Source organism: Sphingobium sp. TCM1 (assembly GCF_001650725.1).
Taxonomy (GTDB): domain Bacteria; phylum Pseudomonadota; class Alphaproteobacteria; order Sphingomonadales; family Sphingomonadaceae; genus Sphingobium.
The window spans coordinates 57,672-101,463 of record NZ_LXVX01000020.1 but is presented as its reverse complement, the minus strand read 5'-3'; the positions used below and the strand labels follow the sequence as shown (position 1 = coordinate 101,463).

The following is a 43,792-nucleotide window of genomic DNA, read 5'->3' as shown; positions in this document are numbered from 1 at the left end:
CCCGATCTTCCAGGTCGCCGACATCGGCCTGGTCGGCGATCTGTTCAAGATCGTGCCGGAGCTTACCGAGAAGCTGCTTCCGTGAAATAGCTTCCTTCGTGCTCCCCCGACAATCCCTCGCTTAGTGGCAAATGCGATCAGCCTTCAATCCACAGCCTCTAGGGGATTGATTGAGGCGGAGACGTCCGCCTCAGGGGTTTCGTGGCAGCGCAGCGTATGCCGCCAATGCCTAGTGCGTTGGATCTGAGATACGCCTCATTCGACCGGCTGGGCGCGGCGCGTATTTCAAATCCATAAACCACACTAGAATCGTATATTTCTAGTGACCCTGATGAAATCTGAAGTTCGTTTGGCGCCCACCCCCCGGTGTGACGAACTTCAAATTCGGGTCGCTAGATGCCCGTCTCGTCGTCGGGTCACATTCAAAGCCGCAGAGCTGGAGAATAAAGCTCGCGAAATCCGGAACCGGAGACCTGCCCAAGTCTTCCCCCTTGTGACGGCATGGCGATGCCAGGATGAGGAGCAGATCATGGCAGGGAAGAACGGGCTTGATGCGGGCCGGAAGTTTGGAACGGGCGGCGAAACACATCAACGTGCAGGACATGATGGCGTCGGCGAGGCCTGCCTGACGACCAATCAGGGCATTCCCGTCGCGGACAATCAGAACCAGCTCAAGGCCGGCGCGCGCGGTCCCGTGCTGTTGGAAGATTTCGTACTCCGCGAGAAGATTTTCCATTTCGATCATGAGCGGATTCCCGAGCGGATCGTTCATGCGCGCGGATCGGCGGCCCATGGCTTTTTCGAGGTCTATGAAAGCCTGTCCGATATCACGAAAGCCGACCTGTTTCAGAGACCTGGCGAAAAAATTCCCGTATTTACACGATTTTCGACCGTTGCAGGCGGGGCCGGCTCGGTCGACACCCCGCGCGACGTCCGCGGCTTCGCGGTCAAATTCTACACGCAGCAGGGAAATTGGGATCTGGTCGGCAACAATATCCCCGTCTTCTTCATTCAGGATGCGATCAAATTTCCCGACCTGATCCATTCCGTGAAAATGGAGGCGGATCGCGGCTATCCCCAGGCGGCGTCAGCGCATGACACCTTTTGGGACTTTGTCAGCCTGATGCCGGAATCGACCCACATGATCATGTGGGCCATGTCCGACCGCGCCATTCCGCGCTCGCTGCGCACGATACAGGGTTTTGGCATTCATACTTTCCGCTTCGTCAACGCGTCGGGCCAGTCGACCTTCGTCAAATTCCACTGGAAGCCCAAGCAGGGCCTCGCATCGACCCTTTGGGACGAGGCGGTAAAGATCGCCGGGGCCGATCCCGATTTCCAACGCCGCGATCTTTTTGAGGCGATCGCAGCGGGCGACTATCCGGAATGGGAACTGGGCATCCAGGCGTTCGACGAAGCCTTCGCAGACAGCCTGCCATATGACGTGCTGGACGCAACGAAGATCATTCCCGAAGAATTGCTGCCCGTCCGCCCGATCGGCCGGATGGTGCTGGACCGCAACCCCGACAATTTCTTCGCGGAGACCGAGCAGGTCGCCTATTGCCCGGCCAACATCGTGCCGGGCATCGATTTCACCAACGATCCTTTGCTGCAAGGACGATTGTTCAGCTATCTGGATACGCAACTGAAACGGCTGGGCTCGACCAACTTCCATCAACTGCCCATCAACGCCCCCAAATGTCCGTTCGCGAATTTCCAGCGCGATGGGCACATGCAAATGCTCACGCCCAAAGGCCGCGCCAATTATGAGCCCAACAGTCTGGCAGATGCGGCCGAGGAGGGCGGACCGCGTGAATGCCCCGCCACCGGCTTTTCCTCCTTCCCGGGCCGCGCCGCCGAAGACGAACAGGGCGAAAAGCTGCGCATCCGCCCGGAAAGCTTTGCCGACCATTATAGCCAGGCGAGAATGTTCTATCGTTCACTCGATCCGGCCGAGCAGGCGCATCTCGCCTCCGCGGTCATATTCGAACTGTCGAAGGTCAGCCTGGCACATGTGTGCACGCGCGTTCTCGCCAACCTCGTCAATGTCGATCCCGGACTGGCGAAGCGGATCGCCGATGGGCTTGCCTTGCCGCTACCCAAGGCTTCCCCCGCAGCAGCGCCGGTGCAGGATCTGGATCTGTCCCCGGCGCTACGCATTATCGGCGGACCGATGGAACTCGACACGTTGAAAGGCCGCAAGTTCGGCATCCTTATCGCCGACGGCAGCGATGCAGAGGAACTCCGCAAGCTCGTTACCGCCGTCACGAAGGGCGGTGGCACGCCCTTCATCGTCGCGCCCAAGGTCGGCGGAACCAAGCTTTCCGATGGAACTAGCCAAGTGGCAGACGGGCAATTGGCCGGTTCGCCCTCCGTCCTCTTCGACGCGGTCGCGGTGTTGCTGTCGGCCCAAGGCGCCGAGCAACTGCTGAAGGAGGGCGCGGCCGTCCAGTTCGTCATGGACGCCTTCGCCCATTTGAAGGCGATCGGTCACAGCGATGCGGCAAAGCCATTGCTGGACAAGGCGGGCGTGGAACCAGATGATGGCATCGTAACCGCCGCGAAATTCGCTGGCGCCGCCGGCAGACGCTATTGGGACCGCGAACCCAAGGTCCGCGCGCTTCCCTGAGCGATCATCGCGAAATACGGGTGAACAAGGCCTCGGAGGTTTGAAAGCAGGACGCAGGTCTCCAGCATGACGGGGAGAGGATGCGATGCCATCGATCCATTGGCCCCGCCAACTCATCAACTTGAGAAACGGGCAGAGCGCGGGCAACGTCGCACAGTTTGATGCGGTCGTGCTGCTAAAGGGCAAGACAAGCGTCATTGCCCAAAGCAAACATGCCTGTCTGCATCACGATGGGCGATGCGTCAGTCTCGCAACAGGTGGATCGGGCGATGCCCTGGCGGGAATCGTAGGCGGCCTCGCAGCGCGCGGCGTGAACCCTCGCGAGGCCGCAGCATGGGGAACCTGGGTACATGGACAGGCCGGGCACCGGCTGGAACGGGATACGGGCGGCGTGGGCTTTCTACCCGGGGCCCATGGTGCTTGGTCGCGCCAGTCAATGTCGTAGAGTTACTATGCGGGACTGGTGCTCCATCGATCGAGCAGCCCAGGGTATGATCTGTGGCGGTTCGTCTTCACCTTCTGGGAGCCAGGATGCCGCGTCTCCCCATTATCGACAAACAGCCCATTTGTCGCAACGGATGCTGTCCGCGCCAGGCAGGCTGCGCAAATATTCCTGCGTCCAGCGCGTCCCGCCCACGATCACATTGTCCAGCGCCAAAGGTTCCACATCGACGGTGACCGACGGCAGAGCCTCCCGCCCGACCCTGACATTGACCAGCCGCAGATCGCGGATCGGGGCTTGCGGAATTCCCCGCACGATCAGTACCCGCTCGGTCGATCGGACCGTGCACTCCTCAGCCGACACACGGGCGACTTGAGGAACATGTCCACCCCCCTCGCCTTCTTCGTAGAGCATCCAGATCTGAACGAAGGCCTTGTCTACCATGCCCGCGTGGATGCGGCGCAGATGGATATCCTCGATCAGGCCGCCGCGATAACTGTTCGACTTGATGATCAGCACGCGGGTCAGGTTCGGGCTATCCATCCGGCAGTCGTGGACGAATACGTTGCGTACGCCGCCGGTCAATTCGCTGCCAATGGCGACGCCGGCATGGCCGTCCTTCATCAGGCAGTTCCGGATGACGATATTCTCGCACGGCTTCGCGAGACGGCGCCCGTCGGCGTTGCGTGCGGCCTTGATGGCGATGCAGTCGTCCCCGGTGTCGAACACACAATGCTCGATCAGCACGCCATTGCAGGATTCCGGATCGATGCCGTCGTTGTTGGGGCCGTGGCTTGAGCAGGTGACGCTGCGGAACGTCACGTCGGTACAGTCGACGGGATGAACCTGCCAGAAGGGCGCGGCCTCCACGGTGATGCCCTCCATCAGCACGCGGCGGCATCGGTAGGGCTGGAAAAGGGCGGGGCGAAGGCGACTGCCTTCGCCGAACACGCGCTGCGCTACAGGGACGCCGCGCTCGGCCATGTCAAACAGGCGCGCGCGATCGGCGGCCTGCCGCTCCTTCTCCGGCGTGTCCCTGTAACGGTCGGCCCAGGGGCCTTTCCAAGGCCACCAATGATGGTCGTCTGCCGATCCATCGATCACGCCGCCACCGGTGACGGCGACGTCCTCCTCCTCGAAGGCATAGATGAGCGGCTGGTAGCCCATCAATTCCACCCCCTCCCAGCGGGTGTGGACAGGCGGCAGGTAGCGGGCCGGTTCGGGGATGAACTTCAGCCGCGCGCCTTTGGGGATATGCAACGCCATGCGCGAGCCCAGGCGCACCGGGCCAGTCAGCGTCACGCCCCGCGACAAGACGATCCGGCCGCCTCCCGCATCTGCGCAAGCCGCAATGGCGCGGGCGATCGCCGCGCTGTTGTCCGTCTTTCCGTCGGCAAGACCGCCAAAGGATTTGAGCTGGAATGTACGGCGTGGAATGCGTGGAGGCGCAATGCCATCCGCAATCGCCCTGGCCTTCACCCAGAATGCGTCATCCTGCGTCGCCGCAAACGCAGGGCGCATCCGGGCAGCCACCCCCGCGGCGAGAACGCCGAGCATGATGCGGCGGCGCGAACGGCTGGTCAGGGACAAGGGTTCGATATCCATGACATGCCCTTCCATCAACACGAGATTGCCCACCCGCTCGAACCAATGCCGACGCGCACGGCGGGGTCACTGACAGTTCCGGCAGCGCTGACTGCTTCCACGCCGGGTTTGTCCGCAGCGATTGGCCCCATGCGTCTATTTCTCTGAACGTAATTCGACGGCGCCCGATTTCAGGCCTGCCGCTGTAGCCGTGACCGTGAAGCGACCGGCGCCGGCCCCTCGAACAAGTGCGACGGCAACTCCGTCCAGCACGGCGCGCTCGTGCGACGGAAAGGGTGTATGATCGACCGACGATGCATTGTCGGTCGCGATGAGTGATCCAGCACCCCTGACGGCGAAGTGCAGCCGGTGGGTGGCGGATGGCACCGTCACGCCCTTGGCGTCGACCACCCGCGCGCGGACATAGGTCATGTCATCGAAGTTAGAGCCCACAAGAGACTGGTCTGCCCGCAAATCGATGCGAACCGGCTTCCCTGCTGTCCGAAGATTGTCCGAAACATCCACGACGCCAGCATCCCTGCACACGGCGCGCACTTCTCCGGGAACGTAGCGCACGCTCCAGCGACGGGGCGACGCATCCTGATTGATCGGCAGCGTGCCGAGAGAGCGACCGTTCAGAAGCGCCTCGACCTGCCGGCAATTGCTGTACACCTCAATCGTTTCGTCGTGGGGACCAGGATCGTCCGGCGTCCAGTCGTCGAACAGCGCGACCTTGGGTTTTGGCGTCGCGACGGCGATCATGGTCGGCAGGACCGGCTGGTTCGGGCCACCCGCGCCGTCGGTCGCCGGGCCAGCCGCCGCCGGATCGGCATTGCGAATGACGTGTACCACCGGCCGCTCCGACCACCAGCTTTCGCGTTCCATGCCGCTGATCTTCTGGCGACCCGTGCGGTCGAGAAGACCCGATGGACTCTGGATGTTGGGCCAGCCGGATCGGTTCGCCTCGCCCAGATAATCGACCCCCGTCCACAGGAACATGCCGGAGAAGGGCGCATAATCGCGCACCGGCACCCAGTTGCTGCGATTATGCGCGTTTTCGGTGCCGACGATACTGCGCTTCGGATTCTGTCGGCTGGCCGCGATCAGTTCATTCTCCCGATAATTTTGGCCGACCACGTCCAGCATGTCGGCCAGACCATTGTCATAATCCTTGGTCACGTTCGGTCGGAACAGCGCCATCGTCACCGGACGGGAGGGATCGGCGGCATGAACGATGTCGAGGATGCTGCGCAGCGCCGCCTTGGCCTGCACCGGATAGGCCGTATCGTGGATTTCATTGCCCGCGCTCCACAGCATGATGCTGGGATGGTTGCGATCGCGGCGTACCATGTCGAGCGTATCGCGCTTGTGCCAGTCGCCGAAAAACAGATGATAATCCTCCGGTGTCTTGGCGACGTTCCACTGGTCGAACAGCTCGTCCATCACGATCAACCCGAGTTCGTCGGTCAGGTCGAGAAATTCCGGGCTGGGCACATTGTGCGCGGTGCGGATCGCGTTGACGCCCTGCCCCTTCAGTGCGGTCAGCCGCTGTCGCCAGACTGCGAGGGGAACAGCAGCGCCCACGGCACCCCCGTCATGATGGAGCGCAACCCCTTTCAGCTTGAAATTGCGGCCATTGAGCCAGAAGCCGGTTGCGGGATCGAACCGGGCTTCACGAACACCGAAACGGACATCTTCATTGTCGAGGACGGTGCCGTCGGCGCCAAGCACACGGATGGCGGCACGGTAGAGCGCCGGATCACCTATGTCCCAGCGCCGGGGATTTGCCAGAGCGGCTTCAGCGGGCACGGCCACAGTGCGGCCTGCAGCGACGCTCATGACCGGAGTGATCGTGCGGGCGACTTCGCGTCCGTCCGGGCCGGTCACTACCAGTTCGACCGTCACGCCCGTCGCATCGGCGGCGGCATTATGGATGTCCGTCGAGACTGCGATGGTCGCCTGACTTTCGGTGATCATCGTCGCCCGGACATAGGCGCCACCCTGCGGAATATGAACGTCGCTGGTCTCGATAAGGCGAACATGACGATAGATGCCCGAGCCGGTATACCATCGCGATGACGGCGCGGCCGAAGTGTCGGCTCGCACAGCGATGATATTCGGCCCGTCGGTACGCAAGTGGCGCGTGATGTCGTAGCGCTGGCCGATATAGCCCATCGGACGATAGCCGACATGGCGTCCGTTTACCCAGACGCCGCTGCGCTCCATGATCCCGTCAAATTCGATGAAATATCGCCGCCCCGGCTGCGGCGTCTGGGTCAATCTCTTGCGGTACCAGGCGACCCCGCTCGGCAGGAATCCATTTTCGCCCGCAGCCTTCGCATCCCGATCGAAAGGCCCGGCGATGGCCCAATCATGTGGAAGGGACACGACCTGCCATGCAGCATCGTCGAGATCGAGCGTTTCCGCCCCCTCCGGATCACCCTGGAAAAAGTGCCAGCCATCTGGCAATTGCGTCACCACGCGAGGGGCAGCCTGGGCAGAGCAGATCGCCGCCAGGCTTGTGGTCAGCGCGCCCAGGATCGCCATATGGGCCGCAAATGCGCGTGACGGAACGCGGAACGGCCCAGCCAAATCAGATACCCAGCGGATCATGCTGCGCCTGTTACGCATCCGGCTCTCCTCTCCTCCCGACGTCGAACGGTTCCCCGTGCGAATCCGATGTCAGGCTAATGCATGGCCCACTATTTGCAATAGCGTTTCAATATGCGGCTCATGCCAATGCGATCGACGGTGCCGTGCAAGCGCGCGAGAAAAGGCCTTCTTCCGGCATCCGCTCCTGCTTTGCGACGAAGCACTGCGGTGTCATGCAACCAGCGGGCATCCTGAAGGCTTATAGCGATGCAGCCTGCCGCGGGTCGGGGAACGGAAGGCGCCACTCGTTCGAGAGGAATGCCTGCATGAAGATCGCGCAAATCGCCCCCTTGGCCGAAAGCGTGCCGCCCAAATTCTACGGCGGGACCGAGCGTATCGTTTCCTATCTGACCGAAGAACTTGTGCGCCAGGGGCATGACGTGACCCTGTTCGCCAGTGGTGATTCGCAGACCAGCGCCGAACTGGTTCCCATTACCGATATGGCGCTCCGTCTCAATCCGGCGGTAACCGACACGATCCCCTATCATATGATGATGCTGGAGCAGGTCCGCCGTCGCGCCGACGAGTTCGATGCCCTGCATTTCCATATCGACATGCTGCACCTGCCCATGGTCCAGGACTTTATCGGGCGCACCGTCACGACCCTCCACGGCCGGCTCGACCTGCCCGACCTGCCGCCCTTCTACCGCGTGTTTCCCGACCACAGTCTGGTGTCGATTTCCGACCATCAGCGCCTGCCCATGCCACCGGTCAACTGGGGCGGGACGATCTATCATGGCCTGCCGTCCGATCTGCTGCCGCCGCGCCTGGGCGCTGGCGAGGATTATCTGGCATTCCTGGGCCGCATATCGCCTGAGAAGCGACCCGATCGCGCGATCCGCATCGCCGCGCGCTCCGGCATGACGCTCAAGATCGCGGCCAAGATCGACGCTGTCGACCGTGGCTACTGGGAGAGCGAGATCGCGCCATTGGTCGATCACTACCCCAATGTGGAGTTCATCGGGGAAATCAATGAGCAGCAGAAGGCGCATTTCCTCGGCCAGGCGAGCGCGCTGCTCTTCCCGATCGATTGGCCCGAGCCTTTCGGCCTGGTGATGATCGAGGCGATGGCCTGTGCGACGCCGGTCATCGCCTTCCGCTGCGGCTCTGTGCCGGAGGTGATCGAGCACGGCGTGTCGGGCTACATCGTCGGGAGCGAGGACGAAGCCGTCGCGGCCGTGGCGGCCCTGCCCCGTCTTGACCGCGCGGGGGTGCGCGGCGCGTTCGACGCACGCTTCACGGCAGCGCGTATGGCGGCCGACTATGTCGCGCTCTATCGTACCCTGCCCGGCGCGCGGACGGATGCCGCGCGGTTGCGCCGCCAGCGCGGCGAGGACGCCGAATTGCAGATCGTGGCATAGGAGACTCCATGACGCTGATCCAGCCTGAGCCAGATGTGCCCGGCATTGCAGGAGGGCAGGCGCTCTCGCAGGCACAGACCCAGTTCTTCATTCCCGCGACCTCGTCGCTGCACGAACGTCGGCCGCGTACATTGAAGCATGGCGACAGTTTCGCGGTGTTCGACCATAGCGGCGACGCCATTTCCGGCCCCGGCAGTCCGGAAGGGCTTTACCATCGCGATACCAGGCATCTGTCGCATCTCTATCTGACCGTCAATGGCGTGCGGCCGATCCTGCTGAGTTCCGCGTTGCGTGACGACAATGCGATGCTGACCTGCGACCTCGCCAATCCCGACTTTTTCGGCGACGATGGCCGGGTCGCGGTGGAACATGACCTGATCCATCTGCGCCGCACCCGCTTCATCTGGAAGGATGCATTGTACGAGCGGATCACCATCCGCAATTTCGACACCGAAACCCGTCAGATCAGCATCGAACTCGGCTTTGCGGCCGACTTTGCCGATCTCTTCGAAATTCGCGGCATGACCCGATTGCGTCGCGGGACGATACGCGACGCCCAGGTGGGGTCCGCGGACGTCCTCCTCGGCTATATGGGGCGGGACGATCGCGAACGGCGGACGCACCTCCATTTCGATCCGATGCCCGACGAACTGACCGAAAATCATGCACGGTTCGATGTGACCGTGCCGCCGGGCCAGCGCTGTGCCCTGTTCACCCGCATCTGCTGTGATCGTGCGGAAGGCGGCAGCGCCCTGCCCAAGCAATTCCTCAAGTCACTGCGCGAAGCCATGCAGACGCTCCGGCAAGCACGGAACCGGGGCGCGACGATTCATTCGTCCAACGATCTGTTCAACGAAGTCGCACGCCGATCGGTCGCCGATATTTCGATGCTCTCGACAGACACTGAATTTGGTCCCTATCCCTATGCGGGCATCCCCTGGTTCAGCACGGTGTTCGGCCGCGACGCCATCATCACCGCGCTCGAAACCCTGTGGATGGATCCGGCGATCAGCCGCGGCGTCCTCGGCTATCTTGCGGCCCACCAGGCCACCCGCTTCGATCCGGCGGCCGATGCGGAGCCGGGCAAGATCCTGCACGAGGTACGGCAGGGCGAGATGGCCGAACTGGGCGAAGTGCCTTTCCGCCATTATTATGGCAGCATCGATTCAACCCCTTTGTTCGTGATGCTCGCCGGCGCCTATCTGGAACGGACCGGAGACGCAGCTTTCCTGACAAATATTCTCCCGAATATCGAAGCAGCGCTCGCCTGGATCGATACCCATGGCGATCGTGATGGGGACGGATTCGTCGAATATGGTCGCCTGACCGACCAGGGCTTGCAGAATCAGGGCTGGAAGGACAGCCATGACTCGATCTTCCATGCCGATGGCGCCATTGCTCGCGGCCCGATCGCCCTCGCCGAGGTGCAGGCCTATGTCTACGGCGCCTGGAAGGCGGCCGAGCAGTTGTTCGGCATGATCGACGATCCTTCGCGGGCGGCCGATTATCGGGACCGGGCCGCACGGCTGCGCGACCGTTTCGACGCCGCTTTCTTCGACGCCGCGCTGGGCACCTATATTCTCGCGCTGGACGGCGACAAGCGCCCCTGCCGCGTGCGCTCCTCCAATGCCGGGCATGTCCTCTATACCGGACTGGCGCGCGAAGATCGGGCGGAGGCCGTGGTCCGCACGCTGATGGCCCCCGCCTCCTTTTCCGGCTGGGGCGTCCGCACCATCGCATCGACCGAGAAACGCTACAATCCGATGAGCTACCATAATGGCTCGATCTGGCCCCACGACAACGCGCTGATCGCGGGCGGCTTTTCGCGCTACGGTTATCAGCGGGAAGCCGCGCAGATATTCGAGGGCTTGTTCGCGGCGGCCACCTATGTCGACATGATGCGCCTGCCGGAACTATTCTGCGGCTTTCCGCGCCGCCGCTCCCAAGGCCCGACCTTCTATCCCGTGGCGTGCAGCCCGCAGGCCTGGTCCGCTGCCGCCCCGCTGGCGCTGATCCAGTCCAGCCTCGGCCTGCGGTTCGATGTCGCCGCCGAACAGATCAGTTTTCAGCAACCGGCGCTGCCATATTTCATCCAGAGCCTGTCCATCGGCGGTCTGGCTATCTGCGCTGCGAAAGTCGACATCCTGTTCGACCGCGTCGGCGATCAGGTGGTGGTCAAGCGGGCGGCTCGAAATGGAACCGCCAGGATCGTGACCGTTACCTGATCCATCCGGCAGAGGGTCGCCGGACTTTCAACCCGTCCCGGCAGAGAATGATGACGCTTGTCTGCCAAGCAGGGATGGGTGTAGTGTGCTTCGATAGGCCATGAGGCGTTTCCTCATGCCGAGACGATGTTCAAGCAGACCCGAAACGGGCTGCGTCGGCACCAGTCCCGACAGAGGGCAGGAGAAGCCAGCGTCTGACATGGCGGCACGTCATGAGGAGAGCCACCATGGCCATAACTCATCCAGGGGGTCTAGCGCCTCCCCATGAGGATTATGAAATTCGCAGGATCGGTCTGAAGGATCTGCGCATCGCCCTGCGCCAGGGCTGGGAAGATTTCCTGGCCAAACGTGGCGATCTGCTTTTCATCGGTTTCATCTATCCCCTCGTCATAGTGTTCGCGATCCTGCTGGCCAGTCAGATGCCGGTGCTGCCGTTGCTGTTTCCGCTTCTGGCCGGATCGGTCCTGTTCGGCCCGGCCTTTGCCAGCGGCTTCTACGAACTGGCGCGGCGGCGTGAACAGGGGCTGGATTCCCGTTGGCGCCATTTCCTGGACGTCGTGCGCGGACCGGCCTTTCCGGCGCTGTTCGACCTGACCAGCGTGACCGCCATGCTCTTCCTTGGTTGGATGACGGCTGCCTGGTTCATCTATTATTCGACTGTCGGCCAGCTCGGGCCTGACGTGATCGCATCGCCGAGCGCCTTCCTGCAGGCCGTATTCGGCACCGCCCAAGGCTGGCAAATGATCATCATCGGCAATCTCGTGGGGCTGGGCTTTGCCATCGTGACGCTGGCGGTGAGCGTCGTGTCCTTCCCCATGATCATCGACAAGAGGGTCAATTGGGGTGTCGCGCTGCGTACATCATTCCGCGTGGCGTGGAACAACCCTGTGACGGTCGCGGCATGGGGCCTTACCGTGGTGACGCTCCTCGTCCTGGGCGCACTGCCCGGACTCGTCGGGCTGGCCGTGGTACTGCCGGTGCTGGGCTACGCCACCTGGCACCTCTATACCCGGGCAGTCGTTCGCTGAACCATTCCGCCCGGTGGGCACCATCCTCACCGGGCGGCCCCGCTCCGCGCCGCCGGCTTCGGTTCGGGCGGCGGGGGCGCGCCATGTCCCAGGGTGGCGAGATATTTGATCAGCGCCGCGCGATCCTCGGCGCGACGCAGGCCGGCAAAGTTCATCTTCGTTCCCGGCACGTCGCGCGCGGGCGATGCAAGAAAATCGAACAGACTCTCATAGCTCCAACTGCCGCCTGTTCCTTCATTGCGGGCGAGTAGGCAAAGCCGGCATGGGTCGCGACCGGCCGGCCTACCACGCCCCATAAATTGGGACCGATGCGATTGGGGCCGCCCTGTTTCAGGTCATGGCAGCTGAGGCATAATTGCGCCTTGGCCCTGCCCACATCCGCATTCGCGTTGGCGAGCAGAGTGCCAAGGTCCGCTTGCGCGGCAATCCCTGCGCCGTCAACGCCGACGGCCGGCATCGGCGCCTTGCCCAGCATGTCCCGTCGATAGGCGATCAGCCGATCGCCCTCGCCCGGAGCCTGCAGGCTGGCGGGCCAGTCCCGCTGCACCGACGCCATGTCGACACGCGGCGGCATCGCATCGGCGGGCGCATAAGCGAGCTTGCCCACCCCATCCTCCGGGTACAGCTGCCCGGCAAACCAGTCGAGGCTCCATAGCGCTCCTGCCGCTCCGGCAACGCATAACCCTGTCGCCAGCCACTGCATCCGGTTCATGGTTCAGCCTCCCCCGCCCATGAAGATCGCGCGGGTCCAGTAGGCATAGTCCGCTTCGATCAGCATGATGCGTACCAGCACGAGCAGCACGAGCGGCGGCAGCAATATCGCATAGGTCAGCGACAGCCGCTCCCAGGCCAGATGCATGAAGATCGACAGGATCAATCCCGCCTTCAACAGCATGAACAGGATGATCAGCGTCCATCGCACAATGCCCTGCACATGCATATAGTCGACCAGATAGGACAGGGTGCTGAGCACGAACAGATAGCCCCAGACCTTGAGATAAAGGCCAATGGGGTGCTGTTGCCCATGGTCCGCAGCCGGCGGGTGCTGGCCGTCTGGAACGATCTGCGTTTGCGGGACAGGTCTGTCATACTGCATGGCGATCACCAGAGATAGAAGAAGGCGAAGATGAAGACCCAGACGAGGTCGACGAAATGCCAGTAGAGGCCGGCGATCTCGACCGCGCTATAGTCGCCCGATCGGTCATAATGACCTCGCGCCACCTTCGAGGCGATGATCGCCAGAAGGATGACGCCGCAACTGACATGCAGGCCGTGGAAACCGGTAATCATGAAGAAGGTGGCCCCGAATTGCGGAGCGCCCATCGGATTGCTCCAGGGGCGCACCCCTTCCTCGACGATCAGCTTGGTCCATTCGAAGGCCTGCATCGCGACGAAGCTTGCCCCGAACAGGGCCGTAAGCAGCATCAGTATCGCGGTTTTTCGCCGGTCGCGGCGATAGCCATAGTTGACCGCCATCGCCATGGTGCCGCTGGAACTGATGAGCACGAAGGTCATGATCGCGATCAGGATCAGCGGGATTTTCTGCCCGCCAATCACGAGCGCGAACACTTCCGCCGTATTGGGCCAGGGCAGCACGGCGGACGAGCGGATCGTCATATAGCCGGTGAGGAAGCAGGAGAAGATGAAGGTATCGGACAGCAGGAAAATCCACATCATCGCCTTGCCCCAATGCGTATGGCGAAAGACTTCCTGGTCCGAAGACCAGTCGGCCGCGATCTCGCGCAGGGTCGGGGTTATGACCTCCCGATCTCTTCTGTCCGGCACCGTGTGAGACATTGCGATACTGTCCCCTACTGAGAGATTTCATGTCGATACGAGCAATCCGGCAAGCAGAAGCCAGATGACCAGAAGAAAATGCCAATAGACCGCACACAGGCGGATATGGCGCAGGTTGCCGCCGATCAGCACCCGCCCGGCAGCAACCAGACCACCGATGATGTGGCAACCGTGAAGCGCGGTCAGCAAATAGAAGAAGGCATTGGCCGGATTGGCGGACAGATCATAGCCCGCCGCCTGATAATGGCGCCAGAGCAGCCATTGCCCAACGAGAAAGCAAAGACCCAGTGCGGCGCCGGCGACCGACGCTCCTATTGCCTGGCCGTGCCTGCCGCGCGCCGCCATGCGCCGACTGATCTCCCAGGCAAAGCTGCTGACAAGGAGGACCGCGCTGTTGATCCACAACAGCGGCGGATCAGGCATCGGCGCCCAATCCCCGCCATCATGGCCCATGGCGGTATGAAGCCCCATTCGCATGAGATAAGCCGCCGTCAGCAGCGAGAACATCACCATGGCGACAGCAAAATAGACAGTCAAACCGACTGCGACTGCCGACGGACGATCGATCTGACTGTCTATTTCGCTGTCGCTCGCCGCGTCCCAGCTTTTTTCGGCAAGGCGCGCCAGGATGGTCATGCGCGCGGCTCCGTCTGGGGGATGAAGTCGCGCTGCGCGCCCGGTACGCTATAGTCGTAGGCCCAGCGATGGACGACCGGCAGTGTCGCGCCCCAATTACCATGGGCGGGCGGCGTTTGCGGAGTCTGCCATTCCAGACTCGCCGCGCCCCAGGGGTTGGGATCGGCTTTCGGCCCCCGGAAAAGGCTCCAGATCATGTTGAAGAAGAACAGTCCCTGCGCCGCGAACACGATCAGCGCGGCGATGCTGATCCATTCATTGGCGAGGTGGACCGACTGCGGGATGAAGGCGGTGTCGCCCAGCGCATAATAGCGGCGCGGCACGCCCAATATGCCCAGATAATGCATCGGCAGGAAAATCGCATAGACGCCGAGGAAAGTGATCCAGAAATGGAGCTTGCCCAGCGTCTCGTTCCACATCCGCCCGAAAATCTTGGGATACCAGTGATAGATGGCGCCGAAGATCACCAGCACCGGCGAAACCCCCATCACCATGTGGAAATGGGCGACGACGAAGAAGGTGTCGGACAGCGGCACGTCGACGCTGACATTGCCCAGGAACAGGCCCGACAGCCCGCCATGGATGAAGGTGAAGATGAAGGCGATGGCAAACAGCATCGGCACGCGCAGATGAATGTCGCCGCGCCATAGCGTCAACAGCCAGTTATAGACCTTGATCGCGGTCGGGACGGCGATGATCAGCGTGGACGTGGCGAAGAAGAACCCGAAATAGGGGTTCATGCCCGACACATACATATGATGCGCCCAGACGACGAAGCTCAATGCGCCGATGATGACGATCGCCCAGACCATCATGCGATAGCCGAAGATGTTGCGCCGCGCATGGACGCTGATGAGGTCCGACACGATGCCGAAGGCGGGCAGGGCGACGATATAGACTTCGGGATGGCCGAAGAACCAGAAGAGATGCTGGAACAGCAGCGGGCTGCCCCCTTCGGTCGGCGTGATGCGACCCATGGACTGCATCGTCGGCATGAAGAAGCTGGTGCCGGCGAAATGATCGAACAGCATCATGATGGCCGCGACGAACAGCGCCGGAAAGGCCAGTAGTCCCATGACCGAGGCGGTGAAGATGCCCCAGACCGACAGCGGCATCCGCATCAGCGTCATGCCCTTCGTCCGCGCCTGTAGCACCGTCGTCACATAGTTGAGGCCGCCCATGGTGAATGCCGCGACGAAAATGGCGAGGCTGACCAGCATCGTGGCAATGCCCCACTGATGGCCCGGCGTGCCTTCGGTGATGGCCTGCGGCGGATAGAGCGTCCAGCCCGCGCCGGTCGGCCCGCCCGGGACGAAGAAGCCGGCCACCAGCACGATCACCGACAGCAGGTAGAGCCAGTAGCTCAGCATGTTGACGAAGGGGAACACCATGTCCCGCGCACCGATCATCAGCGGGATCAGATAATTGCCGAAGCCGCCAAGCAGCAACGCGGTCAGCAGATATACGACCATGATCATGCCGTGCATCGACACGAATTGCAGATAATTGTCCGGCTGAATCCACGAGAAGGTCCCCGGAAAGCCGAGTTGCAGCCGCATCAGCGCGGACAGGACCAGCGCCACAAGCCCGATCGCGATCGCCGTTACGCTATACTGGATGGCGATGACCTTATGGTCCTGGCTCCAGACATAGCGGGTGATCCAGCTGTGGGGATGATGCAGCGGACGCAGGTCGTCAGCCAGGGTGGTAGCCATTAGCGGGCACTCCGGCTGATCGTGTCTGTCCTGATTTTCCAGCTGGCGGACGAACTCAGCCGCTCTGGGAGCAATGGACTGGGGACGGAGCAGGCATTGGCCGCGACCAGCATGGCGGAGCGCGCAGCCGGCGGCGCATCCGCCAATATCTGCTGGAAGCTCACCTGCTGCGCCCGCCATTTCGCGAAGGTCGCCGGCGTTTCGACGATCACCTTGCCGCGCATCTCGTGATGGCCGGTGCCGCATAGTTCGGCGCACAGGATATCGAACGTCCCGGCCTTCGTCGGCGTCATCCAGAAATAGGTGACGATGCCGGGCACCAGGTCCATTTTCGCCCGGAATTCAGGCACGTAGAAATCGTGCAGCACGTCCTTCGACCGCAATATGATCTTCACCGGCTGCCCTGCCGGCAGATGCAGGTCGCCGGCCTCGACCAGCAGATCGTCCCGCCCGAAAGGATCGAGCGGATCGAGGCCCAGCACATTGTCGGGCGTTACATATTTGACCGCGGCGGCGCCCAGCACGCCATCGGATCCGGGATAGCGGAATGACCATTGCCATTGCTGGCCGACCGCCTCGACGATGGCTGCGTCCTGTGGAACGGAGACATATTTGCCCCAGGCGGCCAGCCCCGGCGCAAGCAGGCCGGCAACTCCGATCGCCGTCCAGACCGTCAATCGTTTCTCCAGCTTGCTGTTTTCCGGCTCATAATGGGCGCGATGGCCCGCCCGATGCCGATAGCGGACCAGCGTCCAGGCCATGAAAAGATTGAGCAGAACGAAAGCCGCGGCACAAATCCACAAGGTCACGTCGAGAGCGGAATCGATAGAGTGCCAGTTGGATGCGATGGGCGTGCGCCACCAGGGACTGAACAGATGGAAGGCGACTGATCCGAACACCAGCACGGCGATGGCAACCGCAATGGGCACAGCCTCTCTCCCGTCGAAGGTGAGCGCCTCGCAACCATTTTCACCGGCCCTTCGAGTCGCTCCCGAAATACCGTGCAAAATAACCTAAAGAAAAATGTCGCTTTAGGAAAGTGTCGAACACCCATCTCTGGCCGCACGAAGAGCGCGCCGGTCCCGTCCAGCCAAATGTCTCCAACTGGAATTCCATAGTCACGGCGCGATTGCCACCTGAACAAGATAGGCATTTTTCCTCGGAAGGTCCGATGCCATGAAATATAGATGCGATGTTATCCCTCATCTATAATTCTCCATGCCTGACGTGAGACGCACGGTTCAAATAGAGTGTGGGGCCGGCGCCCCGTTCCGGGCCGCCGTAATCCTCTGGAAACGGTCGAACAGGGATAGGACGCACCTCTTCGCCAAGGCCGGGCGAAGCCATATGCCATGACGATCCGGATGCCTATCGCGTGACCCGGCATTTTTCATGTTAGTCAAATAAACATGGAATTTGCGGAGCCTGAGATTTCATGTTATGTCACATAACATGAAAGACGAATCCCCCCCTCGCCGCTATCGCCAGACAGCCCGCGCGGCTGCGGCGGCCGAGACCGCCGAACGCGTCCTCGATGCGTTCATGGCGCGCATGGAATGCTGCTGGTTCGACGAAATTCGCCTGGAAGACGTCGCGTCCGACGCGGGCGTTACGGTGCAGACCGTGATTAGGCGCTTTGGTGGCAAGGAGGGCCTGCTGGAAGCGGGCCAGAAGGCCATGGAGGCCAGCATCAACACGGCCCGCGCGGTCCCGGCCGGGAACGTTGCCAGGGCGCTCGACGCCATCATCATCGAATATGAGACGATGGGCAAACTGGTGATCCGCCTGCTGGCGCAGGAAGAACGCTATGCGCCCATCAAGGCGACGACCGATTTGGGCCGCGCAAACCACCGCGCGTGGGTCTACTCGGTCTTTGCGCCCTGGCTTGAGGCGATGCTGCCCGAACAACGCCTGCGCGCGCATGACGCTCTGGTGATCGCGCTCGACATCTATGTCTGGAAGCTCCTGCGCATCGACATGCAGCGCAGCACCGCCGATCTTCGCGACATGATGCTCAATCTGTGCGCGGGCGCGCTGGCTGTCGCCCCTGATATGTTCGAACCCGAAACCGCCGTTTCCCCGGAGCCGATCCATGTTTGATTCCGACAGAAAGCTGAATCTGCTCATCACGACCTGGGAAGGCGGCGGCTCGGTCGGACCGATGCTGACCCTTGCGCGCAAACTTCGCGATGCCGGACATGCCGTGCGTGTGATGTCCGATGCCTGCAATCGGCTGGAAACAGAGGCGACAGGCGTGCGCTTCATCCCCTGGACCCGCGCACCCAGCCGCGCGGACCGCAGCCGCGACAGCGAACTGATCCGCGACTGGGCGGCCGCCAGCCCGGCAGAGGGTTTCGCCCAGGCGATCGAGCAGGTCTTCGCCGGTCCCGCCTACGCCTATGCCGAGGACGTCATCGAGGAACTGAGCCACGAGGCAGCCGATCTCGTCGTCACCAACGACTTTCTCTTCGGAGTAATGGCCGGATGTGAATCGATAGGCCAACCGGTCGTGGCGATGGCGTGCAACATCAACCTGTTCCCGGTGGACGACTCACCGGTGACGGGGCCTGGACAAAGCGAGGCGCTCTCACCCGAGGAAGCCGCGCAGGAGGCCATGATGGTCGAAGGGTTTCGCGCAGTGTTCGACACGGGCCTTCCTGCGCTCAACACCGCGCGGGCGCTGTTGCACCTGAAACCGCTCGACCGGCTGCTCGATCAACTCGCCTGCGTCCGGACCACGTTGGTCTCCGTCAGCAAATATTTCGACATGGTGCGCGAACCGGTGCCATCGGGCTATCGCTATGTCGGGCCGCAAATAGACGATGCCGCCTGGACCGATGCGTGGGACGATGGATCGAGCCGATCCGCGTGCCCGGGCGCATGGCCGCTCGTGCTGGTGTCGTTCAGCACGACCTTTCAGAACCATGTCGCTGTGCTTCAGAGGGTGATTGACGGACTGTCACCGCTGCCGGTGCGCGTGGTGGTCACGCTGGGCCCAACCATCGCCCCGGAAGAACTGTCCCCGGCGTCCAACACGCGCCTCGTCAGGAGTGCGCCCCACGGGCCGCTGATGCGCGAGGCCGCGCTCCTCATTACCCATGGGGGTCATGGCACGCTGGCCCGCGCCATGGTCAACCGGTTGCCGATGCTCGTGCTTCCCCACGGCCGGGACCAGGACGGGAATGCGGCCAGGATTGTGGCTCATGGCGCGGGCTTGATGTTGCCGCCCACCGCCCCAGCGATGGAAATCGGCGACGCCACAGTTCGGATCATCGGCGACCCAACATTTGCCACCGCAGCGAAGGTGCTTGGCGACCATGTCGCTCGCGAGACCGAACAGTCCGATATTGTTCAGCAGATCGAGCAGCTTTGCCGCTGCCGGGCCTTCGCCTGACATGCGGGAAGGACAATCCGACGCTGGACAGCGATGTGGCGTCGAATCCATGCGCGGAGCAGCCTGCCGCCAGATATAGACCGTCGATCGTGCCGGTAACGGGGATGGCAGGCACGACATAGGGCGTACAATCAACGCAGGCCCAGATATGGTTGATCTCCAGCCCGGCAAGCGGCGGGACGGTGCCGCGCTCATTGTGCATGCGGCATCCACCAGCCGTCGGCTCGGACTGTCGGCCAAAGGGGGGGGGCTGCGACTCCCGGCCTGAGATAACGGGTTGCGGGGGGTTTCGGGGATGCGCGGGCGGTCTGCGCCCCACCCCGCATATCGGTTTCGAAGCCGAACTCGCGCGTTGCCCGCGCAATGTCGATCCCGCACAAAAAACGCCAGTTGTCCGGAGAGGACAACTGGCAAGAGGGGGCGCTACAGGGGAGGAATGGAGTTAGAAACTGTAGCGAACCCCGAAATTAAACTGTCGGCCGCTGTGAGTAAGGACATTGAGGCGGTTGGTTTCATCCACAAACTGATCGTTGCTTTCATCGGTCAGGTTGATCGCCTCGATGCTGAGCTTCAGCCTTTTGGTAAGATTATAGCTGGCCTGCGCATCGACGTTCAGCGTACTGTTAGTGCCGTTATAGGCATTACCCTCCGTACCGGGCACGGCCGTCAGATATTTGGACCGATAGGCGACAGAGCCACGGACCTGGAATTTCTCCGTTTCGAAATAGAGGGTGGCGTTGGCCGCTTTCTTCGACAGGCCCACGAGCGGCGCGGTAACCGACGTACCGCCGCTGGCCGAGGTCAGATATTCGATATTGGACTTCACATAGGTGTAGTTGGCGAGCACGCCGAAATGCGACAGGAAGCCCGGCAGGAAGCTGAAGGGCTGCTGGATGTTGATCTCGAAGCCCTTGAGGATGCCGCCGTCGGAATTGACCGGCTGACTGACGATGAAGATGTCGCCGGGCGAGGCCGTGGTGCCGGTCAGAAGCGAGTCCGGCAGGCCAAGGCTGCTGTAGGGCACGCCGACGCTCAGCGTCTGGGCAAAGCTTCCGATATCCTTGCGAAAGGCGGAGATCGCATAGATGGCGCCCTGCATCGGATACCATTCGATCGAGGCGTCCAGATTCTTGGATGAGGTGGGCTTGAGGTCCGGATTGCCCGAACTGAAGGTGCGGTTGCCGCCCGACACGTTGAGATTGCCGCCCGGCGTGAGCGACGCGATGCCGGCGCGAGCCAGCGTCTTGGCGGCGGCGAAGCGTACCTGGAGATCGTCGGTGATGTTGCCGACCAGATTGAGCGATGGCAGCCAGCGATTATAGCTGCGATCGGCCGTGACGAGGTTGATCGCCGTCCCCTGGCTGGCATAGCCGGTGGAAAACTGGTCGGTCTTGACGTAGCGCAGGCCGATATCGCCGCGGATCGGCACGCCGGCCATGTCCTGGAGGTTGAACTGCGCCATCCCCCAGACGCCGGTGTCTTCCTCCGTCACGGTAATATAGGAACCGCGCGCTGTGGCATTTTCGATGCCACCAGTGGCGTAGAGCGGGTTGGCATAGATGCCGCCCTGGCTGATGAAGGCATTGAGATCAGGCACGATCCAGGCCGTGGGCGTGCCGGACGGCACGTTCAGCCCCTTGCCGAAGCCCGAGAAGAGGGTGGTCATGCCAGCCAGTTGGGCCTGGGTCAGCGGCGCGACCACGGTTTCGCCTGACAGGCGACGGCGCTCGGTCGAACCATATTCGAACTTGCGCCAGTCGAGTCCCGCCTTCAGCGTCACCCCGTCGATAGCTTCCCATTCGGCCTGGCCCTTTGCGGTGGTGAAGGCGTTGCTGACCGTTTGCGGGCGGATGCGCACTTCCGACGTGCCGTTGATGAAGCTCCAGGTTGCCGGATTGGCGACGTCGACACCGGGCTGGATATTCGGGAAACGGGTCGAGAAATCATATTGAAAATTGCCGGTGTTGATGGCGTCGATCGTCACCGTGGTCTGGATCGGGTTGGAAAACTCCGAGCTGGCATAGCCTGCCATTGCGAAGACCTTGAGACGGTCCGTGAACTGGTGATCGACCGATCCCGTGACCTGATAGAATTCGGTCTTGAGCACGTCGTAGCGCGACTGGGACCGCAGGTCGACATTGTCGAACCGACCGCTGATGATGTTGTTGTCGTCATCCACCACGCCATCGCGGATGATTGTCTGCGGCTTTCCGCTGCCGGAGCGGCTGAAGCTGATCGCCTGAAGCTGCGCTTCCTTGCGCGTTCCGTCGAGCCGCGAATAGAGGCCATCCAGCGAGATCAGCGTGCGATCGGTCGGCTTGAACTGCACAGAGCCGGCAGCGCCCAGACGCTGCTGGGAAATGTCATAGCTGACGAGACCGGGAATGCGCGGATGAAACAGCGCAGTATCCGGATTGTTGTCGTTGATCTGCGCCAGACTATAGCCCGGAAGCGTCGAGGCCGCGTTGAAGCCGCCATTGAAGCCGCCATAGGTCCAGCGGGTGATATTGGCCCCCTCTTCCTTGATCTTGCGCTCTTCATAAGCGACCGACAGCAGAATGCCGAAGCGGCCATCGTCGGTCTGGGTCGCTACCAGGCCGGAGAGGCGCGGCGTCGTCTTTTCGCTGAGGTCATTATAGCTGGCCGCCGCCGACAGGGCCACCGTGGGCTTGCGATAATCGAGTGGGCGCGAGGTTTGCAGGTCGACCGTGCCGCCCAGCGAGCCTTCCTCCACGTCGGCCGTTGCCGTCTTGCGGACCGACAGGTTGGAAAAGAGGTCGGACGAGAAGATGTTGAAGTCGAAACCGCGACCCCGGTTCACCCCACCCGAATTATCGGTGCCGCCGGTCGTGCCGATCGCTTCCATGCCATTGATGCGGACGCGGGTATATTCGGCGCCCAGGCCACGGACAGAGATGTTGCGTCCCTCGCCATTGACGCGGCTGATCGCGACGCCGGGAATGCGCTGGAGCGATTCCGCCAGGTTCAGGTCGGGGAACTCCGCAATATCCTCCGCCTTGATGGCATCGACCGTCGCGGTTTCGTTGCGCTTTACGGCAAGCGCGCTGTTGAGGCTCGCGCGAAAGCCGGTGACGACGATATCCGCCACCTCGCCCCCGGTCTGCTGGGGCGGCGCAGCCTGCTCCTGCGCATTGGCATGGGACGCCAAGGCAATGGTCGCGATCACGCTCGACAGGTTCAGCATGGATTTCAGTCGGTAAGCGCCGTTCATGGCCTGCTCTCTCCCCTAATCATCATTGCCCGGCCTTAGGAACCGGATCGGTCACATCTCGATAGACTGGGCAAGGATGCGAAAGCCAACCTCAATCCGGCATGAATCGATGCATGGCTTGCACAGATAGCGAAAGGACACCGGTATCCTCTGCCAGATTATGCCAAGAACTGGCTGGATCATGCCGCATTTGGACTTGGACCCGCAGCGGCTGTCGGGCTAGCTTGGATATCCCATCTATTACCGCCCCGACAGACGGGCGGCGCCACCAGGAGAGCGCTTCTTGCCCGACGCAGCCGCCATTTCCGTTCCCGCACGCCCAACCTATGTGCGGCACAGGATCATCGCGCTGATCTTCCTGATCACATCGATCAACTATGCCGATCGGGCGACTTTTTCCATCGCGGGCAATGCGGCGAGCGGCGAACTGGGCCTGTCACCGGTACAGACGGGCTTCATCCTGTCCGCCTTCGCATGGGCCTATGTGCTGGCGCAGATACCGGGCGGGGCGCTGCTGGACCGGTTCGGAACCAAGAAAATCTATGCCGCCGCCATCGCCATCTGGTCGATCTTCACCGCCATGCAGGGGTTGGTGGGCCTGATTGCGGGATTGCCGGTGGTCGCGACGTTGTTCGCGCTCCGATTTCTGGTGGGCGCGGCGGAGGCGCCCTCCTTTCCGGGCAACGCGCGGCTGGTGGCAGCGTGGTTCCCCGGCGCCGAGCGGGGCACGGCGTCAGCCATTTTCAACAGCGCGCAATATTTCTCCCTCGTGGCATTCGCACCCCTGATGGGCTGGCTGGTGCATGAGTTCGGCTGGCGCTCGGTATTCTGGGTCATGGGGACTCTGGGACTGGTGGCGACGGCAATGTTTCTGCGCTTCATCCACAGCCCGGCGCGGCATCCTTCGATAAACAGGGCGGAGTTGGCGCATATCGAGGCGGGCGGCGGCCTTATCAACATGGAGGAAGCCGGTGTGGGCGCTGCTCGGACGCCGACCTTCACCTGGGCCAATGTACGACAATTATTGGCGAACCGGATGATGCTCGGCATTTATGTGGGCCAATATTGCATCAATGTACTCACCTATTTCTTCGTCACCTGGTTTCCAATCTATCTGGTGAAGGAGCGCGGACTGAACATCATGGAGGCCGGCTTCGCCGCCGCCGCGCCGGCCCTTTGCGGCTTTGCGGGCGGGTTGATCGGCGGCTATTGCTCGGACCTGATCCTCAAGCGCACCGGTTCGCTCGACCTCGCGCGCAAGGGGCCGCTGGTTGTCGGCATGACGCTCGCGACGATGATCATCGGCTGCGTCTGGGTCGATGCGGAATGGCTGGTGATCACGCTGATGGCGGTCGCTTTCTTCGGCAAGGGCATCGCCTCCCTCGGCTGGGCGGTCATGGCGGACGTGGCGCCCAAGCAGCTGGCCGGCCTGTCCGGCGGCGTGTTCAATATGTTCGGCAATGTGGCAGGGATCGTTACGCCGATTGTCGTCGGCTATATCGTGGCGGCGACGGGGTCGTTCGATCTGGCGCTGGTCTTCGTGGGCGCGCATTGCCTGCTCACCATTTTCGCCTTCACCGTCATCGTCGGGCCTATCCGCCGGCTGGAACTGGCCTGATGCGCGTCGACAGACGGAGCTTTCTGGCCCGAACCATGGGCACCGCAGCAACGCTCGCCCTTCCCGCGCAGGCGCGGCCCGCCAAGGCAAGGCTGGTGGCGGACAAGCCGATGGCGGCGCCGCCCTGGGCAACGATGCAGCGGCAGTTGATCGACGCCAACGCGGCGGCCTGCGAGGCATTCTATGCCGCCTATGTCGACCGCCGGGATCATCTCAAGGTGTTCGAGCGCTGGGGAGCAAATGACGGTCCCGACGACGCGGCGGAAGCGACCAACGACTGGTTCCTGCTCCACGCGCTGGGCGGGAGCGACCGCATCAGGACGCTGGCCGGCCGCTTCTGGGAAGGCCACCTGCGGCAGTTCACCGCTGCCCGCACGACCCACGTGCCGATCGCCCGGCAGGGCATGTATTATCGCGAATTTCCCGTGCAGATGGACTGGCAACACAATGCCGAAGGGTTGACCAGCTTCAACGTCATGGGGCTGTCCACGCCCCGCGATGCAAGGCTGCTGGCACGGACGAAGCGCTATGCCGACTTCTACACCGGCCACGATCCACAGGCGCGCAATTACGATCCGCGCCTCAGGATGATGCGTAGCCTGCTCAACGGCAGCCGGGGACCGATGCTGCGGCAGGCGACGCCGCTCGATTGGGCCGGTGATCCCTTCGATCCTCGCCCTTTCCACATGGAGCATGGTGAGCAGACCTATCAGCAGACCCTCGACCATTATGCCGAATATGGCGACGTGATCGGCGACAATCCGCTGAACCTGCAAGCGACGACGCTCGGCCTCAACGCATATGCCCTGGGCGGTGGAGAGGCATATCGCCATTGGGCGCTCGATTATCTTGCCGCCTGGGCCGAGCGCGCGGCGCGCAATGGCGGGTTGTTGCCGAGCTTCGTGCGGCCCGATGGTACGGTGGGCGAGGATTGGTGGAAGGGGGTTTACGGCTGGGGCTTTTCCCCGGTCGTGCCGATGACCGGCATGCGGGAGGATCGCAACCGCGTGCCCCGGTCGATCACCGCCTTCATGGGCGGGGTGGTGATGAGCGGCGATCTCGGCTTCATCGACCTCTGGCGACGGCAGACGGAGCGGATCAATGAAGCCGCGCGACTGGTGGATGGCGTGCGGAGTGCGCCGTCCATGTATGGGGCGCAGGGCTGGTATGGCTGGAAGCCAGGGCGCTACCGCACCAACGGGTTCGAAATCTGGTATATGTCGCAAAAGGCCCAAGATCTGGAGCTCGCCGGCGACGACGCCTGGATCTCTTTCCTGCAGGGGCGCAATGCGGACTATCCGGAGCAAGCCCTGGCCGCCGATCTGAAGCGGGTCGCGGATCGCGTCGCCACGCGGGAAAAGGACGACACCACGCCGGAAAACAGGCTGGCGGACTGGCCGATCGACATCAATCCAGCGAGCGTCCGAAGCCTGGTGCAGTTGATGACCGGCGGCCTGCATATTGCGCGCCCGCCCTGGTCGAAAAGCTCACCGCCGCAAGGGGGCGTACCGTTACACTGCCGGTTACGCTATTTCGATCCGGTGGCCCGCCGGGCAGGAATTCCGCCGGATGTCGCCGCTCTGGTCCATCGGCTGGCGGATAGCGAAACCGAAGTGACGTTGGTCAATCTGGGACCGCAGGCGCGCACGCTGACCGTACAGGGCGGTGCCTATGCCGAGCATCGGATCGATGCAGTCACCATGAACGGGCAAAGCATGGCGATCGGCAGGCGGGATTTCACGCTCCGGCTGGAGCCGGGCTGTGGGATAAGGCTGGTGTTGGCGATGACACGCTTTGCCAACCGACCGGCGCTGGCCTTCCCCTGGGATCGATGAAAGGGCCGATCCCGACCCGATCGAACGGCCGGGAAGATGGAAAGGTTCAGCCGCCCGGCTTGATATAGGGGGCAACGGCGAACAGCAGCCGTTCTTCCCGGCGCGGATCATTTTCGACCCGCACATTCCGATCGAAGATCATCGTCGCACGCTGCTCAAGGGTGAACTGCGGCCAGTCGGGCATCCCGCGATGGCATGGAGTGCCGGTCCGCGCCAGGGCGACGAAGGCGTCAGCCATCTGCCCGGCCAGCCGACGCGGGTCGGGGCCGGTGCCTGTGCGCGCGCCCTGCGCGCCGACATTGTCGAACACCAGCGGAATGTCGAGTGTATGAAATGCTCCCAATATCCCGCCTGCGTCCGGGCAAGGAAAGTCCAACTGGTACATCCATGTCGGCGCGCCGATGCGGGCGCGCTCCTCGGCCTGGATGAGGTGGCCGGGCCATGACCGCCCGGCCGTCGAGGCGGCGAGCAGGATCTGGCCGGGACTGCGGTCGGGATAAAGTTGGCGATAGCGCCGGATGACATGGTCCGGCGCGAGATCCTTCACGGTCTCGCGCACCAATCGTTCGGGCAGATTTTCCCAGGTCGTATCGCCAGCGCGCAGGGTCTTTTCGATCCAGAGCGCGGTCTCGTCATGGGTGTTGCCGACGATCAGCGGGATATGCGCCGCTTCGCGGGGAGCATCGGGAAAGAAAGGATGCCTTCCCAGCACGACATGATCGAGCGTCGAGGTGAAGCTGATCTCGCCCCGCCCCTCCAGCGGATCAGTGGTTGCCATGGCCTCCACCAGCTTTTCGATCGGCATCCGCATCAGCGCCGCCACATCGGGCGCGCCTGCCCTTTCCATCCACGCCCTGGCGCGGACGGTTGCGTGCATCGGGCCGGCGGCGGTGACATGCTGGCCGCTCATCGTAGCGGCAGAGTGGAAGAGCGGGCGCGCTTCGGCCATTGCCATCAGGGTCACGACCTTCGCCCCGCCGCCAGACTGCCCGAAGATCATGACGCGATCGGGGTTGCCCCCGAAAGTCGCGATATTGTCGCGCACCCATTGGAGAGCGAGGATGATGTCGAGATTGCCGACATTTCCCGATTCCGCCGGCCCGCCAAGCTGGGCGAGATAGGCATAGCCCATCGCCGCCAGCCGATGGTTGAGCGTGACCACCACCACATCGCCGCGCCGCGCCAGATTTCCACCATCATAAAGCGGGTCGCTGCCCGAGCCATGGGCGTGTGCGCCGCCGTGGAGATAGACCATGACTGGGCGCTTTCCGCGATCCAGCGCAGGCGTCCAGATATTGAGGAACAGACAATCCTCGGATGTCGCTTCGGTCGGCTTGCTCTGCGGTGCCGCCGGGCCATAGCCTGTGGCGTCGGCAACGCCCTCCCAAGCTCGGGGCGGGTCGGCGCGACGAAAGCGTGCCGCAGATGTGTCTGCGCCATAGCGGACGCCGCGAAAGACCAGGACATCGTTCTCGATCGTGCCACGCACCTGTCCATGACGCGTTACCGCGATCGGGCTTGCGCGCGGGAATGTCCGCGCCGAACAGACTATCGGTGTGGCCGCCATCCCGGCGAGAAGGGTCCGGCGGCCAATTTGCGTCACGCGGTGATCTCCGTGCATAGTTGGCGCATGGCGGGAAGCGCCGGATTTGCATTGTCGCGCCGCCAGGCCATATGCAGTTCGACCGGCTTTTCCTGCGGTGTCATCAGGCGCCGGAAATGGACGTCGTTCATATGCAGGCCGGTTGCGCTTTCGGGCACGATGGCAGCGGCGACGCCTGCGTGAACGAGTCCCAGCATCGAATGAATCTGCGTCACATGCTGGATGTAGAGCGGTGCGGCCTGCGCCTCATTGAAGAGGTTTTCCAGCATGTTGTGGAAATAGGCCGCGCCTTGTCGAGAATACATGATGAGCGGCTGACCGTCGAAATCTTCGGGAGCCAGCGCTGCCATCGCCTTGCGCGGATCGCCGGGGGGCAAAGCGACAAACAGCGGCTCGTGGAGCACGCAGGCGCTGTCGAATTCGTGCCGGTTGACCGGCGGGCGAACGAAGCCGATGTCGACGAGGCCCGTCAGCAGCGCATCGACCTGATCGCCCGATACCATCTCGCGCAGTTCCAGCTCAATATTGGGGAGAACGGCCCGCGCCTGCGCGACGATACGGGGGACGATATTATAGCCCGACACCGCCGTGAAGCCGATAGCGACGCGCCCGGCATCCCCCTTCGCCACACGGCGCGCCGAAAGCGCGGCGCTATCGGCCAGTCGGACGATCCGGCGAGCCTCGATCAGGAACACGCCCCCAGCAGGGGTAAGGCTCACCTGGCGGCTGGTCCGTTCGAGCAGCTGGACATCCAATATGCGTTCGAGCAACTGGATCTGGCGGCTCAAGGGCGACTGGGTCATGTTGAGCCGCTGGGCGGCACGGCCGAAGTGCAGTTCTTCGGCGGCGGCGACGAAGCAACGGAGCTGGCTGAGTTCAAACATCATGCCAGACTATCCGTGCTTGCCGCCCTAGTCACGTCGCCCGATCAGACCGACGTTGCGCGTTCGATCAGGGTGCGCAGGTCCGCTTCCTCCGCCGCCGACAGGTCCGTGAGCGGCGAACGAACCGGCCCGGCATCGCGTCCAATGACGCGCATCCCAGCCTTGACGATGGAAACGGCATAGCCGCTGCCCCGGTTGCGCAACGCAATATAGGGGAGGACGAAATTGCGCAGTCCTTCCATAACCTTGGCCTGATCGCCCGCGCGCACCGCCTTGTAAAAGGCCAGCGCCCATTCCGGCATGAAATTGAAGATGGCCGAACTGTACGTGGTGACGCCCATGGTCAGATAGGGGGTCGCGAAGGTTTCCGCCGTGGGCAGGCCGCCAATATAGGTCAGCCGGTCACCCATGCGGGCATAGATGCGGGTCATGAGTTCGATGTCGCCCACGCCGTCCTTGAAGCCGACGAGGTTGGGGTTGCGATCACACAGGCGCGCAAGGGTTTCGTCGTTCACGATGGCATTGTCGCGATTGTAGACGATGACACCCAGACCCGTGGCGCGGCAAACGGCCTCGATATGCGCGGCCAGCCCCTCCTGCTTGGCGTGCATCAGATAGGGCGGGAGCAGAAGCACACCGTCGGCGCCTGCCGTTTCAGCGTCACGGGCAATACCGGTGGCGATGGCCGTGCCGTAGCCGCAGCCGGAAATCACCGGGATACGACCGTTGGTTTCGGCTACCGCCGCGGCGACGACCTTTGCCACCTCGTCGGGGGTCAGGGAGAAGAATTCGCCGGTGCCGCCCGCAGCGAACAAGCCCGTCAACTCATGGCCCAGCATCCATCCGCAATGCTCGCGATAGGGGCCTTCCAGAAATGCGCCTTGCGCATCGAAATGGGTGACCGGAAAGGACAGCAGCCCCTGGCCCAGTTGGCGCGCCAGATCAGTGGGGCTAAAATGGCTCATGTCTAGAAATCTCCTCTCCTGGACGGGCTGCATCCCGCCCGGTGTTCATATGGAGGGAGATAGGCGCTGGGCGAAAATCGGTCCAAACCAAATGCGCGCATGATCGATGCACGGCTTGGCTTGATGACCTCTGCCTTGATGATCAAGGGTTCGCCATCCTTGCCCCGATGCACACGGAAGGTGACGATCCTGTGTCAGCCTTGGCAGGCGCGTCAAAACCGTGGAAGCCCCGGATGTGCGATTTCTTCCGGCATCGGACAACAGCCAGTTTTCCGGTCGATGAACATTTCGCGGCAATCCGCTGAAAGCCGGATCAGTTCCTGTTCGGGACGACCCTTTGTTCGATAGTGCCGAATGGGCCGTTCAGGGCCTTCATCCGGACCCGGTCGCCAAAGCTGAGGAACGGCGTTTCCGGCTTGCCGCCGGCGATCATCTCGATCGCGCGCCGTTCGGACAGGCAGGACGAGCCGACCGTGCGATAGTCGGAATTGGATACGGTGCCCGACCCGATGATCGTACCGGCGACCAGATCGCGGGTGCGCGCTGCATGGGCGATGAGGTCGTGGAAACCAAACTCCATCTCTCTCCCATGGGGTTGGCCGAACCACTGGCCGTTCACGGTAACTTCCAGCGGCAGATGGACCCGGCCATCGTCCCACGCGTCGCCCAGTTCGTCGGGTGTCACGGCGAAGGGGGCGACCGAGCAGGCAGGCTTGGCCTGGACCCAGCCGAAGCCGGTCTTCATCTCGATCGGCGCGATCGTGCGCAGCGACCAGTCGTTGATGAGGATGACGAGTTTCACATGAGCAAGCGCCGCGTCGGCGGGCGTCCCCATCGGCACGGCGTCGGTGATGATGCCGAATTCGCCCTCGAAATCGATCCCGTCCGCTTCGCTGGGGAGCGCCACATCGGCGCGACCAGCCAGGAAACGGTCTGAAAGGCCCTGATACATCAGCGGCCGATCCGTCTCGATCGGCGGTAGGTCGAACGCCTTCTGCATCAGTTCGCCATGCTGTGGGAAGGCCGACCCGTCGAGCCATTGCCAGGCGCGCGGCAGCGGGGCAAGCAGGCGATCCTGGTCGAGCGGCTCGCCCTCACCCCGCTCCAGCCGCTCGGCCAGCGCGCGAAGCGCGGGTTCCACTCGCTCCCATTGTTCGATCGCCTGTTGCAGCGTGGCGCCGATCCTGGCGGCCGGCAGGCAATGCTGCGCATCGCGCGAGACGACGACGAGACAGCCATCAGGCTGGCCATTGGCGAGCGTGGCAAGGCGCATGGCTACTCCTCGAAGATGGCGACGGCGCGGGTCCAGCCGGCTGAAGCGCCCTTGATCTTGTGGGGAAAGCAGCTGACGGTGAAGCCATTGCCCGGCAGCGCTTCGAGATTGTGCAGCTTCTCCAGGTGGCAATAGCCGATGTCGCGCCCCGCCTTATGCCCTTCCCAGATGAGCGAGGTGTCCCCGGTCTCCTTCACCTTCTCCGCCGTGTAGCTGAACGGCGCATCCCAACTCCAGGCGTCGGTGCCGGTCACCCGGACACCGCGGGTGGTGAGGTACATGGTCGCCTCATATCCCATGCCGCAGCCGACATTGACGAAGTCCGCCCGCCCCAGCGCCTTGCCCGCCGCAGTATTCACCAGCACGATGTCGAGCGGTTGCAGGTCATGGCCGATACGCTGCAGTTCCGCCTCCACATCCGCCGCCGTCACGACATAGCCGTCGGGGAAATGGCGGAAGTCCAGTTTGACGCCCGGACGGAAGCACCAGTCCAGCGGCACCTCATCGATCGTGATCGCCCGCTGCCCCCCATCCATGGTCGGTGAGAAATGCCAGGGCGCGTCCAGATGCGTACCATTATGCGTGGTAAGCGTCACCCATTCCGCCGCCGCAAAGCCCTCCCCGCCCGGCGTTTGCTCGGCGGTCACGCCGGGGAAGAAATGCTGCAACTCTTTCACGGTGTCCTGATGCGTCTCATAGCTGATCTTGGGCCGCATGAAGGGCGGATCGGACACGACGTCATTGTCGAGCGTGATCGACAGATCGACGAAGCGACGGGTCATGCGGTCTTACCTCCGAGCGTTTCGGCGAACCAGTCCGAGATCAGATCGCGACCATAGGCCATATTGTCCGCGCCGACATGCTCGACGCCGCCTTCGCGGGGTGTGAAGATGACCTTCTCGCGCCGCGGCGAGTTGACCAACTGGTCGTACAGATCATCAGCATAGGCGACACTGATCTGCCGGTCGCTGGCGCCATGGGTAACGAGGAAGGGCACCTTGATCCGGTCCATATGGCCGTTCAGGTTCATCGCTTGCGACCTGGCGAGGAAATCCTCCTGGTCGCGCGCGCCGAACGCCCAGTGGACATGCGCCCAATAGTGCGGCACAGGGTTCTCACCTTCGCGCGCCATGCGCTTGTCCTGCACTTCGCGCCAGTTGTGATTGGCGCCCCACACCGCGCCGCTGGCGAAGCGCGGTTCATAGGCGACTGCGCGGGGCGCGAAATGGCCGCCCAGCGAAATTCCGGTCATGCCGATCGCCTGTGGATCAACTTCAGTCTGCTGTTCCAGCCAGTCCACCGCCTTGCTCGCCCAGCTTTCGCTATGCGGATCGACGGGCAGATGCTGAAGCCGCAGCGCTTCGCCCGAGCCGGGCTGATCGACGCAGAGGGTCGAAATGCCGCGCCGCGCCAGCTCTTGTGGAAGGCGCGTCCAGTAGAGCAGTTCCTTGCAGCTATCGAGGCCGTTGCAGAAGACGACGACGGGCTTGCGCCCTTCGCCGGACGCGCGCGTGAAGAGGGCCGGCATGGTGCCCGCCTCAAGCGGGATCTCGACCCGCTCGCGGTTGATCCTGCCAAGCTGGGTCGAGCGATCGAACGCTGCGCGCGCCTTGGCATAGCTTTCCTTGCGGCCCGGCGCTCCATGCCCCTGCATCCGCTCGGCGGTGAAGAGGTAGAGCGAAGCGCGTTCCAGCTTGTTGGAGGCGGAGAAGGCGCGGCCTTTCGCCTCGTCCTCGGCGGCAAGGTCGAGCAGCTTGTCCCCCATCGCCACCCACGCCTTCATGAACATCGGTGTGCCCGAGTCGGCGCCATTGGCCGCCGCGTCCCGGATCGGCTGGCACATGTCGATGATCTCGCCGATCTGCCCGCCACTCTCCATCGCGATCGCGACCGACAGGTTCCAGATATAGTTGGGAAAATATTCGAACAGAGCCATGGCTTACGCGTCCACTGCCTGGAACAGGCCTGCGTCGGCCTCTGGATGCGGCATGGTCTGTGGACCGCCCACGCCGATGCCCCACTGATCCATCACCTTCGGCCCCGGCACATGGACCTTCGCCTCGTGGGCGTCGAAGTCCACATGCTCCAGTTCGGACGTATATTCGACCGCGAAGCCGGCGGGGGTGGTGAAATAGCTGAACGTGTTGTTACCGGCCGTGTGCCGTCCCGGTCCCCAGCGAATATCGGTACCCTTCTGGCGGAGGCGGTTGATGCCAACCATCATGTCGTCGAGGGAAAGCATGTCATAGGCGACATGGTTGAGGCAGGGCGGTCCGGGCAGGATGGCGATGCGATGATGCGCCGCATTGCAGCGCAGAAAGCACATGAAATCGCCAAGCCAATCGCTGACCTTGAAGCCCAGCACATCGCAGAACCAGGCCACCAGCGCCTGATGATCGGGCGAATGCAGGACGATATGGCTGATCTTCTGCGGCACGCCTTCCCAGCGGGAGAGATCACGCGGTTCGCGGCGGGCGACATCGCTCAAAATCTCGAAGCTCAGGCCATCGGGCGAGAAGAAGCGAAAACCATAGCCGCCACCCAGCGTCGTCAGATCCCTGGGCGCAAAGATGATGCGCGCGCCGGAGGCCGCGACCCTGTCATGCAATGCATCGACATCGGCTCGGCTGTCTGCGGCCAGCGCGATCACGTCGATACGCTTCTCTACCCCCGCGCGCAGCCGCACGACATACAACTCGTCGCCCCCATCAGCGGCGAAATGCACCATGCCCTCCGTCTCTCCAGCCTCCACCAGCTTCCACTGTTCGGCATAAAAAGCGCGTTCGGCCTCTAGGTCAGGAACGGCATAGCCCACATAACGAATTTCCGTGACACGGCTCATGATAGCAAACTCCCGTGAAAATTGTGCGCGCCTCAGATCGGCTGCGCGACGATCTCGAACATGGCATGGGTGGCCTTTGCGTTGTCGACCGGCGGCCCCCGACCGATCTGGCCATGGCAGATCGCAAGACTTTCACGCACGATATACGCGCAGCGCTGGAAACGCCGGTCGCGGTAGGCCGTCAGGGCCGTCTCCATATCGTCATGGCGCGACAGTTCATCGGCCAGCACCAGGCTATCCTCTATCGCCATGCCCGCGCCCTGCCCCAGATGCGGCGTCGTGGCATGCACCGCGTCGCCCAACAGAACCACTCGCCCCTGGTGCCACGGCCCGTCGACCAGCAGCCCTTCGAGCGGGCGATAGACCACCTCTTCATCATCGGTGATCTGCTCCGCCAGCGCACGGATCGCCGGCGCCGTCCGCGCTAGCTTGCCACGCATGGCAGCTGCCAAACCCTCCTTGGGATAGCGGGGATTGCCCGGTTCCGGAGTGGTCACATACATGTACATCAAGCTATCGGAGATGGGCACCAATCCGACGCCCGTCGGACCATTATAAACCTGCAAGGCATCCAGGCCTGCCGGACGAGCGAAATTGTAGCGCCATACGGCCTGACCGGTAAACTGCGGCGCCGGCGCGTCCGGCAGAACGCCAGAGCGAGTCTGCGAATACACGCCATCAGCGCCAACAAGAAGATCATAGCGTCCCGAACCACCATCGGAAAAGCGGACGGTCACACCCTCGCCATCATCCTCTATCGTTTCGGCTGTCAGGCCCAGCCTTACGCTGGCGCCACTGGCCAAAACTCTGTCCCCAAGCACTTTGTGCAGCGCGCGGCGACCAATCCCCACATTGGCGGGCCTGCCCTCTACCAGCCTGGGCGATGGCACTCGCGCGACCATATTGCCGTCCGGAAGAAATATCTCCACCGCGTCGAAACCCACGCCCGCAGACAGATAATCGTCCAGAAGGCCAAGTTCGGCCATGGCGCGCACGACGTTCGACTGCTGTATGATTCCGACCCCGTAGACAGACCAGTCTGGGTCACGCTCGATGACGTCGACATCATGGCCCTTCGCGCGCAACGCGATGCCAGCGGTCAATCCGCCAATGCCGCCCCCAATCACGAGAATATTCAGCGCTTCCAAGTTCCGCTCCCGACTCTTGTTCCGGAAGCAATCTTAGACAGTCAGGAAAATTTCAAAATTCGATTGTTTGGATCAAAAAATATCCAGATTATGGATTGGTGGATGCGGTGCGAAGTTGTTCGCGCAGCCATTTCAGGCCTTCATCGGCCGCTCTGGTCTGATGGAACTGAACCATTTCCTTCATCACCGGAAACGGGAACGGCATTGGTGTCGTCCGGATCGGGAAGATTCGACATGCGGCAATCGCCAGTCGCTCATGCATCACGGCCAGACGATGCGTGCCCGTCAACAGCCAAGGCACCGTCGCGAAAGAGGAGGCGCTCACCTCGACACGACGAACCTTCCCCATCGAGATCAGGGTTCGATCAGCGAAGGAGGCGTTGAAGCGCGCCCCGATAACAACTGCGACATGTCCCGCCGCGAGGAAGAGCTTTTCATTCAATTCGCCATGAAGCAATGGATTTTCAACCCATCCGGCAACAACATGCTCTTCCTCGAACAGCAGTTCGCTCGGATGATCGGGTGAGAGAAATTCCTGCGGACTGATCATCAGGTCCGCCTTGCCATCAGCAATGAGTTGGGTGCTGTTCTCTCCCGGCGTGATGAGGTGGATTGTTACGCCGGGGGCTTCGCGCGCGAACCGGGCAAGAAGAGGCGAGATTATGGCTGACACGACATAATCCGACGCAACGATACGAAACGCGCGCTGTGATGTCGCGGGATCGAAGCTAACTGACGTCGCGAGCAGGGATTCTATATTGCCCAGACTTTCGCGTACCAGCGGGACCAGGCTTTCAGCGAAGGCCGTCGGGTACATGCGCTTCCCGTGGGTTACGAGAAGTTGGTCGCCGAAATAGTCGCGCAGGCGCGACAGCGCCGCGCTCATGGCTGGCTGAGAAAGATTCATCTGTCGCGCCGCCGCCGAGACCGAGCGGGTTTGCATCAACCCGTCAAAGACCGCGAGGAGGTTGAGATCAAGACCACGGAAGCGCATTCAGATATCCATTTGGTGATTGGATAATGATCAAATCTACCGGTTCAACCTATGATGCAATGCTGAACTGACCCTCCATTCGAAAAACGCATTTCGACCACCGGCTCGGGTCCGGTGATCATTTCCTCCGTTACGCGACAACCCAGACGGTCGCATGGCCCGCTTCAGCCATTCAGACACAGGAGAACGCAACGGTTTTTCGGTCCGCCCACCACAATATATAAATATTATGGATCAATATTAAACCATATAATCGATTTTCCTGCCCCCAAAAATTGGTCTAACCAAAAGGCCAACCAAAACGGGGAGGATCATATGCGCTATACTGTCTCGGTCTCCATCCTTGCGCTCGCGGCAGCGATGCCGATGATCGTTCAGGGCCAGGATCAGGTTCCGCCTGCCCGGGACGACAGTGCGGATGCACCGGTCGCGGGCGAAATCATCGTGACCGCACAGCGCCGCAGCGAGAGTCTTCAAAAAGTGCCGGTGAGCGTGACAGCGCTCAGCAGCGAGACGCTGACATCACGAAACCTCAACGATCTGACGCAGGTCGCGCGCGCGGCTCCAACGCTGCAAGTCGGTATCGACAATTCCTTTGCGGTTCGCGGGGTCGGCACCCTTGCCTTTGCAGGTACGGTCGACAGCAGTGTCGCCCTGGCCATCGACGAGGTGAATCTTGGTCGCCCCTTGCTCAACAGCCCGTTGCTCAACGATCTGGAACGGGTCGAAGTGCTTAATGGTCCGCAAGGCCTGTTGTTCGGCAAGAATGCGTCGGCAGGTCTGCTCAACATCGTGACGACCAAACCGGTCATCGGCGAATATTCGAGCACGACCAATATCGAGGCCGGGATGCGCGACAAGCCATCCGAAAAGGGCAGCGCCGCTACACTGATTGCGCGCGAGACGCTCAACATTCCGGTATCGTCCAACTCGGCGCTGCGCGTTTCGGGCCTTTACTCCTATCAGGAACCCGCCACCAGCTATGTGGGCACGCCAAACCCCGGAACCCGCCACGATTTCAATGCGAAAAGCTACTCGATCAAGGCGAAATATCTGCTTGAGGCGACGCCCGATCTGACGATCTATCTGATCGGCGACTATAACGAAAATCACGGCATTGCCGGCATTTTCGATAATAGCTTCCGCCAGATGGACGCCACCAGCACCAACCTCGCTCCGCTTGCACGCGACGGGATCACCCCGGGGACAGACAATTTCGAATTTGGCGGCGACGCGAGCCAGTTCCGGGACGTCAAGACCGGCGGCGCGCAGGGCAAGTTCAGCTATCAATTCGGATCTGGCTGGGAAGTGAGCAATCTTTTCGCCTGGCGCTTCTACGATCAGAACCAGTCGCTCGATGCAGACTATCTGACCGGAAACGGGTTCAACACCAACCGCACGAAAGCGGGATATGATCAATATTCCAACGAACTGCGCCTCGCCCTGCCGTCCGGCAATCGCCTGAGCGGGCAGGTCGGCCTCTATTATTTCAAGTCGACGCTGGACCTCAGCCGACAGCTTGGCGGCAACAGCTTCCTGCCGGCCGTCGTGACTTCCGGCTATCCCTTCTGCGTGGGCGCGACGGCCATTCCCGGCGCATTCCCGCCCACCTGCTCGGTCAGCAATGTGGCTCAAATCGGCAGCGACGTGTCCTATACACTCAATACCGAAAGCTATGCTGGCTTTGGCCAGCTGACCTACGATGTGACCGATGCGCTGAAAATCATCGCCGGTGGTCGTATCACTCGCGACAAGATCGACATCGACCTGCTGCAGAACCAGCTCAACTATTTCTCTGCGCTGGCAGGGCCGCGCGGACGGTTCGCACAGGAATATTCGAACACCGACTTCAGCTGGAAGCTGGGCGCTCAATATCAGTTCTCGCCTACGGTCATGGCCTATGGCTTTTATGGTCGTGGTTACAAGGGTCCCGGCTTCAACGACAGCTTTCCGAGGGCGACGGCCGATGTGGTGGTACGCGAGGAACATTCCGACACGGCCGAGTTCGGTATCAAGAGCGCCTTCTTCAATCGCCGGGTAACGCTGAACATATCCGCCTTCCATACCAAGTTCAGCAATTTCCAGGTACAGGCCTTCAATCCCATGACCGTGTCGTTCCAGGTCCAGAATGCGGCGAAGGTCACATCGAAGGGGATCGAAGCATCCTTGTTCGCTTCATTGGTCGACGGCCTGTCGATCAACGGCAATGTGGCAGTGCTTTCGTCGAAATTCGACGATTTTCCCGGCGCGCAATGCTATCCAACCCAGACCAGCATGGGTTGCTCGGCTACAGTCTCGACCTTCAACGCAGGCGGTCTGACGCTGCCGGTTTCTCCCAAGTTCACATCCAGCCTTCAGGCTACCTACGAATTTCGGATGGGTGGTGAGGTCAAGCCGTTCATCGAGGGCAACTGGTATCACCGTTCCTCGATAAACTATCTGGTCAATCAAGCCCCCGGTGCGACGGTGGGTGCGGTGGACATATTAGGTGCGAGCCTCGGAGCCAAAATCGGCACCCTGCGCGTCGCACTCTTCTGCAAAAATTGCACCAACAAGCTGGTACCGACTGCGATCGGGGTCGATTCCGGCGACGCCAATGCGCGCAATGCCCGCGGCCAGGCAACACCGAAATTGTCCTACACGCAACAATTCGGCCTGGATTCCGTTCGCACGATCGGCCTCTCTGTCGGGTTCAAATTCTGATAGCCAAAATTGAGGATGCCAGGCACTGGGCGTGCCGGGCATCCCCATGACAGAACCGGATCGATCAGGTGGAGAGGCCTTCGTTCATGCACCCGCTTACAAGCATCGTCGCCCTGCTCGCTGTTGCCGTGCCGGTTGTCGCTACACCCGTCTGGGCGAGGACCGATCCTTCTGCATCCGTGGAAAATGGGCCGCGCTCCTCCATCCTTCTTTCGAAAGGATGGCGGTTTGACTTCGGCGAGCATCCAGGGGCCGAACGACCCGACTTCGATGACGCGAAATGGACCCTGGTAGACGTTCCGCACAGTTGGAACCGGGTCGGCTATTATCTCACCCCTGCGAGCACCACCGCAAATCGGCCTGAAAATGTCAACAAAGCGCAGGGCACCGGATGGTATCGGCTCGCCTTTCGCGCCGATGATGCTCTCCGGAGCAAGCGGACCTGGCTGGAATTCGATGCCGCAAGTCGCATTGCCAGCATATGGCTGAACGGCCAGTTCCTGGGTGAACATAAGGGCGGCTACTCACGCTTCCGCCTGGACGCGACAAAGGCATTAAGGCCCGGTGGAGCGAACATACTCGCTGTGCGCGTCGATAACAGCAGGCCCGCCCCGGGCTCATCGACGGCCGATGTCCTGCCGCTAACCGGCGATTTCTTCGTGCCGGGCGGCCTTTATCGTCCGGTTCGGCTGGTCAGTACGGCAGACGTGCATTTCGATATGATGGATCATGGCGGCCCAGGCATTCGAGCGACGACCCGGTCCATCGACGCGGGTGCCGCCACCATCGACATCGAAGCGAAGCTGCGAAGCGAAGCTGGCGATGTGCGCGGCCTGCGGATGGAGGCACGCCTGCTGGATGCCGAAGGAGCGGTATCGGCGCGCCATGAACAATCCCTCTCCTTCACCGCGCGGGAAAGCAGGGCGACAGCAACGCTGAAATTGCCGTCCGCGCATCTGTGGCAAGGCACGGACGATCCCTATCTGTACCGCCTCTCTATCCGAATTCTGGATTCCAGCGGACGAATTGTCGACAGCGTCGAACAAGCTTTCGGCATAAGGCAGATGCAGTTCGACGCGAAGCGTGGCTTCGTCTTGAACGGAAAGCCCTATCGCCTGCGCGGTGTCGGTTATCATCAGGATCGCGAGGACAAAGGCTGGGCGATCACGACTGCCGATGTCGAACAGGATGTTGCGACGATGCGCGAAATGGGCGTCAACAGTATCCGCCTCACGCATTACCAGCACGGCCAGGCCATCCATGACCTTGCCGACCGCTATGGTCTGGTCCTGTGGGACGAAATTCCTCTGGTGTCGGCATGGACCCTGGGGGATGCCAAGGAGGCGACCCCCGACCTGATCGCAAACGCCCGCCAGCAATTGAGCGAACTGATCCGACAGAATGAACACCATGCATCGGTTGCGTCATGGGGCATCGCAAATGAGGTGGACTTCGGCAACTCGCTGCCCGCTTTCCTGACCAGCTTCACGGGCGCGCCGCCCGATCCCTTGCCGCTGCTCAAGGCGTTGAACAGAGCCGCCAAGGCCTTGGACCCCAGCCGTCCCACTGCGCTTGCGACCTGCTGCGAAGGACGCCTGTTCGCGCCCGGCGTCGAGGTGCCGATCACCGCGCCCGAGGCTGACCTGGGCGGCGCGAACCGCTATTTCGGATGGTATTATGGCAAGCCGCATGAGGTTGGGTCGAGCCTCGACGCGCTGCACGCACAACGCCCCGCCCAAGCTCTCTCCGTCACCGAATATGGTGCGGGGGGTGCCACGACGATCCATACGGACAATGTGCTGGGCGGACCGGTCGATTCCCGAGGGCGCGCGCAGCCCGAGGAATATCAAAGCTACGTCCACGAACAGAATTGGGCGCAACTTGCAGCCCGGCCCTACCTTTGGGCAACATGGCTATGGGTCGGCTTTGATTTTGCGAGTACGGTGCGTAGTGAAGGCGACGCACAGGACATCAATACCAAAGGCCTCGTCAGCTTCGATCATAAGCTGCGCAAGGACGCCTATTATTTCTACAAGGCCAACTGGTCCGAGCAGGCAACCGTCCATATCACCGGTCGCCATTACACCGACCGCGCCTACGCCGTGACGGACGTGCGGGTTTACAGCAATACGCCATCGACTCAACTGTTCCTGAACGGAAAAAGCCTCGGCACCCTTGCCAGCTGCAAACAGCATGTCTGCGTCTGGCAAAATGTGCGGCTTGTTGCTGGAACCAATGTCCTGACTGCGCACGGCAGCATCCAGGGGACCACCGTCAAAGATCGAGTGGAATGGCGCCTATCGCCAGCCAGGGCGCGAACCGTTCGCATAGACAGCGGTGCCCTGGTTGCCGCGAAAAGCGCGATCGGCCTTTACGGCTCCGATAATTTCTTCGAGGGCGGCGAGGCTGGCTCGATCGTCGAGCCGGCCAACTTTGGCAAACCCGCCACGCCGATATCAATCGCAGGCACGTCCGATAGTGCGGTCGTAGCAACCTATCGTGAAGGTAACTTCCATTATCGCATCCCGCTCGAAAATGGGCGCTACCGCGTGAAATTGACCTTCGTCGAACCTTCGGTGGCTGGCAATGCGCGGCGTTTCTCGGTGTTGGCCAATAACAGGGTCGCTATCGACGATTTCGATCTGGGCAATGCGTCGCGAGCCGCCAAGACAGCCGTGGTACGAAGCTTCTCCGTCGCAGTCGCCGGGGGCCTGCTTGATCTCCACTTCAAGCCGATAACAGGCCAGGCGATTGTTTCTGCGATTGACGTTGTCCGCTGACCGCATCCTGCGTCTCGCTGCAACAACGATTATTGCCGAGGTTCTGCCACAAGCCGCGCCCTCCTGTCCGGTCGTTGCCGTCCCCCAACTGGAGATTGATTGGGCGCTGACTCCGTCCGGCATCCGCTAAGCAGTTGCTCGAAAGGAAAAAGAAGCGCGTGCTGCGGGATCGCGCTTTTTGCCATCTTGAACTCCAGCGCTTTCCTGAATCAGCAATTTTTCATCAATATATCTGATATTTAGCGCGAGCGAAGCGACCGCCCGCCCCTGTGCGATAGACAGTCCGTAATCTGTTGAATGGATCAACCCGCCAATTAGACTTGCAGCCTGATCCTGATATCGATATCATGATGCTATCGATACCAGATATCTTGGCGTAGCGCCGGGTGTCGGACGTGAAAAGGAGGAGGGGATATGCGTAAGATCAGAAAGGCGACTGTCGCGCTAATGGCGACCGCCATGGCTATGCCTGCCATGGCACAGGATGCAAGCACACAAGTCGATGCTGACCCATCGATCGCCGACATCGTCGTCACGGGCCTAAAGGCAAGCCTTCAAAACAGCGCACAGATCAAGAAAAACACGATGGAGATCGTGGATTCGATCACCGCCGACGATATCGGCAAGCTGCCCGACCCTAATGTCGCGGAAACGCTGACCCGGGTTCCGGGCGTCCAGGCTTATCGGTTCGGTGGCGAAGCGGCGTCACCTGTCGGCAATGGCTCCGGCCTCACCATCCGCGGGCTTACCGGCCAAACCGGCTCCCGCGTGGATGGACGCGCTTATTTCACGGCCGGCAGCCGCGAATTCAACGTCGAGGGTGCAAGCCCAGGCATGGTCGCGGGTCTGGACGTCTACAAGAACCCATCGGCCGACCATATCGAAGGGGCCATCGGCGGCCTGGTCAACATCCGCACCCGAAAACCATTCGACTTCAAGGATATGGCCGCATCGGCTGCCGTCGGCGGACGCTATAATGATCTGGGCAAGAAGCTGACGCCCGAATATTTCGGGATGCTTTCCAAGCGCTGGGATCTGGGCGACGGCGGCGAACTGGGCGTGCTGGTGGCGGGCAGCTATTCGCAAAGCTTCAATCGCGGCGACAATACGCCGTCTGTTGGCGGTACGCAGTTCCGCCGCGCCATCCGCGCCGACAGCGCCGAATATGCCGCCAATATCGGCACCGGCCTCAACCTCAATCCCGCCCTGGCCGGCCGGTCGGACGTCACCTATCTGGCCGACGTGAACCCGACAACAATTGCCGCGGCAGACCGGCAGAACCTGCTGTCGGCGGTCGGCGTGCAGAACAACATCGCTCAGGAAGATTACCGGCGCACGCGCAAAGGCTTCAACGCCGCGATCCAATGGGCCCCTAACCCCGATCTGCAATTTACTGTCGAAGGCAATTTCAACGACTATCTCTATCACCAGAGCTATCGATTTCTGAACGGCGTCGACAGCCGTTATGCTCAGGGCCTGACCACGCAAGCCTTTTCGATCGACGAGATGCTGGCCAATCGCAATGCGAATGGCGGCAGCAACGATCTCCTGTCCGGCCAGCGCATCACCGGCGGGACATTCCTGAATTCGACCTTCACCTCGATCGGGGGCGACGAGCATCGCCGGTTCAAAACCTATGTCATTGCCGGCAACGTCAAATGGCAGGCGACCGATCAACTGGAGGCCAAGTTCGATTTCTCCTATGTCAAGGCCGACCAATATCAGGATAACCGCTCGGTCACGCTCGCTTCCGCGCCCGGCTTGAGCTGGAACACGACCCGCACGCTCGGAACACCGCAGCGCGTCTCGATTGCCGGTCCCGATCTTGGCGCGGCGACAAGCTGGGTGTTCAACAATTACGCCAATGGCACCAACCAGGTGTGGGACGACAGCGGGATCGCGGCCGCACTGGACCTGAAATATTCGGTCGACAGCGACTTCTTGAAGTCCGTCAGGGCCGGCGGCCGCTACGCCACGCAGAAGGATCGCTACAATAATTACAGCTTCGCCGGCAAGAATCTGACCACCAATGGACTTGCCCTGGCGGCGGATCGTTCCAATGCGATCCCGGTTTCGTCCATGGCGGACTTGGTGGAGACGTCGCCGACCAATTTCATGAACGGCGAAGCGGGCTATCGCGGCGGGTTCTTGGTCTTTTCGCCGGGCGCCCTGCTGGGCGACAATGTGAAGAACCGCTTCCCGCTCGCGGGCATCCAGGCGGAAGATTCGCTGACGGAAAATCTTATCAACCGCCGCTATTTCAGCGAGAAGACCTATGCGGGATATGCGCTAGCCGACTTCGGCTTCCTGGATGACCGGATCAAGGGCAATGCCGGTGTCCGCGTCGTCAGGACCGACACCTTCGTCCAGGCGCGGATCATCCAGCCCGGCACGACGACCATCATCCCCAATGCCAGCTCGTCCTCCTATACCGACGTCCTGCCCAGCTTCA

General features: G+C 62.0%; 32 protein-coding genes and 1 pseudogene (1 of these 33 running past the window's edge). 13 read left to right on the top strand and 20 right to left on the bottom strand.

The features are described 5' to 3' along the window. Nucleotides 1-529 precede the first annotated feature (529 nt). Nucleotides 530-2,629: a catalase gene (locus A7Q26_RS15090; protein ID WP_066861285.1), complete on the top strand. Its 2,100-nt coding sequence runs from the start codon at nt 530-532 to the stop codon at nt 2,627-2,629. A gap of 85 nt (nt 2,630-2,714) precedes the next feature. After that, nucleotides 2,715-3,074 carry an NAD(P)H-hydrate dehydratase gene (locus tag A7Q26_RS26330; protein WP_084439152.1) on the top strand — a complete coding sequence of 120 codons (360 nt, stop codon included), beginning with the start codon at nt 2,715-2,717 and terminating at the stop codon, nt 3,072-3,074. A 102-nt stretch (nt 3,075-3,176) separates the two neighbouring features. Here the strand turns inward: A7Q26_RS26330 and A7Q26_RS15085 are convergent, their stop codons facing one another. Both A7Q26_RS15085 and A7Q26_RS15080 read right to left on the bottom strand, forming a co-directional pair. Then, on the bottom strand, nt 3,177-4,676 hold the full coding sequence (locus tag A7Q26_RS15085) for a glycoside hydrolase family 28 protein (RefSeq protein ID WP_084439155.1): 1,500 nt from the start codon (nt 4,674-4,676) through the stop codon (nt 3,177-3,179). A gap of 135 nt (nt 4,677-4,811) precedes the next feature. Beyond that, nucleotides 4,812-7,286, bottom strand: a complete 2,475-nt coding sequence (locus A7Q26_RS15080) for a glycoside hydrolase family 2 TIM barrel-domain containing protein (RefSeq protein ID WP_232313815.1) — start codon at nt 7,284-7,286, stop codon at nt 4,812-4,814. Nucleotides 7,287-7,573: 287 nt separating this feature from the next. On the opposite strand from A7Q26_RS15080, the gene A7Q26_RS15075 reads away from it, so the two are divergent. The 3 genes from A7Q26_RS15075 (at nt 7,574) to A7Q26_RS15065 (ending at nt 11,921) form a co-directional block, all read left to right on the top strand. After that, complete coding sequence (locus A7Q26_RS15075; protein WP_066861277.1) at nt 7,574-8,668, top strand: glycosyltransferase family 4 protein; 1,095 nt, start codon at nt 7,574-7,576, stop codon at nt 8,666-8,668. 8 nt (nt 8,669-8,676) lie between these two features. Further along, entirely contained in the window at nt 8,677-10,893 is a 2,217-nt protein-coding gene (locus tag A7Q26_RS15070; RefSeq protein WP_066861276.1) for an amylo-alpha-1,6-glucosidase, read from the top strand. A gap of 227 nt (nt 10,894-11,120) precedes the next feature. Further along, a complete protein-coding gene (locus A7Q26_RS15065) occupies nt 11,121-11,921 on the top strand; it encodes a DUF2189 domain-containing protein (RefSeq protein WP_066861275.1) in 801 nt (266 codons plus the stop codon). A gap of 26 nt (nt 11,922-11,947) precedes the next feature. Here A7Q26_RS15065 and A7Q26_RS26175 read toward each other — a convergent pair whose 3' ends face one another. Genes A7Q26_RS26175 through A7Q26_RS15035 form a run of 7 tightly spaced genes read right to left on the bottom strand, consistent with a single transcriptional unit; the run spans nt 11,948 to nt 16,998 of the window. After that, nucleotides 11,948-12,076: a hypothetical protein gene (locus A7Q26_RS26175; protein WP_269747261.1), complete on the bottom strand. Its 129-nt coding sequence runs from the start codon at nt 12,074-12,076 to the stop codon at nt 11,948-11,950. Next, nucleotides 12,073-12,633, bottom strand: a complete 561-nt coding sequence (locus A7Q26_RS15060; protein ID WP_232313814.1) for a c-type cytochrome — start codon at nt 12,631-12,633, stop codon at nt 12,073-12,075. Before A7Q26_RS15060 ends, A7Q26_RS26175 begins: the two co-directional genes overlap by 4 nt. Nucleotides 12,634-12,636: 3 nt before the next feature. Further along, nucleotides 12,637-13,017, bottom strand: coding sequence for a cytochrome C oxidase subunit IV family protein (locus A7Q26_RS15055; RefSeq protein ID WP_066861274.1), 381 nt, complete (start codon nt 13,015-13,017; stop codon nt 12,637-12,639). Nucleotides 13,018-13,022: 5 nt separating this feature from the next. Further along, on the bottom strand, nt 13,023-13,718 hold the full coding sequence (locus A7Q26_RS15050; RefSeq protein ID WP_066861273.1) for a heme-copper oxidase subunit III family protein: 696 nt from the start codon (nt 13,716-13,718) through the stop codon (nt 13,023-13,025). A gap of 27 nt (nt 13,719-13,745) precedes the next feature. Further along, the gene (locus A7Q26_RS15045) at nt 13,746-14,354 is read right to left on the bottom strand and encodes a cytochrome c oxidase subunit 3 (protein ID WP_066861271.1); all 609 of its coding nucleotides are present in this window, start codon (nt 14,352-14,354) and stop codon (nt 13,746-13,748) included. Continuing rightward, entirely contained in the window at nt 14,351-16,069 is a 1,719-nt protein-coding gene (locus tag A7Q26_RS15040) for a cytochrome c oxidase subunit I (protein WP_066861269.1), read from the bottom strand. Before A7Q26_RS15040 ends, A7Q26_RS15045 begins: the two co-directional genes overlap by 4 nt. Beyond that, nucleotides 16,069-16,998, bottom strand: a complete 930-nt coding sequence (locus A7Q26_RS15035; protein ID WP_084439151.1) for a cytochrome c oxidase subunit II — start codon at nt 16,996-16,998, stop codon at nt 16,069-16,071. The genes A7Q26_RS15040 and A7Q26_RS15035 overlap by 1 nt, the downstream gene beginning before the upstream one ends. A 523-nt stretch (nt 16,999-17,521) precedes the next feature. Here A7Q26_RS15035 and A7Q26_RS15030 point away from each other — a divergent pair. Further along, entirely contained in the window at nt 17,522-18,169 is a 648-nt protein-coding gene (locus tag A7Q26_RS15030; protein WP_066861268.1) for a TetR family transcriptional regulator, read from the top strand. Beyond that, a complete protein-coding gene (locus A7Q26_RS15025; protein WP_066861258.1) occupies nt 18,162-19,463 on the top strand; it encodes a nucleotide disphospho-sugar-binding domain-containing protein in 1,302 nt (433 codons plus the stop codon). The genes A7Q26_RS15030 and A7Q26_RS15025 overlap by 8 nt, the downstream gene beginning before the upstream one ends. 442 nt (nt 19,464-19,905) lie before the next feature. On the opposite strand, the gene A7Q26_RS15020 is transcribed toward A7Q26_RS15025, so the two are convergent. Then, the gene (locus tag A7Q26_RS15020; protein WP_066861255.1) at nt 19,906-22,695 is read right to left on the bottom strand and encodes a TonB-dependent receptor; all 2,790 of its coding nucleotides are present in this window, start codon (nt 22,693-22,695) and stop codon (nt 19,906-19,908) included. A gap of 283 nt (nt 22,696-22,978) precedes the next feature. Between A7Q26_RS15020 and A7Q26_RS15015 the strand changes: the two genes are divergently transcribed. Continuing rightward, nucleotides 22,979-24,313 (top strand): MFS transporter, encoded by a 1,335-nt coding sequence (locus A7Q26_RS15015; protein ID WP_066861252.1) that lies wholly within the window; start codon nt 22,979-22,981, stop codon nt 24,311-24,313. Beyond that, on the top strand, nt 24,313-26,148 hold the full coding sequence (locus A7Q26_RS15010; RefSeq protein ID WP_066861249.1) for a hypothetical protein: 1,836 nt from the start codon (nt 24,313-24,315) through the stop codon (nt 26,146-26,148). Before A7Q26_RS15015 ends, A7Q26_RS15010 begins: the two co-directional genes overlap by 1 nt. A gap of 46 nt (nt 26,149-26,194) precedes the next feature. On the opposite strand, the gene A7Q26_RS15005 is transcribed toward A7Q26_RS15010, so the two are convergent. The 9 genes from A7Q26_RS15005 to A7Q26_RS14965 all read right to left on the bottom strand — a co-directional run bounded on the left by A7Q26_RS15005 (nt 26,195) and on the right by A7Q26_RS14965 (nt 35,857). After that, nucleotides 26,195-27,751 (bottom strand): carboxylesterase/lipase family protein, encoded by a 1,557-nt coding sequence (locus A7Q26_RS15005; RefSeq protein WP_232313813.1) that lies wholly within the window; start codon nt 27,749-27,751, stop codon nt 26,195-26,197. Next, on the bottom strand, nt 27,748-28,638 hold the full coding sequence (locus tag A7Q26_RS15000) for a LysR family transcriptional regulator (RefSeq protein ID WP_084439149.1): 891 nt from the start codon (nt 28,636-28,638) through the stop codon (nt 27,748-27,750). Before A7Q26_RS15000 ends, A7Q26_RS15005 begins: the two co-directional genes overlap by 4 nt. Nucleotides 28,639-28,679: 41 nt before the next feature. Beyond that, a complete protein-coding gene (gene kdgD, locus A7Q26_RS14995) occupies nt 28,680-29,600 on the bottom strand; it encodes a 5-dehydro-4-deoxyglucarate dehydratase (RefSeq protein WP_066861243.1) in 921 nt (306 codons plus the stop codon). A 313-nt stretch (nt 29,601-29,913) separates the two neighbouring features. Then, nucleotides 29,914-30,873: a fumarylacetoacetate hydrolase family protein gene (locus A7Q26_RS14990; RefSeq protein WP_066861240.1), complete on the bottom strand. Its 960-nt coding sequence runs from the start codon at nt 30,871-30,873 to the stop codon at nt 29,914-29,916. 2 nt (nt 30,874-30,875) lie between these two features. Further along, the gene (locus A7Q26_RS14985; protein WP_066861237.1) at nt 30,876-31,655 is read right to left on the bottom strand and encodes a cyclase family protein; all 780 of its coding nucleotides are present in this window, start codon (nt 31,653-31,655) and stop codon (nt 30,876-30,878) included. Then, nucleotides 31,652-32,809: an alpha/beta hydrolase family protein gene (locus A7Q26_RS14980; protein WP_066861234.1), complete on the bottom strand. Its 1,158-nt coding sequence runs from the start codon at nt 32,807-32,809 to the stop codon at nt 31,652-31,654. The genes A7Q26_RS14985 and A7Q26_RS14980 overlap by 4 nt, the downstream gene beginning before the upstream one ends. Before the next feature lie 3 nt (nt 32,810-32,812). Beyond that, the gene (locus A7Q26_RS14975) at nt 32,813-33,715 is read right to left on the bottom strand and encodes a VOC family protein (protein ID WP_066861231.1); all 903 of its coding nucleotides are present in this window, start codon (nt 33,713-33,715) and stop codon (nt 32,813-32,815) included. Between the two features lie 32 nt (nt 33,716-33,747). Continuing rightward, complete coding sequence (locus A7Q26_RS14970) at nt 33,748-34,863, bottom strand: FAD-dependent oxidoreductase (RefSeq protein WP_066861229.1); 1,116 nt, start codon at nt 34,861-34,863, stop codon at nt 33,748-33,750. Between the two features lie 88 nt (nt 34,864-34,951). Then, nucleotides 34,952-35,857 (bottom strand): LysR family transcriptional regulator, encoded by a 906-nt coding sequence (locus A7Q26_RS14965; RefSeq protein ID WP_066861226.1) that lies wholly within the window; start codon nt 35,855-35,857, stop codon nt 34,952-34,954. Between the two features lie 315 nt (nt 35,858-36,172). On the opposite strand from A7Q26_RS14965, the gene A7Q26_RS14960 reads away from it, so the two are divergent. Both A7Q26_RS14960 and A7Q26_RS25960 read left to right on the top strand, forming a co-directional pair. Then, on the top strand, nt 36,173-38,560 hold the full coding sequence (locus tag A7Q26_RS14960; protein WP_084439148.1) for a TonB-dependent receptor: 2,388 nt from the start codon (nt 36,173-36,175) through the stop codon (nt 38,558-38,560). Between the two features lie 86 nt (nt 38,561-38,646). Further along, nucleotides 38,647-39,198, top strand: a pseudogene (locus tag A7Q26_RS25960) (sugar-binding domain-containing protein); the annotation flags it as partial. 3 nt (nt 39,199-39,201) lie between these two features. Here the strand turns inward: A7Q26_RS25960 and A7Q26_RS25955 are convergent. Further along, nucleotides 39,202-39,447, bottom strand: a complete 246-nt coding sequence (locus tag A7Q26_RS25955) for a hypothetical protein (protein ID WP_232313821.1) — start codon at nt 39,445-39,447, stop codon at nt 39,202-39,204. Here A7Q26_RS25955 and A7Q26_RS14955 point away from each other — a divergent pair. Both A7Q26_RS14955 and A7Q26_RS14950 read left to right on the top strand, forming a co-directional pair. Continuing rightward, nucleotides 39,346-41,340 carry a glycoside hydrolase family 2 TIM barrel-domain containing protein gene (locus tag A7Q26_RS14955; RefSeq protein WP_232313820.1) on the top strand — a complete coding sequence of 665 codons (1,995 nt, stop codon included), beginning with the start codon at nt 39,346-39,348 and terminating at the stop codon, nt 41,338-41,340. The two genes, A7Q26_RS25955 and A7Q26_RS14955, sit on opposite strands and share 102 nt — an antisense overlap. 414 nt (nt 41,341-41,754) lie before the next feature. Continuing rightward, nucleotides 41,755-43,792, top strand: the 5' portion of a protein-coding gene (locus A7Q26_RS14950) for a TonB-dependent receptor (protein WP_066861220.1). Its footprint extends 851 nt past the window's final position; the window shows 2,038 of its 2,889 coding nt (coding positions 1-2,038); it begins with the start codon at nt 41,755-41,757; its stop codon lies off the right edge, out of view.

Excerpts from the sequence above, each read along its gene's own strand:
- A7Q26_RS15090 (WP_066861285.1), top strand. The coding sequence starts at position 530 with ATGGCAGGGAAGAACGGGCTTGATGCGGGCCGGAAGTTTGGAACGGGC.
- A7Q26_RS26330 (WP_084439152.1), top strand. The coding sequence starts at position 2,715 with ATGCCATCGATCCATTGGCCCCGCCAACTCATCAACTTGAGAAACGGG.
- A7Q26_RS15085 (WP_084439155.1), bottom strand. The coding sequence starts at position 4,676 with ATGGATATCGAACCCTTGTCCCTGACCAGCCGTTCGCGCCGCCGCATC.
- A7Q26_RS15080 (WP_232313815.1), bottom strand. The coding sequence starts at position 7,286 with ATGCGTAACAGGCGCAGCATGATCCGCTGGGTATCTGATTTGGCTGGG.
- A7Q26_RS15075 (WP_066861277.1), top strand. The coding sequence starts at position 7,574 with ATGAAGATCGCGCAAATCGCCCCCTTGGCCGAAAGCGTGCCGCCCAAA.
- A7Q26_RS15070 (WP_066861276.1), top strand. The coding sequence starts at position 8,677 with ATGACGCTGATCCAGCCTGAGCCAGATGTGCCCGGCATTGCAGGAGGG.
- A7Q26_RS15065 (WP_066861275.1), top strand. The coding sequence starts at position 11,121 with ATGGCCATAACTCATCCAGGGGGTCTAGCGCCTCCCCATGAGGATTAT.
- A7Q26_RS26175 (WP_269747261.1), bottom strand. The coding sequence starts at position 12,076 with ATGAACTTTGCCGGCCTGCGTCGCGCCGAGGATCGCGCGGCGCTGATC.
- A7Q26_RS15060 (WP_232313814.1), bottom strand. The coding sequence starts at position 12,633 with ATGAACCGGATGCAGTGGCTGGCGACAGGGTTATGCGTTGCCGGAGCG.
- A7Q26_RS15055 (WP_066861274.1), bottom strand. The coding sequence starts at position 13,017 with ATGCAGTATGACAGACCTGTCCCGCAAACGCAGATCGTTCCAGACGGC.
- A7Q26_RS15050 (WP_066861273.1), bottom strand. The coding sequence starts at position 13,718 with ATGTCTCACACGGTGCCGGACAGAAGAGATCGGGAGGTCATAACCCCG.
- A7Q26_RS15045 (WP_066861271.1), bottom strand. The coding sequence starts at position 14,354 with ATGACCATCCTGGCGCGCCTTGCCGAAAAAAGCTGGGACGCGGCGAGC.
- A7Q26_RS15040 (WP_066861269.1), bottom strand. The coding sequence starts at position 16,069 with ATGGCTACCACCCTGGCTGACGACCTGCGTCCGCTGCATCATCCCCAC.
- A7Q26_RS15030 (WP_066861268.1), top strand. The coding sequence starts at position 17,522 with ATGAAAGACGAATCCCCCCCTCGCCGCTATCGCCAGACAGCCCGCGCG.
- A7Q26_RS15025 (WP_066861258.1), top strand. The coding sequence starts at position 18,162 with ATGTTTGATTCCGACAGAAAGCTGAATCTGCTCATCACGACCTGGGAA.
- A7Q26_RS15020 (WP_066861255.1), bottom strand. The coding sequence starts at position 22,695 with ATGAACGGCGCTTACCGACTGAAATCCATGCTGAACCTGTCGAGCGTG.
- A7Q26_RS15010 (WP_066861249.1), top strand. The coding sequence starts at position 24,313 with ATGCGCGTCGACAGACGGAGCTTTCTGGCCCGAACCATGGGCACCGCA.
- A7Q26_RS15000 (WP_084439149.1), bottom strand. The coding sequence starts at position 28,638 with ATGATGTTTGAACTCAGCCAGCTCCGTTGCTTCGTCGCCGCCGCCGAA.
- kdgD (WP_066861243.1), bottom strand. The coding sequence starts at position 29,600 with ATGAGCCATTTTAGCCCCACTGATCTGGCGCGCCAACTGGGCCAGGGG.
- A7Q26_RS14990 (WP_066861240.1), bottom strand. The coding sequence starts at position 30,873 with ATGCGCCTTGCCACGCTCGCCAATGGCCAGCCTGATGGCTGTCTCGTC.
- A7Q26_RS14985 (WP_066861237.1), bottom strand. The coding sequence starts at position 31,655 with ATGACCCGTCGCTTCGTCGATCTGTCGATCACGCTCGACAATGACGTC.
- A7Q26_RS14980 (WP_066861234.1), bottom strand. The coding sequence starts at position 32,809 with ATGGCTCTGTTCGAATATTTTCCCAACTATATCTGGAACCTGTCGGTC.
- A7Q26_RS14975 (WP_066861231.1), bottom strand. The coding sequence starts at position 33,715 with ATGAGCCGTGTCACGGAAATTCGTTATGTGGGCTATGCCGTTCCTGAC.
- A7Q26_RS14965 (WP_066861226.1), bottom strand. The coding sequence starts at position 35,857 with ATGCGCTTCCGTGGTCTTGATCTCAACCTCCTCGCGGTCTTTGACGGG.
- A7Q26_RS14960 (WP_084439148.1), top strand. The coding sequence starts at position 36,173 with ATGCGCTATACTGTCTCGGTCTCCATCCTTGCGCTCGCGGCAGCGATG.
- A7Q26_RS25955 (WP_232313821.1), bottom strand. The coding sequence starts at position 39,447 with ATGGCGCGCCGATACCGCTCCTTCGGCATCCAGCAGGCGTGCCTCCAT.